Origin of the sequence: Streptomyces sp. NPDC086549 (assembly GCF_044746205.1) — a bacterium.
Classification (GTDB): Bacteria; Actinomycetota; Actinomycetes; order Streptomycetales; family Streptomycetaceae; genus Streptomyces.
Genome location: NZ_JBIVBS010000023.1, coordinates 57,672 through 112,011, shown reverse-complemented (window position 1 = coordinate 112,011; position 54,340 = coordinate 57,672). Strand labels below are relative to the sequence as shown.

Sequence of the window (54,340 nt, the reverse complement as noted above, 5' to 3'; positions counted from 1 at the left end):
GACGAGATCCGCGTCGGGCCGCAGGCGCCGTACGGCTGCGGTGGCCGCCAGCAGGCCGATTCCGGAGTCCATGAGCGCGATCTTCACCCGGCCACGATAGACGATGCGCCCCTGTGGGCCGGTCGGGTGGGGCAGACTGCGCGGGTGAGCGCCGTCGTGTGGATCTCCGCCCTGTCCCTCGCCGCCTGGCTGTGGCTGCTGCTCTGCCAGGGCTTCTTCTGGCGCACGGACGTCCGGCTGCCACCACGGAGGGATCCCGGCGACTGGCCGCAGGTGTGTGTCGTCGTACCGGCCCGCGACGAGGCCGCCGTGCTGCCGGCGAGCCTGCCGTCGCTGCTGGCGCAGGACTACCCGGGGCGGGCCGAGGTCTTCCTGGTCGACGACGGCAGCTCGGACGACACCGGGGAGCTGGCCCGCGAACTGGCCCGGCGTCACGGCGGGCTGCCGCTCACGGTGGACTCCCCCGGCGAGCCGCCGGCGGGCTGGACGGGCAAGCTCTGGGCCGTGCGCCACGGCATCGCCCTGGCACGCGCGCGTGACCCTGAATACCTGCTGCTCACGGACGCGGACATCGCCCACGCGCCCGACAGCCTGCGGCAGCTGGTGGCGGCGGCGCGCACCGGGGGTTTCGACGTCGTGTCGCAGATGGCCCGGCTCCGGGTGGAGAGCCTGTGGGAGCGGCTCGTGGTGCCGGCGTTCGTCTACTTCTTCGCCCAGCTGTACCCGTTCCGCCGGATCGGCCGGAAAGGGGCGCGGACGGCGGCCGCGGCGGGCGGCTGCGTGCTGCTGCGCGCGGATACGGCGCAGCGGGCGCGGATCCCGGACGCCATCCGGCAGGCCGTCATCGACGACGTGGCCCTCGCGCGGGCCGTGAAGGGCGCCGGGGGCCACGTCTGGCTCGGGCTCGCGGAGCGGGTGGACAGCGTGCGCCCCTACCCGCGGCTGCACGATCTGTGGCGCATGGTCTCGCGCAGTGCGTACGCGCAGCTGCGGCACAACCCGCTGCTGCTGCTCGGTACGGTCGCCGGGCTGGCGCTGGTGTATCTGGTGCCGCCCGCTGCCGTGGCGGCGGGTGCGGTGGCGGGGAGCACGGCGGCCGCGGTCACCGGTGCCTCGGCATGGCTGGTGATGACGGCGACGTACGTCCCGATGCTCCGCTACTACCGCCAGGCGCTGTGGCTCGCCCCCCTGCTGCCGTTCACCGCGTTCCTGTACCTCCTGATGACGGTCGACTCCGCGGTGCGGCACTACAGGGGGCGCGGAGCGGCCTGGAAGGGCCGTACGTACGCCCGGCCGGACGCCGCCGTACCGGACGAGAGCTGACGCCCTCCCCTTCTACTTACGGCCGGGGGTCCAGTTCATCCCCCACCCGTAGGCGTGGTCAACGGTCCGCTGGGGGCTCACGCCGCGCTCCGGCACCAGGTACCGCGCCTCGCGCTGCACGACCAGATCGGCACCCGTGTTGGTGATCAGGGCCAGCGCGCACACCGTGGAGGGGACGGTGCACTCGTCGAGGGAGAAGTCGATGGGCGCGCCGTGCTGCGGCTGGAGCGTGACCGTGGCGTGCAGGTCGGCGAAGGAGCTGGCGCCTTCGTAGATGGTCACGAAGACGAGGATGCGCCGGAAGTCCTGTTTGTGGTCAAGGTTGACGGTGAGGTTCTCGCCGTTCGCCACGGCGCCGGTCCGGTCGTCGCCGTCGAGGAGGATGTACGGGGGCCGGTGCAGCGATCCGAAGGCGTTGCCGAGGGCCTGTACGACCCCCTTGCGGCCGTCGGCAAGTTCGTAGAGAGCGCACAGGTCGAGGTCGAGGTCCCCGTGCGCCGCACCCCGCCTGCCGCCCCATCCGGAAGACTGCCGACGCATCTGCCAGTTGAGGTTGACGCGCATGGCGCCCGACGTGCCGCCCTGTTTGGCCAGCGACACCGAGGGAGCCGCCTTGGTGAGCGTCACCTTGCTGAGGCGGACGGGCTGGGCGGGCGGCACGGGCGGTGGCGGAGGCAGGTGGACGGGAGGCCCCGAGGGCGGAGGCAGGTGGGCGGGCAGCCCCGAGGGCGGGGGCAGGTGGGCTGCGGGGCCCGACGGCGGAGGCAGAGTGCCGGGAGGCGCCGCCGGGGGCGGCATCGTCACCGGGAGTGCGACGGGCGGGGCGGCGGGAGGTGACGCGTGCTGCGGCTCGTCCACGGTGATCCCGAAGTCCGTGGCGAGGCCTTCGAGTCCGCTGCTGTACCCCTGGCCCACGGCCCGGAACTTCCAGCCGCCCTGGCGACGGTAGAACTCGCCGAGCACGAACGCCGTCTCGACCGTGGCGCCCGGGCTGTCGAACCGGGTGACCACACCGCCCCGATCTGCGTCCTGAACCTCGATGTACAGGTCCGGCACCTGCCCGAACGTCCCGCCGTCCGCGGAGGCCGCGAGGATCACCCGCTCGACGGCGCCCTCCACGCGCGCGAGGTCGACGATGAGCGTGTCCGTGATCCGCCCTCCGGAGTCCCGCTTGCCCTCGTGCCGAACCGCGCCGGAGGCGTGTGCCGGCTGGTTGTAGAAGACGAAGTCCCCGTCGGAGCGCACCTTTCCCTCCGCGAGGAGCAGCGCCGAGGCGTCCGCGTCCGGGACGCCGGGTCCGGAGCGCCATCCCAATTCGACGCGCAGGGCCGTCGTCGGCACCGGCGCATTCGATCCTTTCGGCATTGACATGTACGCCCCCATCTCACGTGTCGCCGCGCCGGGCCGCACCCCGGCCGCCGATAGCCATCCCTACCCGACCAACCTATTCCCGAGGGACAGCGAACCCCCATGGGCGGCACAGGAAGATCCCTGGCCAACCCCCGGTAACCCACCAGGAACTCGGCCTTTACACGATCCAAACGTTGATCGCCGTCCTTTTTTGCCAAGTTCGCTCAGATTAGGGATCCCGCGTCACTGCCGACACGAAAAACAACCCTCTTATCGGTCTCCCCAACCAGCACATCGTGGGCTTAACTTATGGCCATGACCTCCCCCCGCTCCACTTATGGTGGCGGCTACTACTCCGCCTCCTTCCCGGACACTCCGATCTACGACTCGCTCGTGGCCGAGCGGGGCACCCCGCAGATCGCCCCGATCCGGGTCCCCGCCGCCTACGACACGGGCAGCAGCTTTCCGTCGATGGGCAGCAATCTCCCCGCCCTGCCGTCCGCGCTCCCCGCGCTCCCCGCGGGTCCGTCGCAGCAGCAGGCCCCCGCTTACGGCTATCCGCAGATGCAGCAGCCCGCTCCGCTGCAGCAGGCACCCGCCGCCTACATTCCGCAACAGGCCACCGCGCCCCGCGGCTACACCGGCCCGCAGCAGCCCCAGCCGCCGCGGCCGATGGCGCCGGGCAACGGCTACGAGGCGATGCGCCCCGCCGCTCCGCGGCCGGCGCAGGCCCCGTACCAGGACCCGTACAACAACCAGCAGCAGTACCGCGGCTACTGACCGGCCTCCCCCTGCTGTCGGTGCGGCCTGGCACCATGGCTTCATGGGGAACGCCGTACTGCAGTCGATTCATGTACACCCGGTCAAGGCGCTCCGGGGCACCTCGCCCCGGCAGGCCGTGGTGGAGCCCTGGGGGCTGTCCGGAGACCGACGCTGGGCGCTGATCGACGACGGGGGAAAGGTCGTCACGCAGCGCGAACAACCGCGCCTGGCGCTGGCCGCCGCCGAGCTCCTGCCCGGCGGCGGCATCCGTCTGTCCGCGCCCGGGCGGGAGCCGCTGACGGTATCCGTTCCGGAACCGGCGGGCACCGTGCCGGTGAGCGTCTTCGGAACCAAGGTGGACGCCGTCCCGGCGGCGGACGCCGCGCACGCCTGGTGCGGCGAGTACCTGGAGAGCGACGTCCGTCTCGTCCACCTCGACGATCCGGCCACCCGCCGCCCGATCGATCCGGACTACGCGCTGCCGGGTGAGACCGTGAGCTTCGCGGACGGCTATCCGCTGCTGGTCACGACCGTCGCCTCCCTCGACGCCCTGAACTCCCTGATAGCCCGGGGCGACCACGCCCACGAGGGCCCGCTGCCCATGAACCGCTTCCGGCCGAACGTGGTCGTGGCGGGCACGGAGGCCTGGGCCGAGGACGGCTGGTCACGCCTCGCCATCGGTGACGTGGTGTTCCGGGTGGCCAAGATGTGCGGGCGGTGCGTCGTCACCACGACCGACCAGTCCACCGCCGAGCGCGGCCGGGAACCGCTGCGCACCCTGGCACGGCACCGCCGGTTCGGCACCGACCTCGCCTTCGGCCAGAACCTGGTGCCGACGTCGACCGGCACGATCCGGGTCGGGGATCCGGTGCGGATCCTCGACCAGGACTCCAGAAGGGCGCCGTCTCCTGGAAGGGAGCGGTCTTCCACGGACGGCTCCGCGATCGTGGCATCACGCGGGGAACCGGACGCCGGGGCCCGGTCGTTGGGGTCGTGAGAAGTTCACGTGAGGTCCCGGTCAGCGGTCAGAGGTGATTTCGCACTCTCTTCCCCGGGCCCGCGCGTGAACGGCTCCGCCGGGGGTTGTCACGGAGCGGGAAGGGGGTGCGGGACCGTGCGAGCAATCAGCGGTCTCTGGCGCTGGCGGCGCAATCCGCTGCGCCGCACGACCGATCTGGTCGAGGCCTGGGTGGCCCTCGCGGCCCTGCTGCTGGTCGTGGTGGCCGCGCCCGTGATCGGCTCGCTCGTCGGCGCGGTGGCACAGGACTCCCTGCAGCGGTCCGTCCTGGACCAGCACCGCTCCCGCCTCCCGGTCACGGCCACCGTGGTGCGCGAACTGGACAGCGCCCGGCTGGAGCCCGACCCCGACACGACCTCGGCGCACGACACCCACAGCCGTGTCCTCGCCGACTGGACCGCGCCCGACGGCACCCGGCAGCACGGCGCGGTCATGTCGAATCTCAAGTCCCCGCACAAGGGCGACCACTTCGGGCTCTGGACGGATCCGCACGGCCGAATGGTCGCCCGCCCGCTGGATTCCGCCACGGCCACCACGCACGCCGTACTCGCGGGGCTCGGCGCCGCCCTCCTGGCCGCAGGCGCGGTCGAGGCCGGCAGGCGGCTGATCGTCTGGCGCATGGTCCGCCGCAGGTACGCGCGTTGGGATCAGGCCTGGGACCGCGCGGGCCCGGACTGGGGCAGGACCGGCACCGGCAGCTGACGGCCTTCCGCCTCTGGTCAACCCACCGCCTGCGCGCACGCTACGGTGGACCGGCCGAAGCATTCGGCACAGACCCGCGTGCGAGGGAGTCACAGGGGCCGCAGTGCCCCGAAGGCGAACGAGCCGTCAGTACGACCAGGTGGGGGCACGGCAACGCCATGGCACAGGGCACGGTCCAGGTGACGCACACCGGTACCTCGCGGTGGCGGCGCCGCACAGGTGAGTACGCTTCGCTCGCCGCCGCCCTGGAGGCCGCGGCCGACGGTGACGTCCTCACCGTCGCCCCCGGCACGTACCGGGAAAATCTCGTCGTCGAGCGGGCGGTGACGCTGCGCGGTCCCGAGGGTTCGCCCGGCTCGGTCCGTATCGCGCCCGTGGACGGGGTGCCGCTGACCGTGCGTGCCTCGGCCGTGGTGCAGGACCTGCACGTGGAGGGCCAGGACGCGGCCGCGCCAGCGCTGCTCGTCGAGGAGGGCACGCCGGAGTTGCTCGACGTCCGGATCGTCACCCGCTCCGCCGCGGGCATCGAAGTACGTGGCGGGGCCCGTCCGACCGTGCGCCGATGCACCGTCGACAACCCCGCCGGCGTCGGCGTCGCCGTACTCGACGGCGGCGGTGGGGTGTTCGAGGACTGCGAGGTGGTCGCGGCCGGCCAGTCGGGCGTCGCCGTACGCGGGGGCGCGCACCCCCGGTTCGAGCGCTGCCGGGTGCACCACGCCTCCGGCGCGGGCCTGATGGTGACGGGCGAGAACTCCGCGCTGGAGGCGGTGGGCTGCGAGGTCTACGAGATCCGGGGCTCCGGAGCCCAGGTCACCTCGCGTGCCACCGCACACCTGACCGACTGCGATGTGCACCGCACCACGGCCGACGGCGTCACGCTCGACACGGAAGCCGTGCTCACCCTCGCCGACTGCCGCATCCATGACATCCCGGAGAACGCGGTCGACCTGCGGTCCCGCTCGGTGCTGACGCTGACGCGGACCACGGTGCGTCAGTTCGGGCGCAACGGCCTGTCGGTGTGGGACCCGGGCACGCGCGTGGACGCCAACCAGTGCGAGATCTTCGACAGCACGGGCGACTATCCCGCGGTGTGGGTGAGCGACGGCGCCACGGCGGTGCTCGACTCCTGCCGGGTGCACGACGTGCCGGACGCGCTGTTCGTCCTGGACCGCGGCTCCCGCGCGGACGTCGTCGACAGCGACCTGTCCCAGGTCCGCAACACGGCGGTGTCGGTGAGCGACGGCGCCACCGCGCAGCTCGACGACTGCCGGATCCGGGACGCGGCCACCGGCGCCTGGTTCCGCGACCACGGCAGCGGCGGCACGCTCAACAACTGCACGCTGGACGGCACCCAGACCGGCGTGATCGTCACCAAGGGCGCCGACCCCACCATCGAGCGCTGCACGGTCGACTCCCCCGCGGAGGCGGGCTTCTACGTGTCGGCCGGGGGCCGGGGCACCTTCCTGGGCTGCCGGGTGACGGGCAGCTCCGGGTACGGCTTCCATGTGATAGACGGGAGCCGTACGACGCTGAAGAAGTGCCGCACGGAGCGGTGCACGCGCGGGGGCTACGAGTTCGCGGATGCCGGACCGGACTCCGGATCCGGCACGGGCCCGGTCGTGGAGGACTGCACCAGTGACGAGAGCGGAGCCGGGTTCAGGCCGTCGACTCCGGAGCCGGCCGTGCAGACGGCGAGCCAGTCCTCCGGCCTGCTGGGCGCGATCCCCGGGCAGCGCGCCACCGAGCAGGAGCCGCTCGTCGCGGCCGCGCAGCCGGAGAAGGCGACGCGGAGTTCGAAGGACGTGCTCGGTGAACTCGACGCGCTCGTCGGCCTGGAGAGCGTCAAGCGCGAGGTCCGCGCCCTCACCGACATGATCGAGGTCGGCCGGCGCCGCCAGCAGGCGGGCCTCAAGGCGGCCTCGGTCAAGCGCCACCTCGTCTTCACGGGCTCCCCCGGCACCGGCAAGACCACCGTCGCCCGCCTTTACGGCGAGATCCTCGCCTCCCTCGGCGTCCTGGAGAAGGGCCACCTCGTCGAGGTCTCCCGCGTCGATCTGGTCGGCGAGCACATCGGATCCACGGCGATCCGCACCCAGGAGGCTTTCGAGCGGGCGCGCGGCGGCGTGCTGTTCATCGACGAGGCGTACGCGCTGTCGCCGGAGGACGCCGGGCGTGACTTCGGCAAGGAGGCCATCGACACGCTGGTGAAACTGATGGAGGACCACCGGGACGCGGTGGTGGTCATCGTCGCCGGCTACACCGCCGAGATGGAGCGGTTCCTCTCGGTCAACCCGGGTGTGGCGTCACGCTTCTCACGGACCATCACCTTCACCGACTACGGCCCCGTCGAGCTGCTGCGGATCGTGGGGCAGCAGGCCGACGAGCACGAGTACCGGCTGGCGCCGGGCACGCCGGAGGCCCTGCTGAAGTACTTCAAGGAGATCCCGAAGGGCCCCGCCTTCGGCAACGGCCGCACCGCCCGCCAGACGTTCGAGGCGATGGTGGAACGGCACGCGAGCCGGGTCGCCCAGCTCGACGAGCCCACCACCGACGACCTGACCCTGCTCTACGACGAGGACCTGCCCGAGCTCCCCTGAGCACCGGCCTCGCCGGCCGGGCCCGCTGCGGCGGCCGGCTCGCCCGGTCGGCGCGGCCCCGGCACGTCCGGCCGCAGTCGCGTCAGCAGCAGTTCCCGCTCCTCGGCGAAGGCCGGGTCCGCCTGGTAGCCGGAGTGGCCGAGGATGGGGGCGGGCAGGGGATGGCCGGCCGTGCGGCCGTAGGCGAGGGGGTCGCGCAGCGGCTCGCGGTCCACCTCCGGGCCGTAGTCCCCGGGGAGGCGGACCGGGCCGCCGATGGGGTCGGTGAGGCGGTAGAGGTTGCGCCAGCAGGCGACCTCGCGGTGCAGGGAGCCGAGCGCGGCCGGGCCGAAGTGGGCCGGGAACCAGCGGCCGTACAGGCGCTCCAGCGGGCAGCCGTACGTCAGCAGCGCGACCCGCTTGCGTACGGACGGCCGCAGCTGCCAGGCCGCCGCGGCCGCGAGCACGCTGCCCTGGGAGTGCCCGGAGATCACCAGGCGCCCGCCGGTGCGCCGCGTCCAGGTCGCCATGCGCCAGGTCAGGTCCGGCACCGCGCGCTCGGCGTAGCAGGGGGGTGCGAAGGGGTGGGCGGCGCGCGGCCAGAAGGTGCCGACGTCCCAGAGGATGCCGATGGTGCGCCGGGCGGAGGCGTCCTTGTAGGCGCGTCGGCCCCAGGTGACGAACAGTACGAAGCCGAGTCCGACCAGCCAGGAGCCCAGCGCCTGCGAGGTCTCGGCCGCGCCCTGGACGACGGCGAAGGTGCGGCGGGTCGCCTCGCCAGGGGTCTTCTCGGTCACCAGGGCGCCCACCAGCGCTCCGGCGCCCACCAGGAAGGTGGCCGCCGAGACGAAGGCGACCACGAGGGGTACCCGGTCGGTGAGGGCGGCCATCGCCCGGGTGCGTGCGATACGGCGGGTGCGTGCCGTGTCCTCGGGCTCCCCCGGGTGGTCGCCTTCCACTGCGCCCCGCTCGGCACGGCACCGCTGCCAGGTGCGCCAGGACAGCAGGCCGGCCGGCAGCAGCAGGGTCGCGAGGAGGGGCGGGATCACCGAGGCCTGCCAGGTCAGCAGCACGGGTGGTCCGGCGATGGAGCCGCCGGTGCCGTCCAGCCAGTCGGCCACGCGTTGCGCGACACCGCCCGAGATCACCCCGCCCAGCGCGCAGGCGAGCAGCGCGACGGCCGGTCCGCCGAGGCCGCGCATCGCGGCGCGCGGGTCGGGTTGCCGGCGGTACAGATCGTGGGCGACCGCACCGAGGACGACGACCAGGACGCCCTGCGCCAGGGCGAGGCCGCCGAATGCCGTGTCCCCCGCCAGCCGGCCGGCCGAGTGCCAGCCCGGCCGCGACCAGCCCGCGTACAGCAGGGTGAGGGCGAGCAGGGTGAGGGCACCGAGCGGCAGCCGTCGTACGAGATGCTCGTCGAGCTCCTGGTCGAGGCGGTTCTCGCTGCGGCCCCGGCGGCAGACCACCCCGACCACGAGGGCCGCGAAGACGAGCAGCGCCGCGGGCAGGAGCCGTCCCGCCGTCTCCAGTGCCGCGGATCCGCCGGCCCGGCGGTCGAAGGCCGCCACGGGGGTCACGACGGCCGCGGCGACCGTCAGCAGGCCCGCCGCGGTGTGGGCGGCGCGCAGCCGGGCCACCAGGCGGCGCCCGTACCAGAAGCCGGGGCTGCCCAGCGAGGTGCGGTGGACGTGGTCGTCGGGTTCGGGAGCGCCGGTCATCGGCTTCGCGGACTCGTACGCGCTCCAGGTGCGGTGCGAGAGGTACCAGAGCAGGCCGGTGAGGGCGGTCGGCACCAGTGCTGCCACGGCGAGTCGCCGGCCGGGCCGGCTCCACCAGCCGTCGCCGGAGACCGCGGGTGAGAGGAAGCCCAGCCAGGAGTGGCGCCGGGCACAGGCGCGGGCGCCCGCGCACTGCCAGGCCGCGAGGTCCAGGGCCACCTCGCAGGCGGCCGCCACCAGCAGCACCGTCAGGGTGAGTCCGGCGAGCCGCACCAGCAGCCCGTACAGTCGCACCGCTCGTTTCCGGCCGCGCGCGGCGGGGCGCATCCAGTGGGCGAGGTTGACGACCATGAAGGGCAGCAGCAACAGCCACAGGGCGCGTGCTCCGTTCCCGGAGGTGAGGTTGCACCAGACGTACGCCTCAGGCACTGGTCCGCCTCGTCGGCCGACGGGCCGGGCCTCCGCGTCGGCGTCCTCGGCACGCCGGAAGACCGCGGCCGTGTCGTCACCGGTGACCCGTACCGTGCGCGGGTCGCCGAGCATCTCCTCGGGTGTGGTGCCGCCGACTCCGTGGACCAGCAGCTCGAGGTCGGTCTCCGGCTCCCCGGTCCGTGCGGCGGGGCCGTTCGCCCCGCCCGGGACGGCACTCTCCTGCGCACGTTCCACTGTTCTCGCGCTCCCCCGTCTCCCCCGTGACCTGCAGACGGCATGTGTCCGTATGTGTCCGCGCGGACTTCAGGATCTCCGTTTCCGGCGTGTCGTACACCTCTCGTCACGGAATCTCCCCGGTCCGTGTGACATCCGGTGGGACGGATGCTGACCGAATGACATGTGCGCGTCCGTGTACGTAGTGGCGCAACCGGGACCCTCCCGTGAAAGGATGGGACGCCCGCGCACGGGAGACGGGTGGAACGTCCTGGTCGGAGCAGGTACGCAGGGCGTGTCGGACGGCTTGAGGCGAAAGGACCGGAGCGTACGTGAGTGAGAATCAGAACCTCCTCGCGGAGCAGCGGCGCGCCCTGATCCTGGACGAGGTCCGGCGTCGTGGCGGCGTGCGGGTCAACGAGCTGACCCGCAAGCTCGGCGTGTCGGACATGACCGTGCGCCGCGACCTCGACGCGCTGGCCCGCCAGGGGGTGCTGGAGAAGGTGCACGGCGGTGCCGTGCCGGTCGTCGAGGCCAGCACCCATGAGCCGGGCTTCGAGGCCAAGTCGGGTCTGGAGCTCTCCGCCAAGGAGGACATCGCGCGGACCGCGGCCCAGCTGGTCACCCCGGGCACGGCGATCGCCCTGTCGGGCGGTACGACTACGTACGCGCTCGCGCACCATCTCGTCGAGGTGCCCGACCTGACCGTGGTGACCAACTCGGTGCGGGTCGCGGACGTCTTCCACGCGGCGCAGCGCACGTCGGGGCCGCGGCAGGGGGCGGCCACGGTCGTACTGACCGGCGGGGTGCGTACACCCTCCGACTCGCTGGTGGGGCCGGTGGCCGACCAGGCGATCGCGGCGCTCCACTTCGACCTGCTGTTCCTCGGTGTGCACGGGATATCGGTCGAGGCCGGGCTGTCGACGCCGAACCTCGCGGAGGCCGAGACCAACCGGCGGCTGGTGCAGTCGGCGCGCCGGGTCGTGGTGGTCGCCGACCACACCAAGTGGGGGACGGTGGGCCTGAGTTCGTTCGCCGCGCTGGAGCAGGTCGACACCCTGGTCACCGACGCGGGCCTGCCGGCCGAGGCGCGGGCGGAGATCTCCGAGCACCTGCGGCGGCTGGTGGTGGCGGGCGAGTCCGACGAGGATGCAGACTTCTGACTGACCGTCAGCTAGGGTGCCGGCCAACGGCCCGTTTCCTCGCGGGACTTCACGAGGAGGTCTGTCGTCCATGACTCACCGTCTGCGTCCGGTGGGGCTCGACTTCGTCGAGACCGCCCCCGTACGGCTCGTGTTCGCACGGGAGATGACGGCCGCCCCGGACGCCGTCTTCCGCGCGCTCGCCGAGGACGTGCCGGGCTGGCCGCGGTGGTTCTCGGCGGTGGCCTCGGCCCGGGCGACCGAGGACGGGCGCGAGATCCGGCTCAGGGGCGGCACGCGCTTCGAGGAGTCGGTGCTCGCGGCGAACGCGCCCGAGGTGTACGCGTACCGGGTCGACGTGACGAACGTCCCGGGTCCACGTGCCTGGATCGAGGAGTGGCGGCTCTCCCCGGCCGGCAACGGCACACGGGTGCGGATGACCTTCGCCATCGACGGAACCGCCCCGTTCCGCTTCCTGTTCGGCCTGGCCCGCGCGGGCACGGGCCGCGCGTTCCGGGACGCGGTCAGGACGCTGGACCGGCACCTCGCCGGCTAGGGCGGCCTGGGCGGGGGCGCTCAGTCCGGCCACACGCCCGTTTCCAGCAGGGACTCGATCGCCGCCGCGTACGGCGCGATGTCCAGGCCCTGCTCCTCCAGCCACGAGTCCGAGTAGTACTTGTCGAGGTACCGGTCCCCCGGATCGCACAGCAGGGTCACCACACTCCCCTGCCGCCCCGCGGCGACCATCTCGGAGACGATCTTCAGCGCGCTCCACAGCCCGGTGCCCGTCGAGCCGCCCGCCTTGCGGCCGATGGCCCGCTCCAGGGCACGGACGGCGGCGACGCTGGCCGCGTCCGGGACCTTCATCATCCGGTCGATGGCACCGGGCACGAAGCTCGGCTCCATGCGCGGCCGGCCGATGCCCTCGATGCGCGAGCCGCAGTCGCACGTGACGTCCGGGTCGCCGGTGGTCCAGCCCTCGAAGAAGCACGAGTTCTCCGGGTCGGCGACACAGATACGGGTGTCGAACTGCATGTAGTGGACGTAGCGCGCGATCGTCGCGGAGGTGCCGCCGGTGCCCGCCGTGGCGACGATCCACGTGGGCTCCGGGAAGCGCTCCAACTCAAGCTGGCGGAAGACGGATTCGGCGATGTTGTTGTTGCCGCGCCAGTCCGTGGCCCGTTCGGCGTAGGTGAACTGGTCCATGTAGTGGCCGCCGGTCTCCACCGCGAGGCGGGCGGATTCCTCGTACATCTTCCGCGAGTCGTCCACGAAGTGGCACTGGCCGCCATGGAATTCGATGAGGCGGCACTTCTCGGCGCTCGTCGTGCGCGGCATGACCGCGATGAACGGCACGCCGATGAGCCCCGCGAAGTACGCCTCGGAGACAGCCGTCGAGCCGCTGGACGCCTCGATCACCGGGCGGCCCGGCCGGATCCAGCCATTGCACAGGCCGTAGAGGAAGAGGGAGCGGGCGAGCCGGTGCTTGAGGCTTCCGGTGGGGTGGGTCGACTCGTCCTTCAGGTACAGGTCGATGCCCCATTTCTCGGGCAGCGGGAAGCGCAGCAGGTGCGTGTCCGCGGAGCGGTTCGCGTCCGCCTGGACCTTGCGGACAGCCTCCTTCAGCCAGTTCCGGTAGTCGGCGTCACTGCGGTCGACGTCGAGAGTGGCGCCGGTCCGGGTCTGTGGGGTGGTGCTCACGGCGGGGCTCCTTACGCTTCGCTTCGACTGCGCCCAGCGCGGCCGGCTCCTCGATCATAGGCAGCTTCCACACCACTTCTCACCTGCATAAACACACCTTTGGGCAGCCCAAAGAAGCCCCTGGGGCACACCTGCGCGAACACCTGGGGGCGCATTCGCACAAGTGCTCCGGTCACCGGTCGCGCACACCCCGTGCACACTGGTGCTCGACGCCTGGTGCGGGCAGACTGCACCGGACGGGACGAACGTCCCGCACGGGGGCGCACACTGGTTCACGACACGAACTGGACCACGCCGGACCACGGCCCACGAGGCACTCGGCCGGCGACCGACGCGCACAAGGGGGCGGGGAAGGATGGCGGAGCCCGAGTTCACGGCCATGGGCGTGCGGATAGGGAAGCGACTGCGTTCGCTGACCCGGGCCGGACAGGTCCGGATCAGCGACGGCAGGCTGGAGTTGCTCACGAGCTACGGCAGTGAGATCGACAGCGCACCGGTGCAGGCCGTGCGCGCCTCCAAGCCCTGGTTCGCCCCCGACGACCGGGCGTTGGCCGACCTCAACGGAAAGCGGTACCTGCTGACCCTGGGCGATCACGACCCCGCTCCGGGCGAGCCGGGGCCGCCCGCCGCACGCCGGTTCATCGAGGCGGTGCGCAGGGCGGCGGGGCGCGGCGGCTGAGCGGCCCCGAGGAACGGCGAGTTGCGGGACCGTGACCGCTGCGTCACGCTGGTCTCACGTCACTCTGGGTTTACCGGCGATAACGCTGCGAACCAGCCCGCCGGCCAAGACAGCAGGCGCGGCCGTTCGAACGCAAGCACCCTGCTGGATCCGTTCTCCGTGTTCTTCCGGACCTCACGTCGGGGAGTCGCAGCCGTGATCAGTCATCCGAGCAGGCACTGCACGGTGGAGCTCCAAGCCCTGCCGTCGCGGATCGGCCAGGTCCGCAGAATCGTATCTGCGCAGTTGCGCTACTGGCACCTGGACCCCTTGATAGACCGGGCCGCGCTCGGTGTGACGGAGCTGCTGAGCAACGTCCACCGGCATGCCCAGCCCGACAAGTCGTGCACCGTGGAGATGGAGCTGCTGCTCGACCGGCTCACGGTCTCCGTGCGCGACCACGATCCGCGCCTCCCCGTGGTGGACGACGTGGCGGAGGCGGCGGAGATCGCACCGCTGGCCACCTGCGGGCGCGGCCTGGCGATGGTGGCCGCCGTGAGCGAGAGCTGGGGGGTGCGGCCCGACGGCGACAACGGCAAGGTCGTGTGGTTCACCCTGCCCGCCGCCTCGGTGGCGAAGGCACAGCCACAGCTGACGCGTCGGCCGCGCCGCGCGGCCGCGGAGAAGCCCGCGCATCCGTTCGCGGAGGCCGAGCCGGCGGCCTGCGGCCCTTCTCCGGCACATGCTCCCGCCCGGTCGGTCGTTGCCGGCTGACCGGGCGGTGACCTGCTTCTCGTACGGCCGCCCGGTAGGGCGGTCCCGTACGGCCGCCCGGTAAGATCGTCTTGTACAGCCGCAGGTAAGACCGTCCCGCACGACCTCCCGGTAAGGCCATCGTGCACGGCCGCCCGGTAGGGCCGTCCCGCAACGCCTCCGCCATCACCGTCTGGTGCGGCCCGCCCGTACGATGCCCTCGTACGTCGCCCGGGTGCGACGGCGGTGCGTCACTCTGTGGCGATGGCCCGCAGTACGTCCAGCCGCGCCGCCCGCCGGGCCGGGCGCAGGCCCGCGAGGGCTCCGGCCGCGAGGCCGACCAGTGCGATCACGGCGAGCCGCACCGGCGGGATCGCGAAGGTGAAGGCGCTGTCGCTCGCGCCGTCCGAGGCCTTCACAAGGACCCAGCCGAGGAAGGCGCCGAGGCCGAGCCCGCCGGCCGTGCCGAAGGCGGCGACCAGGACCGACTCCCAGCGGACCATGGCCCTCAGCTGGGACCGGGTCTGGCCCACGGCCCTGAGCAGGCCGAGTTCCCGGGTGCGTTCGTGGACGGCCAGCGTCAGCGTGTTGGCGATGCCGAGCAGGGCGATGAACACCGCGAGGGCGAGCAGCGCGTAGACCAGGGTGAGCATCATGTCGATGCCCCCGGCCGACGACTGCGCGTACTCGTCGCGGGTCTGCACCTGCGGATTGCCGTACCGGGCGGCCGCCTTCTCCACCGCGGCCTTGCCTGCCGCCGTACTCACGCCGTCCTTGAAGGAGACGGCGACCAGGGTGTCGGAGTCCTGGGTGCGGTGCGGGGCCCAGGCCGCGCGCGTGATGACGTAGTCACCGGCGAGTTCGGACTGGCCGTAGACCGCGCGGACGGTGAAGTTCTCCCTCGTGCCGTCGGTGAAGGTGAGCCGGGCGGTGCCGCCGGTGCGCAGCCCCTGCCGGTCGGCCTCCTTCCGCGTGACGGCGATGCCGTCGGTGCCGAGATGGCGCAGGTCGCCCCGGACCGTACCGAGGTCGAAGGTCCGGGCGAGCGCGGCCGGGTCGGTGACGGTCAACGCCCGCCCACTGCCGTCGACTTCCGCGACCCCCCGGCCGAGTCCGACGGCGGTGTCCACCTCGGGCAGTCGCTGGACGGCGGGGGCCAGCCGGGGACTGAGACCGCTGCCCCCCGCGCCGAAGGACGGGGTGCTGATGGCGACGTCGCCCGCGAAGGACCGTGCCACGGTCTGGTCCATCGTCGCCTTGAGCGAGGCTCCGAACACCGTGAACAGCGAGACGACGGCGACACCGATCATCAGCGCGCTCGCGGTGGCCGCCGTCCGCCGGGGGCTGCGCAGGGCGTTGCGCCGGGCGAGTGCTCCGGTGACGCCGCGCAGCCGGTCGAGGGGGCTGCCGAGGAGCCGTACGGCGGTGGAGGAGGCGACCGGGCCGAGGACCACGAACGCGACCAGGGCCAAGGCGGCGCCGAGTCCCGCCAGCCACATGGACGGTGAGACCAGGACGCCGGTGAGCGCCACCGTGACCGCCAGGGCGGCGAGGGCCGTGCCGGTGACCGCGCGGAAGCGGGAGGCGCCGGAGGAGTCGACGGCCGTCTCGCGCAGCGCGGCCAGCGGGGCGGTGCGTCCGGCCCGTACGGCGGGCATCAGCGCCGAGCCCAGGCAGACCACGACGCCCACCGCGAGCGGCAGCGCCAACGACAGGGCCTTGAACACCAAGTCCCCGTCGGGGAAGGGGAATCCGATGGCCGGGAACAGCGCCTGCAGTCCGGCGGCGATCCCGATCCCGCCCGCGAGACCGGCGGCCGAGGCCGTCACGGCGACGGCGCTCGCCTCGACCAGGGTCGACGCGGTCACCTGGCGGCGGGAGGCTCCGAGGGCGCGCAACAGGGCGTTCTCACGGGTGCGCTGGGCCACGACGATCGCGAACGTGTTGTGGATGGAGAAGGTCGCGACCAGCAGGGCGACGCCGGAGAACACGAGAAGGAAGGCAGTGAAGACCGTCAGGAACTGGCTGGAGATCATGTCGGTGTTCTCGCGCGCCGACTCCTGGCCCGTGATGGCCTCGACTCCCTTGGGCAGCACGGGAGTCAGCCGGTCGACGAGTTCCGTCTGGTCCACCCCGGGCCCGGCCCGCACGGCGATGCTCGCCGCTCTGCCCGGCCGGGCGGTGAGGTACTTCTCGGCGTCGGCCTGGGTCATGCCGGTGTAGGTCATCTGCGCCATGCCGTCCGCGCCGCCGAAGGTCGCGAGGCCGACGATCGTCACCTTGACGGGGTCGGGTGTGCGCAGCGTCGTGGTGTCGCCGATCCTCAGGTGCCCCTTCCTCGCGGTGCCGCGATTGACCACGACCTCGCCGGGCTTCACCGGGGCACGGCCCTCGGCGAGCCGGTACGGGTTGAGCTCCGGGTCGTTGATCCAGTTGCCGGCGAGGGTGGGCGGTCCCTGGCCGCCGACGGGCTTGCCGTCGGCGCCGACCAGCTGGCCCGCGCCCTGGATGTCCGGAGCGGCGGCCGCCACGCCGGGAACCTTCTCGATGGTCCTCACCAGCGAGGTGTCGACCGGCCGGCGCACTCCCTGCGCCTGGCCGGGTGTCGTGATGGCGTCGGTGCCGCGCACGACCGCGTCCGTGCCGCTGGTCGCCTCGCCGAACATGGAGCCGAAGCTCGCGCGCAGGGTGTCGCCCATGACCAGGGTCCCGGCCAGGAAGGCGACGCCGAGGAACACCGCGAGGAACGTACCGGCGAAGCGGCGCCGGTGGGCGCGCAACGAGGACAGGCTCAGCCGCACGGAGGCGTTCATGCCCTCACCTCGAAGGCCTTCATGCGGTCCAGGACCTTGTCGGCGGTGGGGGATTCCATACGGTCCACCAGGCGCCCGTCCGCGAGGAAGACGACCTCGTCGGCGTGGGCGGCGGCGACCGGATCGTGGGTGACCATGACGACCGTGCGGCCCATCGCGCGGACGGCCGAGCCGAGGAGCCCGAGGACCTCCTCACCGGAGCGTGAGTCGAGGTTGCCGGTCGGCTCGTCGGCGAAGACGACGTCCGGGCGGCCGGCGAACGCCCGTGCCACGGCCACGCGCTGCTGCTGACCGCCGGAGAGCTCGGCCGGACGGTGGTGCAGCCGGTCCCGCAGGCCGACGACGTCGACGAGCGCGTCGATCCACTCCGCGTCGCCCCGGCTGCCCGCCAGGTCCAGCGGCAGGGAGATGTTCTCCGCGACGGTCAGCGTCGGCACCAGGTTGAACGCTTGGAAGACGAATCCGACCCGGTCGCGGCGCAGCAGGGTCAGGCGCCGGTCGTCGAGGGAGCCCAGGTCGGTGTCGCCGATGTAGGCGGCGCCGGAGGTGAGCGTGTCGAGTCCGGCCGCGCAGTGCATCAGGGTGGACTTGCCGGAGCCCGAAGGCCCCATGATCGCGGTGAAGCGTCCGGTGGGAAAGTCCACGTCGACCCCGTCCAGGGCCCGTACGACGGTGTCGCCGCGGCCGTACACCTTCACGGCACCCACGACCCGGGCGGCCGTACGGGCGGAGGTCACGGTGGTCGTGGTGGTCGTGGTGGTCATGCCGCACCGTCCTTGCCCGCGCGTCCGAACTGCTCGTCCAGGACGGACAGCCGCCGCCAGTACTCGTCCTCGTCGATCTCACCGGTGGCGAAGCGCCGGCCGAGGATCGCGATCGGCGAGTCGCCCGCCGGACGCCACGCGTCCATGGGGCGCCACGGTCCGCCGCGTCCACGCCGGACGGTGCGGCGCAGGACGGTCACGGCGCCGACCACGACGGCCGCCCAGATCAGCGGGAAGAACAGGAACCACGGGCCGGGGCCGCCGTCCCAGTGCGCCAGGGTCTGCATCTCGGTTCATCTCCTGTGCCGAAGCGTGTGGTGGTGATGCATCGAGACTGGCTCCGGGAAGGGGTCCGGGTCGTCGTACGGCCAGCGGCAGTCCACGTACCTCCCCGGGAGTACGCGGGCGCGGGGCGGATGCTCCGCCGGTCGTCGGCCGAAGGGGTGGCCGTGGGGTGGAGTCTGTGCGGGGGCGCACGGCCGGGGAACCGCGGGCTACCGCCGAGGGAGTACGCGGCGGTGTGTCCCGGGTTACGGGTCTACGGGTGGCGCGGGAGGAACGTGACGGGGGTGTCCCCGGTGTACTGGAACTCGCCCGCGGGCAGGCAGTTCAGGGCCGGGTCCGTTCCCAGTCCGTCGCAGTGTTCGGCCTTCAGCCGCATGAAGACCGTGGTCGTGTGCGTACCCGCGCTCAGCGGGCGCAGCACGCCGGAGGCGAAGCTGGCGAAGATCAGTCCATCCTGGGTGCTGAACCGGCGCAGGGTCTTCGGGCCGAAGACAGCGCTCCACTCCTGTCTGGTGCCGATGTCCTGGACGATCCGTACGCCCTGGAACTTCGAGACGAAGTCGTCCATGGGGTTGGGCCGGGAGGGAACGTACCCGGGCGGGTAGACGGCGCCCACCGCGCTGGGGGCGGTGCCCCAGCTGGGGAAGGTCCGGACCCACTTCTCGCCCACGAACGCCTCCCGGCAGGGCGGAGGGCCGATCAGCCGCTCGCGCACCCCCAGGAATTCGTTGAGGTTCACGCCTTCGAACACACAGGCGTTGGCGGTGGGAGGGGTCGCCTGGGCCGGCGCGGCGCCGACGGCGGTCAACAGGGCGGTCATCACGGCCGAGGCCAGGGCCCCACGGACCCGAGTGCGCTTCATCGGTGAACAACTGCCTTTCGGCTCGGCTGTCTCATGGCATCCCGAGCATCGGGCGCCCCGGCGGACCGGCCCCCGGCCAACACACACACGCGTCAGCCGCCCGGCCGCACAGCGTCATCCCGGTGAAGGACGGCGTCGCGGTCGCGGACCGGGACACCGTCCGTGCGTCACTGGAGCGCTTCCAGCGGATCGTCCAGCACCGGCTGCCACGCCAGTTCCGCCGCGCCGACCAGGCTGTTGTGGTCGAGGGTGCAGGGGTGGATCGGAACGCCGCCGCTCTGGCCCCACAGGCTGCGGTCGGCGACGACCGCGCGGAGGCGGTCGGGGTCGGCGTCGAGCAGGGTGCGGTGCAGGCCGCCGAGGATGATGCGGTCGGGGTTGAGGATGTTCACCAGACCGGCGAGACCCAGGCCGAGCCGGTCGATCAGGGCCTCGGCGGCGGTGCGCACCATGGGGTCGTGGTAGTGGTGGCGGAGCAGGTCGTTGGCCTGCTGGAGCAGGGACACCTCGGGACCCGGGGCGCGGCCCGCCTCGATGAGCAGGGCCAGCGGATCCGCCTCGACGTCCAGGCAGCCGCGGCTGCCGCAATGGCAGGGGCGGCCCTCGGGGTTCACCGTGAGGTGGCCGACCTCCAGGGCCAGTCCCGAACTGCCCGTGTGCAGACGGCCGTCCAGGACCAGCGCGCCACCGACACCCCGGTGTCCGGTGGCCACGCAGAGCAGGTCCCGGGCACCCCGGCCCGCGCCGTGCCGGTGCTCGGCCAGCGCGGCGAGGTTGACGTCGTTGCCCGCGAACGCCGGGCCGGGGATCCCGGCCGCACGCACGCACTCCGCGAAGATGCGGCGCACCGGCGCTCCCACGGGCCAGGCCAGGTGGAGGGGGTTGAGGGCCAGTCCGTCGGGTTCGGCGACGGCGGACGGCACGGCGAGCCCGGCACCCACGCAGCGGCGGCCCGTCGTACGGAGGAGTTCGGCACCCGCCTCGACGACGGAGCCCAGGACCTTCGCCGGGTCGGCGTCGACGGCCTCGCAGCCAGGGGCGGTCGCCACGATCCGGCCGCCCAAACCGACCAGCGCCGCCCGGAACCCGTCGGCGTGGACCTGTGCGGCGAGGGCGACGGGCCCGTCCTCGGCGACCTCCAGCCGGTGCGAGGGGCGCCCCTGGGAGCCGGCCGCGGCGCCCGGCCGGGCGTCGACCCGGATCAGCCCGAGCGCCTCCAGCTCGGCGGCCACCGCACCGGCCGTCGCCCGGGTCACCCCCAGTTCGGCGGTGAGCACCGCCCGGGTCGGCGCGCGCCCGGTGTGCACGAGCTCCAGCGCGGGCCCCAGCGCACCGCGCCCCCGGTCCAGCCGCGTCCTCGAGGTGGTCCCTTCCCCCGCCGTCCGGGGGTCCGCCTTGCCACTCATGAGGGCGAGTCTCCCATGATCCGCAGTCCGGCCGGCCGTCGTCGCAACCTAGAAGCCACTGACCCGCAGGGTGATGTTCAACCGCCCGGTGAGCCCCAGCGCGGGCGGCGCCGTACCGGGGTACACGCGAGGCACGCCGTGGTAGGCGAGGCGGGACGCGCCGCCGAAGACGAACAGGTCGCCGCTGCGCAGTTCCACGTCCGTGCAGGGCCTGGCCCGGGTCTCGGTGTTGCCGAAGCGGAAGACGCATGTGTCGCCGAGGCTCAGCGACACCACCGGCGCGTCGGACTTCTCGTCGCTGTCACGATGCATCCCCATGCGGGCGTCGCCGTCGTAGAAGTTGATCAGTGCGATGTCGTACGGCGCCGATGCCGCCGGCTCCGGGCCGAGCGCGTCGGCCACCGCCCGGCGGCCCAGCTCGCCCAGCCAGGCGGGGAACGGTTTCACCTGTGCCCCGTCGCCGTCGACGACGGTGCGGGCGTAGGCGTACGGATACCAGTGCCAGCCCAGGCAGACCTGCCGGGCGGTCATGGTGCCACCGCCGGGGGTACGGACCGTGCGCAGGCCCGCCGGTGGACGCGCCCACTCCCGGCAGGCCGCCAGCAGCTCCCGCTGGACGCGGGCGTCGAGCCAGTCCGGCAGGTGCACGGCGCCCGGGGCGACCTCGGTGCGTTCCCTGGGAAACAGCTCCGCATCCATGCGGTCCATCCTGCCCGAAGGCCTGCCCCGAAGGCCTGTCTCCAGGGCCCGCCCGACGGGGCCTGAGCTGCGGCTCCGATAGCCTGGACCCACGATGAGCGAGCGTATGACGACTTCGTGGGGCGAGTTCGAACTGTCCCGCTTCCCCGAGGATCCGCGCGACCGGCTGCGCGCCTGGGACGCCTCCGACGCGTACCTGCTCCGGTACCTGGACCAGGAGCGGGTCCCCCTGTCCGGCACGGTCGTGGTCGTCGGGGACCGCTGGGGCGCGCTGGTCACGGCACTGGCCGAGCAGCGGCCGGTGCAGATCACCGACTCGTACCTCAGCCAGGAGGCGACCCGGGCCAACCTCGCGCGGGCCGGCGTCCAACCCGGCGCGGTACGGCTGCTCACCACCCAGGATCCGCCGCCCGACCGCATTGACGTCCTTCTGGTACGGGTGCCGAAGAGCCTGGCGCTCCTGGAGGACCAGTTGCTGCGGCTGGCGCCCGCCGTGCACGAGGGCACGGTCGTCGTCGGCGCAGGGATGGTGAAGGAGATCCACACCTCGACGCTGAACCTGTTCGAGCGGATCCTCGGACCGACCCGGACCTCGCTCGCGGAGCAGAAGGCCCGGCTGATCCTCTGTACCCCGGCCCCGTCGCGGGAGCGGCCCGCCAACCCTTGGCCGTGCAGCTACGCCCTGCCCGAGGGGATCGGCGCGGTCTCCGGGCGCACCGTCGTCAACCACGCGGGCGTGTTCTGCGCCGACCGCCTCGACATCGGCACCCGGTTCTTCCTCCAGCACCTGCCTGCCGCGCGGGGCCCACGCCGGGTCGTGGACCTGGGGTGCGGCAACGGGATCGTCGGTACGGCGGTGGCGCTGGCCGATCCCGAGGCCGAGGTGCTGTTCGTGGACGAGTCGTTCCAGGCCGTGGCCTCGGCCGAGGCGACGTACAAGGCCAACGGGGTGCCCGGGCACGCGGAGTTCCGGGTCGGGGACGGTCTGGCCGGGGTGCCGGCCGGCAGTGTGGACGTGGTCCTCAACAATCCTCCGTTCCACGCCCACCAGGCGACGACGGACGCGACGGCGTGGCGGATGTTCACCGGGGCGCGGCGCGCGCTGCGGCCGGGCGGCGAGCTGTGGGTGATCGGCAACCGGCACCTGGGCTACCACGTGAAGCTGCGGCGCCTGTTCGGCAACAGCCAGTTGGTGGCCTCCGACCCGAAGTTCGTGGTGCTCAAGGCCGTCAAGCGGTAGCGGTGGCACAATGCCGGTCGTGACCTCAGGCATACGCCACACCGGATGGTGGATCCCGCTCCGCAACGCCGCGTTCTTCCTCGTGGGCGGCGCCCTCGGCCTGACCCTGATGGCCATGGTCACGCATCGGACGGCCGGGGCGGTGCCATGGGGCGGGCTGCTGTTCGGGACGGCCGTCACGGCGATCGCCGGTGCCGTGGCCGCGAAGAGGCGACGCTAGGGCCTGTCCGGCGGATCATGCCGCAGACGCGGGGCCTGGCACGCCCATCTGCCGCGTTGTCGTCGGTTGCCGACTCCCCCACGCTCGGCTGCGCTCGCGCGGGGGGACCCCCATCGCGTCGACGCCCTCCTCCGCCTTGCAGCTGGACGCACCACGCCCCGCTCACCCGGGTTGACGAGGCGCCGTTGCCTTCCTGCGACCTGATCCGCCGGACAGGCCCTGGCCGAGCACTCCGATGATCCGCGCCACCTCCCGCGCCATCGCCTCCCGGCCGACGGCGAGGTACTTGCGCGAGTCGACCGCTTCGGGGTGAGCGGCCAGGAAGTCCCGGATCGCGCCGGTCATGGCCATGTTGAGGGCGGTGCCGACGTTGACCTTGGCGATGCCGCCCGCGACGGCCGCGACCAGTCCGTCGTCCGGCACGCCGGAGGAACCGTGCAGGACGAGCGGCACGGACAGGGCGGCGGACAGCCGTTCGAGGAGTTCGTGGTCGAGGGCGGCCGTGCGGGTCGTCATGGCGTGGACGCTGCCGATGGCGACGGCCAGGGCGTCGACGCCGGTGGCCGCGACGAAGGCCTCGGCCTCGTCGGGGTCGGTGCGGGCCCCGGGCGCGTGGGCGTCCAGCGGCGGTCGGCCCTTTCCGCCGATCTCCCCCAACTCCGCCTCGATCCAGAGGCCTTGGGCGTGTGCCCAGCCGACGGTGGCGCGCGTCGTGGCAAGGTTCTCGGCATACGGGAGACGGGCCGCGTCGTACATCACGGAGCCGAATCCGGCGTCGGGCGCCTGGCGCAGCAGCTCGTCGCTCTGCACGTGGTCGAGGTGCAACGCGACGGGCACGGAGGCGTGTTCGGCGGCGACGGCGGCGGCGCGGGCCAGCGGGAGCAGTCGTCCGTGACGGAATTTGACGGCGTTCTCGCTGACCTGGAGGACGACGGGCGCCTCGACGGACTCGGCGCCGGCGATGACGGCCTCGACGTGTTCGAGCGTGATGATGTTGAAGGCGGCGACGGCGGAGCGGGCTTCGGCGGCGCGGGTGACGAGCTCGCCGGTGCGTACGAGGGGCACGGCTTCTCCTCCCGGGTCGTGGGTCAGGGCGCGAGGATCACCGAGCGGGTGAGGTGGCGGGGCCGGTCGGGGTCGAGGCCGCGGCGGGCGGCGACGGCCACCGCGAGGCGCTGGACGCGGACGAGTTCGGCGAGCGGGTCGAGCGAGCCCCCGATCCACAACCCGCCCGTGGCGCGCACCTCTTCGGCCAGCCCGTCCGGCGCCTCGCCGAGCATCCAGGTCGCCGTGCCCCGGGTGGTGATGCTGACGGGGCCGTGCCGGTACTCCATGGCCGGGTAGGCCTCGGTCCAGGAGAGCGCGGCCTCGCGCATCTTCAGTCCGGCCTCGTTCGCGAGCCCGACGGTCCAGCCGCGGCCGAGAAAGGTGAACTGGCCGCAGTCGACGAGCCCTTCGGGCAGCGGCGTCGACAGCGCGGTGCGGGCGTCGGCCTCGACGGCGTCGGTGTGCAGTCCGAGGTGGGCGCGGAGCAGGGTGAGCGCGCTGGTGGCAAACCGGGTCTGCACGACGGACCGTTCGTCCGCAAAGTCCAGCACGACGACCTCGTCGGCGGCCGTCGTCACGGGCGTGTCCGGGTCCGCGGTGACCGCGGTGGTGCGAGTGAGCCCCCTCAACCTCCCCAGCAGGTCAAGCACTTCGGTGGTGGTGCCGGAGCGGGTGAGGGCGACGACACGGTCGTACCGGCGTTTGTACGGGAACTCGGACGCGGCGAAGGCGTCCGTCTCGCCCTGTCCCGCGCCCTCGCGCAGAGCGGCGGCCGCCTGCGCCATGAAGTACGAGGTGCCGCAGCCGACGATCGCGACCCGCTCCCCCCGTCCCGGCAGCGTCCCGCCGTGCCGTTCCGCCTCCGCCGCCGCCCGTATCCAGCACTCGGGCTGGCTGCTGAGCTCGTCCTCGACATGGGTCATGCCGTACCCCTCCCTGCTGATTGTTCTTGCAAGATAGAGCCGAGTTTCGAGCACAATCAAGCATTCTGACGAGAGTGGGGTGCGCTAGGGTCGCGGAAGATCGAGGAACGGAGGCTTCGGATGTCGCGCGACGCCCGCTGGCAGACGCTGCTGGCACTGCTCGTCGAGCGCGGCCGGCTGGACGTCGAGGAGGCGGCGGCCGAACTGTCCGTGTCGGCCGCGACGATCCGCCGGGACTTCGACCAGCTGGCCGAGCAGCAGATGCTGGTGCGGACCCGGGGCGGGGCGGTCGTCCACGGGGTGTCGTACGAACTGCCGCTGCGCTACAAGACGGCCCGCCACGCCACCGAGAAGCAGCGCATCGCCAAGGCGGTGGCGGAACTCGTCGCGCCGGGCGAGGCGGTGGGCCTGACCGGCGGCACGACCACGACCGAGGTGGCCCGGGCACTGGCCGTGCGCGGCGACCTCGCCTCCGGTTCTCCGGCGCTGACCGTCGTCACCAACGCGCTCAACATCGCCAACGAGCTCGCCGTACGGCCCCAGTTCAAGATCGTGGTGACGGGCGGCGTCGCGCGCCCGCAGTCGTACGAGCTCATCGGCCCGCTCGCGGACAGTGTGCTGGGCCAGATCACGATGGACGTGGCGGTGCTCGGGGTGGTGGCCTTCGACGTCACGCACGGGGCGGCGGCGCACGACGAGGCGGAGGCCGCGATCAACCGGCTGCTGTGTGAACGAGCCGAACGAGTGATCGTCGCGGCCGACTCCAGCAAGCTGGGCCGACGGGCGTTCGCCCGGATCTGCGCGGCCGAGCTGGTGGACACGCTCGTCACGGACACGGCGGCCGCGCCGGACACCGTGCTCCGGTTCGAGGAGGCGGGGATCCGGGTCGTGACCGTGTGACGACCCGACGGGGAGACGTCAGATCCAGCCGGGTTCCGCCCGCACGAACCCCGCACCGCGCTGGTCGTTGCAGCCCGCCTCGGGCCGGCCCACGGGATCGGGCCAGGCCTGCTGGGCCTGGAGGGCGACGCTCACCAGGGTCATCAGCAGGTCGACGTCGCTCGTGGCGTCGAGGCGTATCGTCACCCACTGTGAACCCGGGACGATGCGGATCGCCCCCGAGCCCTTGAGGTCCTGGGCGAAACGCCGGATGGCACGGTCCGTCAGATGCAGGTCGACATCCCGGTCCGAGTGGAAGTGGGCGATCTCGCCCCGGTCCGAGCTGAGTGCCTGACCCAGGCCGCAGCTCGGTACGGCCTGTCTCAGGTCCGGCCAGGTCGCCAGTTGCGTGAGAGCACGCGAGGCCAACGTCATGCGCCCATAATGGCCCGCTCACTCTTCCGCAACCAGCACGTGAGCAAGCATTAACCGGCCTGTATCCGTGGTCTGTCCGAAGTCGCGCTATCGGAGAAGCGCGCATCAGCGCTCGTCGAGCAGGCTGTGTGCCACGAGTTGCCCGATACGGCGGACGGTGCCGTTGGCCGGAAGGAGAGCACACCAGAGGCCCTGGCCGCGCAGGCCGGCCGGAGCGTCGACCAGTACGTCGTCCTCGGCGCCGGACTCGACTCCTTCACCCAGCGCAGACCCGAAGTCGCCGCCGGGCTGCGGGTGTTCGAGATGGACCTGCCCGCCGTCGTCGCCTCCGTCGGCGTCACCATGTACCTCACGCGGGACGCCGTCGAGGAGACGCTGCGCCAGGTCACCGCACTGGCCCCGGGTTCCACGCCGGCCGCCGGCTTCATGCCGCCGCCGGACCTGGCCGAACCGGAGGAACGCCCGCTGCGCCGGGCGACGGAGGGGTTGGCACGGGCGGCCGGAACGCCCTTCATCGATCCGGGCCAGGCGCGGACGGCCGGGCTCGTGATGCCCGTCGCGCCCCTCTGCCGCCGGCTACAGGCCGAGGCGCAGCGGGAAGCGGGCCACGAGCAGGTTCGGGTCCCGCATGGTGAAGTAGGCCGCGTTCGGGATGTAGACGTTCCGGTCCCGTACGGCCACGGAGGTCGGGTTGGACAGTCCGTCCCGCCGCGTGAGCACGACCGAGTGGCTGCCGTTCGGGCGTACCAGGACGATCTGACTGCCGGCGGTCAGGGCGGCGAGCACCGTGTGCCCGCGTCCGGTGAAGGCGAAGTCGTCGATCCCGTGGAGCCCGGTCGCCCTGGTCTCGATCGCGCCTGCGGTGTCGTCCGGGCGGACGGGGATGCGCAGCAGCGTCCCCCGGTCGCCGTTGGACACCCACACGGCGTGACCGTGGACCTTGACGCCGTCGGCGCCGAGGCCGCCCGAGGGCGCCGGGGCCGGGGCGAGCGCGCTGCCCCTGGCCCAGGCCGTGGCGGTCCCGCCCTCCTGCGGGACGCGCCAGACGGTGCCGAGCACCGAGTCGGCGGCGTAGAGCACACCGCGGTGCTCGTCGAGGGCGAGTCCGTTGGGCAGTCCGTTCGCCGGCAGCTTCGCAATCTGCTTGGGTGCGCCGCCGCCGGGGCCGATGCGCCAGACGCCGGTCTTGCCGGTCCCGGTCGCGTAGGTGACGTAGAGCGTGCCGTCGTGGGCGCGGGCGATGCCCAGGACCACGGCGCTCTGGACGACAGGGGTCTTCGCGTTCCTCACGGCCGGCAGGGTCGCGAGAACCCGGGTGCGGCCGCTCCCGGTGACGTTCGCGACCTGCCGGGCGAACGCGAAGGTCAGGTCCGCGGAGCCGTCGCGCTCCAGCGCGACGCTCTCCGGTGTCCGTCCGGCGCCGAAGTCGAAGCGGGCGACGACGCGCGCCTGCGACAGCTCCGATTCGCCGCCCGACGCGGGAGCCGATGCGAGCACGCTGAGCGTGACGGCTGCCGCGGCGGCACCGGCCATGCGTGGAAGACGGGGCATGGGAACCTCTCTTCGAACGGGGAATGAGGCACCGGCATACGGGCCCGGACCACCATGACGGTGCGCGGGTGAGCGGCACCGGCAGCCCGGGCCGGGGGATCGCCCACGCGGGCCACGCCATGGGGCTGCTTGCCGCACGCGTGGGCGACGGCCGGGTGTGCGCCGGGTTCGGAACAGCATCCGGGCCGCGCTCGGCCACGGCTCGGCGGAGCCATCGCCGACGCCGTGGAGTGCTCGGCTTCGTGAGGCTGTGCTGTCCGCCGGCTCGACGACGACCGGAGCGCGCATGGCGGTGCCGAACCGGGCACACTCACCCGCATGGAGACTGCCGACTTCCTTCAGACCCTGGACCGGGAGGGGCGGCTGCTGGCCGCGGCCGCCGAGGTTGCGGGGACCGACGCCAAGGTGCCGACCTGCCCGGAGTGGCAGGTGCGCGACCTGCTGCGGCACACGGGCGCGGTGCACCGCTGGGCCGCCGGGATCGTCGCCGGCGGGCACACCGCGCCGCGCCCCTTCGGTGACCTCCCGGACCTCGACGGCGCCGAGCTCGTGACCTGGTACCGGGACAGCCATCGCCGCCTCGTCGAGATCCTGGCCGCCGCTCCGTCCGACGTGGCGTGCTGGACCTTCCACCCCGCCCCCTGCCCCTCGCCACTGGCCTTCTGGACCCGGCGGCAGGCGCACGAGACGACCGTGCACCGCTATGACGCGGAGTCTGCGCGCGGCGGTGTTCCGTCGCCGGTCGCGCGGGACTTCGCGGTGGACGGGATCGACGAGCTGCTGCGCGGCTTCCACGCCCGTTCCAGGAGCCGTGTGCGCACTCAGGAGCCGCGCGTGCTGCGGGTGCGGGCCTTGGCCACGGACGCCGACACCGGCACCGGCACCGGCACCGGGGACGTGTGGACCGTACACCTGTCGGCGGAGCCGCCCGTGACCGCGCGGGAGGGGTCGGGCGCGGCGGAGGCCGAACTGGCCGGTCCCGCCGACCAGTTGTACCTCGCCCTGTGGAACCGGGTGCCGATGCCCGGGGTGACCGGTGACGTTTCGCTGGCCGCACTGTGGCGGGAGACGTCGGCGATCTGACGGCGGCCGCTCAGCCCGCCAGCATCCGGGTCAGCACCGCGCGCTGCACCGGCAGCACCTCGCCGTGCAGCGTGCGCCCCTTTGCCGTGAGCCCCACTCGCACGCCCCGCCGGTCCTCCGCGCACATGGCCCGCTCGACCAGGCCGTCCTTCTCCAGCCGGGCGATCAGCCTGGACAGCGCGCTCTGACTGAGATGCACCCGCTCCGAGATCTCCTGTACGCGGTAGGCGCAGCCGCCGTCCGCCGCGGATCCCTCGGACAGCAGGTCGAGCACCTCGAAGTCGCTGGCGCACAGGCCGTGTCCGTTCAGGGCGCGGTCGAGCTCGCACTGCGTGCGGGCGTGCAGGGTGAGGATGCCCCGCCACTCTTCCACGAGCGCCTGCTCGGCCTTCTTCGCCGCCATGGCCGCACCGTAGCAGAGAACCGGAATCATTGCACCGGAATTAAATGCATTTGCATTCGATGCATGCGCATGTAGTCTCTTCGGCATGACCTCTCCGCTCACCGTCCCCGCGGCCCCGTCGTCGGCGGTTCGCTGGACCCCCCGGCTGTGGGGCACGCTGCTGGTGCTCTGCGCCGCGATGTTCCTCGACGCGCTCGACGTGTCGATGGTCGGCGTCGCCCTGCCGTCCATCGGCTCCGACCTCCACCTGTCCACGTCGACGCTGCAATGGATCGTCAGCGGCTACATCCTGGGATACGGCGGCCTGCTTCTCCTCGGCGGCCGCACCGCCGACCTGCTCGGCCGCCGTCAGGTGTTCCTGGTGGCCCTGGGTGTCTTCGCGCTCGCCTCACTGCTCGGCGGACTCGTCGACTCCGGCCCGCTGCTGATCGCCAGCCGCTTCATCAAGGGCCTGAGCGCGGCGTTCACCGCCCCCGCAGGCCTGTCGATCATCACCACGACCTTCCCCGAGGGCCCGCTGCGCAACCGCGCCCTCTCCATCTACACCACCTGCGCGGCCACCGGCTTCTCCATGGGCCTGGTGCTGTCCGGTCTGCTGACCGAGGCCAGTTGGCGGCTCACCATGCTGCTGCCGGCGCCCATCGCGCTGCTCGCCCTGCTCGCCGGTCTCAAGCTGCTGCCGCGCACCACGCGCGAGCGCGACCACGACGGCTACGACATCCCGGGCGCCGTCATCGGCACGGCGTCGATGCTGCTGCTCGTCTTCACCGTCGTCCAGGCGCCGGAGGCCGGGTGGGCGTCCGCCCGCACCCTGCTGTCGTTCCTCGCGGTCGCCGTCCTGCTGACCGTCTTCGTCCGGGTCGAGCGGCGCGCGCCGAGCCCGCTGGTCCGGCTCGGCGTGCTGCGCTCGGGCAGCCAGATCCGGGCCCAGCTCGGCGCGGTGGCCTTCTTCGGGTCGTACGTCGGATTCCAGTTCCTGACCACGCTGTACATGCAGTCGCTGCTCGGCTGGTCGGCCCTGCACACCGCGCTGGCCTTCCTGCCCGCGGGTGCCCTGGTGGCGGTGTCCTCGACGAAGGTCGGCTCGGTCGTCGACCGGTTCGGCACCCCTCGGCTGCTCGCGGTGGGCTTCGCGCTGATGGCCGTCGGGTACGCGCTGTTCCTGCGCGTCGACCTCGATCCGGTGTACGCGGCCGTCGTGCTGCCGTCGATGCTGCTGATCGGCGCGGCCTGCGCGCTGGTCTTCCCCTCGCTCAACATCCAGGCCACCAACGGGGTCGAGGACCACGAGCAGGGCATGGTCTCCGGCCTGCTCAACACCTCGGTCCAGGTCGGCGGCGCGATCTTCCTGGCGGTCGTCACGGCGGTGGTGACCGCGGGCGCCCCCGACCGTGCGACCCCGCAGGCCGTGCTCGACAGCTACCGTCCCGGGTTCATGGTGGTCACGGGCATCGCCGTGGCCGGACTGCTCATCACCCTCACCGGGCTGCGCGGCCGTCGTACCCGGCCGTCGATCGTGGTCGCGAGGTCCACCGTGGAGGAGGCGGACACCGAGCCGGTGTCGGTTCGCGACTAGCGCGACCAGGGGACGCCTCCGTGTGCGCCCGGCGGGGTTTCGCTTGCCCCGCCGGGCGCGCAGCTGTGAGACTGAGCGGGTGAACGGGTACGGGGGACGACGCAACAAGGCCGAACAGGACGCGGTGACGGTCGAGTTCGGGTACGCGCTGGTGAGCGCGGCGTTCGCCGCGGCGGTGGTGTTCGGGGCCGTTGCCGGACCGGCGTTGCTCTTCGATCTGCCGTTCCTGCTGTCCGCGCTGCTGCTTCGCTCCGGCCTGGTTCTGGCGGCCGTGGTCTTCGCCGCGCGGGTCGTGAGCGTGCTGGTCCGCTTCCGCCGGGGGCCTCAGCCCAGCCAGCCGGGCCGCACCAGCCCCGACTCGTAGGCCAGCACCACGAGTTGGGCCCGGTCCCTGGCGCCGAGCTTCACCATCGTGCGGCTCACGTGGGTCTTCGCGGTGAGCGGGCTGACGACCAGGCGGCGGGCGATCTCCTCGTTGGACAGACCGATGCCGACCAGGGCCATCACCTCCCTCTCCCGCTCGGTGAGCCGGGCGAGGGCGTCGGCGGCCGCGGGCTCCTTGGAACGGGCGGCGAACTCGGCGATCAGGCGGCGGGTCACGCCGGGCGACAGCAGCGCGTCGCCTTCGACCACCGCCCGTACCGCGCGCAGGAGTTCGTCGGGCTCGGTGTCCTTCACCAGGAAGCCGGAGGCACCCGAGCGGATCGCCTCGAAGACGTACTCGTCGAGTTCGAACGTGGTGAGCATGACCACCTTCACGTCCTTCAGCTCCGCCGAACCGGTGATGCGGCGGGTGGCGGACAGGCCGTCGAGGAGGGGCATGCGGATGTCCATCAGGACGACGTCGGGTTGCAGTTCGCGCACCTCGCGCAGGGCCTCCTCGCCGTCGGCGGCTTCCCCTGCCACCTCGATGTCCGGCTGCGCGTCCAGCAGCGCCTTGAAACCGGCCCGCACCAGCGACTGGTCGTCGGCGAGCAGTACACGGATCACCGGTCGTCCTCCTTGGCCTTCGCCTTCGACTTCAAGGGCAGTACGGCGAGCACCCGGAAGCCCCCGTCGGGGCGCGGGCCCGCCTCGATCGTGCCACCCAGCGCGGCGGCCCGTTCCCGCATTCCCGCCAGCCCGTTCCCGCTGCCGCCCGCGTCCGCGCCGGTCGCGGGTCCGTCGTCGTCGATCCGCAGGCGCAGCGCACCGCCGCAGGCGGCGTCGTCATTGCATCCCTCGAAGCACACGCGCGCGTGCCGCGAGCCCGAATGGCGTACGACGTTGGTGAGGGCCTCCTGGACGATGCGGAAGGCCGCGAGGTCGGCGCCCGGCGGGAGGCTCGGCGGCTCGCCCTCGACGTCTACCGTGAGGCCCGCGTCCGCCGCCTGTTCCACCAGTTCAGACAGCCGGTCCAGGCCGGGCGCGGGGGCGCGCGGTGCGGCGCCGGGGGCACGCAGGGTGTCCAGGACCTGGCGCACCTCCCCGAGCGCCTCCTTGCTGGCGGCCTTGATGGTGGTGAGCGCCGCACGCGCCTGCTCCGGGTCGGTGTCGAGGAGCGCGAGCCCGACGCCCGCCTGCACGTTGATGACGGAGATGCTGTGCGCCAGGACGTCGTGCAGCTCGCGGGCGATCCGCAGCCGCTCCTCGTCCGCGCGCCGGCGGGCCGCCAGGGCGCGGTCGGCACGCTCCCGGGCCCACTGCTCCCGTCGCACGCGGGCCAGTTCGGACACCGCCACGACGGCCACACCCCAGGTCGCGATGACGATCTCCTGGTTGATGTTCGCGCCCCCGTCGCCCGGCGGCGGAAGCCAGCGATAGAGCCAGAGCGCTACCAGCAGGTGCCCCGCCCAGAGCATCCCGATGGCGCCCCAGGCGGCCCGGCGGTGACCCGCGACGACGGCGCTGAAGCAGCTCACGGCGACGGTCAGGAACACCGGTCCGTACGGATAGCCCGCGCCCAGGTACACCAGGGCGGCGGTCGCCGTGCCGTACGCCACGAACGCCGGATACCGCTGCCGCCACAGCAGCAGTCCCGAGGCCACGAGCAGCAGCACGCGCGCGTAGCCGTCGAGTTGCTCGCGGTGGTACTGCCCGTGCGCGGCGAAGTGCGAGCCGGCCAGCACGAACGCCGTGAGCAGAACGGTGGAGCGCCACGGCAGGCGGGCGCGGCCGGGCTCGGCGTCGCCGTCCGGACGGTTCCACCACGGGGGACCGTACCGCCACCACTGGGGCGGTCCGTGCCCGCGCACGCGCTGCTCTCCCATGCCGCCACGCTAGACGTCGGCCGTCCGGGAGGACGTCAGCCGGGCGAGGTGATCACACGTACTCCCCGGGGAGTACACCCGCGGGCGTGATCAGCGCCCGCCCGCCAGCTCGTCCACCTCGGCGGCGAACAGCAGCTCGGGGTCGAACCCCATGCCGTTGAAATGGCCCGCGAGCTCCAGTGACAGCAGCCCGTGCAGCCTGGTCCAGAACACCAGCGCCCGGTGCAGGACCGCGGGCGGGGCCGGGTGTTCCCCCGCCCACTGCCGGTGTTCCGCGAGGTGGGCGTCGAACCCGTCGGCGCCGGGTGCCCCGGACCCCGCGGCCGCGCAGACGTCGAGCAGCGCGGACATGATCTCCTGGGCGATCGCGGTGATGTCGTCCGGCGCGTGGTAGCCGGGCACCGGCGTGCCGTAGACCAGGAAATACCGCTGAGGGTCCGCGAGCGCCCAGCGGCGCAGGGCGTGCGCGAGACCGGGCAGCCCGTCGCCCGAGTCGGCGGTGGCGCGGAAGGTGTCCGCCAGGCTGCGGTAGGCGTCGCGGATCAGCTCGGTGATCAGGTCGTCCCGGCCGCCGAAGTACCGGTAGAGCGCCGGGCCGCTCATCCCCAGCTCCTTGGCGATGGCGTTGAGGGAGAGCCCCGACGCGCCTGCCGTTGCGATCTGTTCCCGGGCCCGCTCCTTGATCTCCGCACGCACCTGGCTGCGGTACCGCTCACGGGGGCTCTCCGCGCCTGCCGTCATCGCCTCCACGCTCCTCTTCGTCCGGTTCGTTTCAACCTATCACCACAGCGATAGCCAATAACGGACATTCTCGCGAGAGCTTGACACTCACGCTATTGACCGTCATGTTAGTTATAGCTTCTAACGCAAACGAGTAGCTCTACACGGAGGTCGTCATGGAAAGCACGGAACTCGTCGAGGTCGTCCTGCCGGGAACGGTCGAACCGGAGGAGCTCCAGTTCCGGCGAGGGGACATACCGGCCGCGGGCGCCGGGCAGATCGTGGTCCGGATGGAGGCCACCGGGGTCTCCTTCGCGGAGCAGCAGATGCGCCGCGGGCGGTACTACGACCAGCCGCCGTTCCCGTTCGTACCGGGTTACGACCTGGTCGGCACGGTGCTCACGGCCGGTCCCGGTGTCGCGCCCGGCCTCGTCGGCAAGCGGGTGGCGGCACTGGTGAAGGTCGGCGGCTGGGCCAGCCACGTGGTGCTCGACGCGGCCGACGCGGTGGAGGTGCCCGAGGGCGTCGGCGCGGCGGAGGCGGAGACCCTGGTCGTCAACGGCATCACCGCTTGGCAGATGCTCCACCGCAGGGCCCGCGTGCGCAGCGGCGGGACGATCCTCGTCCACGGGGCCAACGGCGGTGTCGGCACCGTCCTCGTCCAGCTCGCGCGGGCGGCCGGCCTCAAGGTGATCGGCACGGCGTCGGCCCGCCATCACGACGCGCTGCGCCGGCTGGGCGTGACTCCCGTCGACTACCGCACGGAGGACGTCCCGGCCCGGGTCCGCGAACTCGCCCCCGGCGGGGTCGACGCGGTCTTCGACCACGTCGGAGGCCGCAGCGTGATCGACTCCTGGCGGCTGCTCGCGCCCGGCGGCACGCTCGTCTCCTACGGCAGCGCCGCGACCCGGGACGACACGGGCTCCAAGCAGTGGCCCGTCCTGAAGATCCTCGGCCGGGTGTGGCTGTGGAACGCGCTGCCCAACGGCCGCCACGCGTACTTCTTCAACGTCTGGGCGGGCCGCGCCCTGAACAAGGACCGCTTCCGGGCCCGGCTGAGCGCCGACCTGACCGAGGTGTTCCGCGCCCTCCAGCGCGGCGAGGTCACCGCCCGGATCGCCGCCCGGCTCCCGCTCACCCAGGTCGCCGAGGCCATGCGGCTGGCCGAGTCCGGCACGGTCGCGGGCAAGGTCGTCCTGATCCCCGGACACGAGGGCCCGGACGCGCCCTCCAGGTCCTAGGGGTGCCCTAGGGAAGGACCAGACCCACCCCATGGGCGAGCCGGGCGGCCGCTTGCCGGAAGAACGCCTCGCGGTCCTCCACCACTCTGTTGAACTGCCCGAACAGCTCGAACCCGACGAGGCCGTAAAGCTGCGCCCAGGCCGCGACGAGGGCCACGACCACCTCGGGCGGGAGGTCGGGGGCCAGGTCCGCGGCCATACGGCGGGCCTCGGGCTCCAGCTCCGCGAGCAGCGGGGTACGGGCCACACCGCGCCGCTGGTGTGCGTCGCGGACGATGCCGATGAGCAGGACCCCCACCCGGGCCGCGGGAGGGATGGTCGTCTCGGGCGCCGAGTAGCCCGGCACCGGCGAGCCGTAGATCAGCGCGTACTCGTGCGGATGCGCGAGTGCCCAGTCGCGCACGGCCTCGCACACGGCGACCCAGCGCCGGGCGGGGGCGGTGCCGCCGGCCTCCGCGGCCTCCGCCGCCTCACCGAGGGAGTCGTAGGCGTCGATGATGAGCGCGGTCAGCAGGTCGTCGCGGCTGGGGAAGTAGCGGTACAGCGCGGAGGAGACCATGCCGAGCTCGCGGGCCACCGCCCGCAGCGAGAGCTTGGCGGCACCCTCGGCCGCCAGCTGTCTGCGCGCCTCGTCCTTGATGGCCGCGGTGACTTCGATCCTGGCTCGCGCGCGGGCGCCCTGTGCGGTGCTCATGGGAACCAGTCTGCCACGGAGCGAGATCAGTGCACACAAAAGAGAGCACCGCTCTTGCTTTGGAGCGCCGATCTCGTGCAGACTCCTCTCAAGCGAGAGCACCGCTCTCCGAACTGCGAGAGCAGCCGCTCTCCCGTACCCAGGGGGTCACCATGTCCACGCACGTCAAGAAGCCCGGCTGGTTCACCGTCAATGTCTTCAACCGCTTCGTCGCATGGCTGACCCGTCGTGGCATCAGCGTGTGGGGCTCCCGGGTCCTGGCGGTCCGCGGCCGCAAGAGCGGCGAGTGGCGGACCACCCCCGTGAACCTGCTGACCGTGGACGGACAGCAGTACCTGCTCGCCCCGCGCGGCCACGTCCAGTGGACGCACAACATGCGCGCGGCCGGCGGCGGCGAGCTGCGTCTGGGCAAGAACGTGGACGTGTTCACCGCGACCGAGGTCACCGACGAGGACAAGGTCCCGCTCCTGCGCGCCTACCTCAAGCGCTGGAAGGCCGAGGTCGGGATCTTCTTCGACGGGGTCGGCCCCGACTCCCCCGACGACGAGATGCGCCGGATCGCCCCCGACCACCCCGTCTTCAGGATCACCGTCAAGAGCTGACCGCGTCCTCCGCGGCGGCGGGCGGTCGCCGGTCCAGCGCGGTCAGGGCGCGCTGGGCCATGGGGTGGGAGCGGACGAGTTCGCCCAGGGACGTCGAGCCCTGCGTGATGTCCTTGAAGGCCCTCCAGGCAGGGCGGAAGCCGGTGAGGGCCGCGTGGAACAGGCCGGGCCGGCGCTCGAACGCCGTCAGCATCCGCTTGCCGACACTCATCTCGACACCCAGCCCCGCCTTGATCGCGAACGCGTAGTTCAGCGCCTGACGGCGGGTGTCCACGGCGTCGTGCGCCTCGGCGATCCGGACCGCCCACTCCCCCGCGAGCCGTCCCGAGCGGAGCGCGAAGGAGATGCCCTCGCGGGTCCACGGCTCAAGCAGGCCGGCCGCGTCGCCGCACACCAGCACCCGGCCGCGCGACAGCGGCGAGTCGTCGGCCCGGCAGCGGGTCAAGTGTCCGGAGGAGATGGCCGGTTCGAAGCCGGCGAGGCCGAGCCGGGCGATGAAGTCCTCCAAGTACCGCTTGGTGGCGGCGCCTTCGCCGCGCGCCGAGATCACGCCGACCGTGAGCGTGTCCCCCTTGGGGAAGACCCAGCCGTAACTGCCGGGCATCGGACCCCAGTCGATGAGGACCCGCCCCTTCCAGTCCTCGGCGACCGTCTCCGGCACCGGGATCTCCGCCTCCAGGCCGAGGTCGACCTGGTCCAGCTTCACCCCGACGTGCGCTCCTATGCGGCTGGCGCTTCCGTCGGCGCCCACCACCGCTCGGGCCAGCAGCGTCTCGCCGCCCTGCAGTACGACGGCGACCGTGCGCCGGTCCGGCACCGCCGAGCCGTGCTGCTCGACCCGCGACACGGTGACGCCCGTACGCAGCTCGGCGCCCGCCTTCTGCGCGTGCTCGACCAGCTGCTGGTCGAACTCGGGGCGGTTGATCAGCCCGAACAGCATCTGCCTGGAACGGCGGGTACGGGTGAAGCGCCCGTTGTTGGAGAAGGTGACCGCGTGCACCCGGTCCCGGAAGGGCAGCTCGAAGCCGGGCGGCAGCGCGTCGCGCGAGGGACCGATGATGCCCCCGCCGCAGGTCTTGTAGCGGGGCAGCTCGGCCTTCTCCAGCAACAGCACACGCCGTCCCGTGACCGCCGCCGCGTAGGCGGCCGAGGCGCCCGCGGGTCCCGCGCCCACCACGACGACGTCCCACACCTGCTGCACGTCGTCCGCCGAAGAGTTCTCGCCGCTCACGATGGTCTGCCGCTCCGATCAAGCCGTCTGCCGCTCCCCCAGGCTCTCGGCTTCGCCCGAGCCGGGGGGACCCCATGTCCCCCGCATCCTACGGCGGACGTCGCCGCAGGCCACTGTGGCAGGATCGGGGCACTCACAGGTACAACGTCGCACCCACAAGGAGCGTGCCCATGTCGTCGAATCCGCTCGCCGAGACCGTCGCCGCCCTGATGCCCAGGGCGAAGGCGGAGCTCACCGAACTGGTGGCCTTCAAGTCGGTCGCGGACTTCGACCAGTTCCCCCGGAGCGAGAGCGAGGGCGCCGCGAACTGGGTCGCCGACGCGCTGCGCGCCGAGGGCTTCGAGGACGTGGCCCTGCTCGACACCCCGGACGGCACGCAGTCGGTCTACGGCCACCTGGCGGGGCCGGAGGGCGCCAAGACCGTCCTTCTCTACGCGCACTACGACGTGCAGCCGCCGCTGGACGAGTCCGCCTGGACCACCCCGCCCTTCGAGCTGACCGAGCGCGACGGCCGCTGGTACGGCCGCGGGAGCGCCGACTGCAAGGGCGGCCTGATCATGCACCTGCTCGCGCTGCGCGCCCTCAAGGCGAACGGTGGTGTCCCGGTGCACGTCAAGGTGATCGCCGAGGGCTCGGAGGAGATGGGCACGGGCGGCCTGGAGCGGTACGCCGAGCAGCACCCCGAGCTGCTGCAGGCCGACACGATCGTCATCGGCGACGCGGGCAACTTCCGCGTCGGCCTGCCGACCGTCACCACCACCCTGCGCGGCATGACCCTGGTCCGCGTGCAGATCGACACCCTTGAGGGCAACCTGCACTCGGGCCAGTTCGGCGGTGCCGCCCCGGACGCGCTGGCCGCGCTGATCCGCGTACTGGACTCGCTGCGCGCCGAGGACGGATCGACGACCGTCGACGGGCTCGCCCCGGAGACCCGCTGGGACGGGCTGGAGTACGAGGAGGCTCAGTTCCGCAAGGACGCCAAGGTCCTCGACGGTGTCGGGCTCATCGGTGACGGCTCGGTGGCCGACCGCATCTGGGCCCGCCCGGCCGTCACGGTCCTCGGCATCGACTGCCCGCCGGTCGTCGGCGCCACCCCCTCCGTGCAGTCGAGCGCCCGCGCCCTGATCAGCCTGCGGGTGCCGCCGGGCGTCGACGCCGCCGAGGCGAGCAAGCTGCTCCAGGCGCACGTGGAGGCGCACACGCCGTGGGGCGCCCGGGTGCGCACCGAGCAGGTCGGTCAGGGCCAGGCCTTCCGCGCCGAGCCCGACAGCCCGGCGTACCAGGCGATGGCCGACGCGATGGCCGTCGCGTACCCGGGCGAGGAGATGCAGTACGCCGGGCAGGGCGGCTCCATCCCGCTGTGCAACACCCTCGCGGGCCTCTACCCGGACGCGGAGATCCTGCTCATCGGCCTGAGCGAGCCGGAGGCCCAGATCCACGCCGTCGACGAGAGCGTGTCCCCGGAGGAACTGGAGCGGCTGTCCGTGGCGGAGGCCCTGTTCCTGCGCAACTACGCGGCGGGCTGAACCGCTCTGCCCACAGCAGAGGGCCCTCGCCCGCGGGCGGGGGCCCTCCCTACGGTCGGCGCATGGACGTCATCGAGCTGCTTCCGCGCCTCCACCTCCTGCGCTTCCCGGTCGGCCAGGCCTATCTCTGGCGCGACGGCGACGAGCTGACAATGATCGACGCCGGGACCATCGGCTCCGGCCGGACGATCGCCGACGCGGTCACGGCCCTGGGGCGGGCCCCTTCGGACCTGCGGCGGATCGTGCTCACCCACTTCCACGAGGACCACGCGGGCGGGGCCGGCGAGCTGGCCGCCCTGAGCGGTGCCGAGGTGCTGGCGCACCACCTGGACGCGCCGGTCGTCAGGGGTGAGGTGCCCGGCCCGCCCCCGGCCCTGGAGGACTGGGAGCTGCCGATCCACGCCGAGGCCGTGAAGCGCCTGCCCCCGGGTGACCCGGTCCGCCCGGAGCGGGTCACCGAACTGTCCGACGGTGACGTCCTCGACTTCGGCGGCGGCGCCCATGTCGTCCACGCACCGGGGCACACGGGCGGCAGTATCGCCCTCCGACTCCCCGAGCACGGTGTGCTGTTCACGGGGGACGCGGTGGCCGCGGCACCAGTCACCGGGTCCGTCGTGCCGGGCGTGTTCAACCTCGACCGGGCCCGAGCCATCGCGTCCTTGCACCGGCTGGCGGGCCTTGACGCGGAGGTGGCCTGTTTTGGTCACGGCGATCCCGTGGTGGGCGGGGCTTCGGCGGCCCTTCGGAAAGCGGCGGACGCGTACGGGAGTCCGCGCTGACGAGGGAGTGGGCATGCACGGTCCACGGCGGACCGCTTCGGCGGAACGTCCTCCACGTCTCAGCCGAGCGGAACACCTGCCTCCAGATACAGTGCGGCCCCGCGCTCACGTGCCCGCAGCGCCCAGCGCAGCCGCTCGTAGCGGACCGGCGGCAGCAGTTCGGCGGCCTCCTGCTCGGTGACGAAGCGCCAGTCGCGCAGCTCGGGTCCCGGCAGCAGCAGCCGGCCGGTCTCGGCCGAGTCGAGACGGCCGCCGTCGAAGAGGAGACGCAGCCCGCCGAAGCCGGGGGGCACCGGCTGTTCCCAGTCCACGACCAGCAGCCGCGGGACGTCCGCCAGCCGGATCCCGGTCTCTTCGGCCACCTCGCGGATGCCCGCGCGGGCCGGGGCCTCGCCGGGCTCGACGACACCGCCGGGGAACTCCCAGCCGGCCTTGTAGGTGGGGTCGACGAGCAGCACCCGGTCCTGTTCGTCGAAGAGCAGCACGCCCGCCGCGAGGGTCTCGGCGGTGGGCTCCGGGGTCTGCACGATGTCGCAGGGGGCGACCACGCCGCCGCTGACGGCCTCGGCGATCCGGACGGCCGTCTCGTACGGGGTGAGGGCGCCGGTGTCGATCGGATGGGCGTCGGCGGTGAGCCAGGAGGCGAGGGCGGCGCGGTACGGCTCGATGTGGTCGAACGACCACTGCCGAACCCGCATCTCGCCGTCGGACAGGTCCGGCGGGATCTCCCGCCCGGCTATTCGCTCCCGCAGGATCGTTTCCGCCGGGGCGAGGAGGATGTGCCGGACGGTGATGCGGCGCGCGGCGAGGCCGCCGAACATCTCGTCACGGTACTCCTGGCGCAGCAGGGTCATCGGGACCACGAGGGTTCCGCCGAGCTCGGCGAGCATCGCTGCCGCGGTGTCGATCACGAGCCGTCGCCAGATCGGCAGGTCCTGGAAGTCGCCGACCTCGGCGAGGCGCTTGGGCGGGAGCAGGTGCGTGAGCGCTCCGCCGATGACCTCGGGGTCGAAGAGCGTGCTGTTCGGGATCAGTTCGATCAGTTCCCGTGCGGTGGTGGTCTTCCCCGCACCGAACGCGCCGTTGATCCAGACGACGGTCACGGACTCCCCCTCTTCTGTTGGCCCCCTGTGGCTTGCCCGCTCCACACTGCCATGGAAACCAGCCCCAGCCGAGGCGTACGAACGGGGTGCCGGTGCCCCGCTTCGGGGCCCGGCACCGCACGACTCCCGTGTGTGGTTCTACTCCTGCCCCGGGGCGTTGTCCTCGATGGCGAAGCTGTCCTGGCTGATGGTGTGGTCGACCGTGCCGAGCGTGTCCGAGACGTTCAGATCCCCGGGTACCCCGAGTACATGGTCGTCCGCCCCGTGGGACGGGGTGATCGCGGCCACGACGAACCCGGTGGCGAGGGAGGCGATGGCGAGCATGCTGCGCTTCTTCATGCCCGGATCAACTACGGAAGCGGTCGGGAGTCACGCGGATCACGGCGGTTACGCTGATCGACGAAGGCCACCGCGGCGGTTGTCGGCGGCGAAACCACGTGGCACCCGTGATCGCACGCTCGGTATCGTCTGCCCCCGGCATCCCGACCTCCCGGCCTGCCGGCTTCCCGACCCGCCGACCTGCCGACCTGCCGACCCGCCGAGACGACGGCAGGCGCCGTACAGAGAGCGACTCCCATGACCAGCCCGCGACCGACGACGACCCTCTGGCGCCCCACCGGCCCCAAGGAGCTGGACCTGGTCCGCGAGCTGGACTGGCGCGCCTGGCCGCCCCGGCTGCCCGAGCAGCCGATCTTCTATCCGGTCCTCAACGAGGACTACGCGATCAGGATCGCGCGGGACTGGAACGTCAAGCACGACGGCGCCGGCTTCGTGACGCGCTTCGAGGTCGACTCGGACTTCCTGAGCCGGTATCCCGTCCAGCAGGCCGGCGGCGAGACGATCCTGGAGCTGTGGGTGCCCGCCGAGCAACTCGACGAGTTCAACGCCCACATCGTCGGCACGATCCAGGTGGTCCACGAGTTCCGATGAGCCGCTGCCGCACCGCCGGTGCGGCAGCCACCCCCGGTCAAACGTTCCTGCGCGCCCGGCGTCCCGTCCCGGTGTCCGTCGTCAGACTCCTGCCGCCGTCGCGTCCGGCCTGCGGGCCAGGGCGGCCGCCGCGGCGCCCACCAGGCCCGCGTCCGTGCCCATCTGAGCGGGCGTCACCGTCAGGCGCCGGACGAAGGACAGGGTCGCGTAGTCGGCGAGGGCCTTGCGCAGCGGCGTGAAGAGGACCTCGCCCGCCTTGCCCACTCCCCCGCCGATCACCGCGATGTCGATCTCGACGAGCGTCGCCGTGGCCGCGATTCCTGCAGCCAGCGCCTGCGCCGCACGCTCGAAGGAGGCCACGGCGACCGGGTCTCCGGCCCGGGCGGCGGCGGCCACCGCCGCGGCGGAGGTGTCGCCGTCGGGGCCGGGCCGCCAGCCGCTCTCCAGCGCACGCCGGGCGATATTGGGGCCGCTGGCGATGCGCTCGACGCAGCCGCGCGAACCGCACGGGCACGGGTCGCCGTCGAGGTCGACGCTGATGTGGCCGATGTGGCCCGCGTTGCCGGTGGGTCCGGGATGCAGACGGCCGTTCAGGACCAGGCCGCCGCCGACGCCGGTCGAGACCACCATGCACAGCGCGTTCTCGTGGCCGCGGGCGGCGCCCTGCCAGTGCTCGGCGGCCGTGATCGCCACACCGTCGCCGATCAGCTCGACCGGCAGTCCGCCGGTGGCCGCACGCACCCGCTCCACCAGCGGGAAGTCGCGCCAGCCGGGCACGTTCACCGGGCTCACCGTGCCCGCGGAGGCGTCCACCGGGCCCGCGCTGCCGATGCCGACGGAGCCCGCGCGTCCCCACAGCGGCGACTCGGCGAGCTCGCCGAGCACCTCCTCCACCGCCCGCACGACGGTCTCGCCGTCCTCCTGCGCGGGCGTCGCGCGCTGCGCGCGCACCTGGATCCGTCCGTGGCCGTCCACCAGCGCGCCGGCGATCTTGGTGCCGCCGATGTCGAGGGCCGCCACGAGGTCGGTGTGCATCAGAGTCAGATCTCCCCGTCAAACGTGAGAAACGGCTGCCCGGTCAAGCGGTGGGGGCGCAGGCCGGTGATTGCGGTGGACAGTGTCTCCTGCATCTGACAACGTTGTCCAGGCTCTATGCTCGACGCCACATCCTCATACAAGACCATGGACCGACGCATCCCCGTGGACGACAGGACAGGACGCCGCATCGTGCCCGAGACCACCCGCCGCGCCGCCGGCCTCCCAGAGCGCCAAGCCGGGACCCGCTACGGCAACCGTCCGACCATGAAGGACGTCGCGGCGCGAGCCGGAGTCGGCCTGAAGACGGTGTCGCGCGTGGTCAACGGGGAACCGGGTGTCACTCCGGACACCGAGCGCCGCGTCCAGGAGGCCATCGACGCGCTGGGCTTCCGCCGCAACGACAGCGCGCGGGTGCTGCGCAAGGGCCGCACCGCGAGCATCGGCCTGGTCCTGGAGGACCTCGCCGACCCGTTCTACGGCCCCCTCAGCCGCGCGGTCGAGGAGGTGGCCCGCGCCCACGGGGCCCTGCTGATCAACGGTTCCAGCGCCGAAGACCCGGACCGCGAACAGGAGTTGGCACTGGCGCTGTGCGCGCGGCGCGTGGACGGCCTGGTGGTCATCCCGGCCGGGGACGACCACCGTTATCTGGAGCCGGAGATCAAGGCGGGCGTCGCGACCGTGTTCGTGGACCGCCCGGCCGGGAGGATCGACGCCGACGTCGTCCTGTCCGACAACTACGGCGGTGCCCGCGCCGGTGTCGCCCATCTGATCGCCCACGGCCACCGCCGCATCGGCTTCATCGGCGACATGCCCCGCATCCACACCGCGGCCGAGCGTCTGCGCGGCTACCGGGCGGCCCTGGAGGACGCGGGGATACCCGTCGAGGACTCCTGGATGTCCCTGGGAGCCACCGACCCCGAGCGGGTGCGCCGGGCCGCCGAGGAGATGCTCTCCGGCCCCTCCCCCGTCACCGCGGTCTTCGCGGGCAACAACCGGGTGACGGTCACCGTGATCCGCGTCCTCGCCGAACAGTCCCGCCGCGTCGCCCTCGTCGGCTTCGACGACATCGAGCTCGCCGACCTGCTCCAGCCCGGTGTCACGGTGGTCGCCCAGGACGCCGCCGCCCTCGGCCGTACCGCTGCCGAACGCCTCTTCCGTCAGCTGGACGGGACACTGGTCACCCCGGAGCGCATCGAGCTGCCGACCCGGCTGATCACCCGCGGCTCGGGCGAGCTGCCGCCGGCGGACTGAGCCGCGGATGGCGGGCCGCACGCTGGCGGAACTGGGCCTCGCCGAGGCACCGCGCGACCATCCACTGACCTACCCGGGCGCCTGGCCCGCGGACTCCGGACTTCTCCACGGGGACCGGATGCTGCCGCTCGACCGGCTGGTGCGCGAGGACCGGGTGCCGGTCCTCGCGGTCGGGTCCAACGCCTGCCCCGGTCAACTCCGCCACAAGATGGCCGAGTCCGGGATCACCGCTCCGATCCCGATGGTGAAGGCCCGCGTGTCAGGGCGCGTGCGGTGGGTCGGCTTCGGCCGGGCGCCGGGGACTGCGGTGACCGGCCGGTGTGACCGGTTCCCCTACTTCGCGGAGGCCGTCGGGTCGCCCCGTCGCGGCGTTGCGAAGCCCTCCAGGTCGGCCCGGGTCAGGCCGGTCAGGCCGGCGACCTCGGCGTCGTCGAGCGCGCCGCAGTCGAGGCCGCGCAGCAGATAGCCGCTGAGAGCCCTGGCGGTGGCGGGCTCGTCCATGACGTCGCCGCCGGTCCGGTCGGCGTAGCGGGCGAGGCGGGCGGCCGCCTGCTCGAAGCCCTCGCGGTAGAAGGCGAAGACGGCGGCGTAGCGGGTGGGGATGTGGCCGGGGTGCATGTCCCAGCCCTGGTAGTAGGCGCGGGCGAGGGCGCGGCGGGTGAGGCCGTAGTGCAGGCGCCAGGCGGCGTGGACCTGCTCGGTCGGGCCGACCGGGAGGACGTTGGTGGAGCCGTCCGAGACGCGTACGCCGGTGCCGGCCGCCGCGACCTGCATGATCGCCTTGGCGTGGTCGGCGGCGGGGTGGTCGGCGGCCTGGTAGGCGGCGGAGACCCCGAGACAGGCGCTGTAGTCGAAGGTGCCGTAGTGCAGACCGGTGGCACGGCCCTCGGCGGCCTGGATCATCCGGGCGACGGTGGCGGTGCCGTCGGTGGCGAGGATGGACTGGCTGGTCTCGATCTGGATCTCGAAACCGATCCTGCCGGGTTCGAGCCCGCGCGCCTTCTCGAAGGCTTCGAGGAGCCGGACCATGGCGGTGACCTGCTCGGGGTACGTCACCTTCGGCAGGGTGAGGACGAGTCCGCCGGGCAGTCCGCCCGCCTCCATCAGGCCGGTGAGGAAGATGTCGAGGGTGCGGATGCCCCGGTCGCGCACCCCGGCCTCCATGCACTTCATGCGGATGCCCATGTACGGGGCCGCCGTGCCGTTCTCGTACGCCCCCGCGACCAGCCGGGCCGCGCGGGCGGCCGCCTCGTCCTCCTCGGCGTCCGGGCGGGGGCCGTAGCCGTCCTCGAAGTCGACCCGCAGGTCCTCGATCGGCTCGAGCTCCAGCTTGGCGCGGACGCGGGAGTACACCGGCTCGGCGAGGGTGTCGGGCAGGCCGAGAACGGCGGCGAAGGAGGCCGCGTCCGGGGCGTGTTCGTCGAGGGCGGCGAGCGCCCGGTCGCCCCAGGAACGGATGGTGTCGGCGGCGAAGACGTCACCGGGGACGTACACGGTGTGGACGGGCTGGCGGGTGCCGGGGTCGCCCGGGTAGCGGCGCTCCAGCTCGGCGTCGACCGGCGTGAGGGAGGCGCTGATCTGCTCGCTGACGGCGCCCGCGAGGCTCGTCGCCACCGTCTCCTGCTGACCCTGGCCCATCCCGCACCCTCCTGTTTTCCACTGTACGGAATCAACAATTCGTTGAATGAAGTTATCGGGGCATCTTCCGGACGGTCAACACCATGTCCACAGGAGCCACTCCGTCACCTCGGGCATGTTCACGCCCATACCGGTCCCGGGTATCTCCCGGGTATCACGCTTCTCCACGCACGACTCGTCTTACGCACGTGCACGACTCGTCCGGCCGTTGCCACCGAAGGAGCCTCCGTGCCGAACCACCGTCGAGTCACCCGCCGTCTGGGCCTGCAAGCCGTGCTGGCGGCGGCGGTCACCCTGCCCCTCTCCAGTGCCGCGATCTCCACCTCGTCCGCCTCCACCTCGTCCGCCTCGGCGCGGGCGCGCCGGGTGCCCCGTCTGGAGGTCATGACCTTCAACCTGCGTTTCGCGAGTACCGCCGAACCCAACAGCTGGAGCGACCGCCGACCGGTGATGCGCGAGCTGCTGCGCCGCGCGCACCCCCAGGTCATCGGTACCCAGGAGGGCCTCTATCAGCAGCTGCGGGACATCGACTCCGATCTCGGTCCGGACTACGAGTGGATCGGCACCGGTCGTGAGGGGGGCAGCCGCGACGAGTCCACGGCGATCTACTACGACACCCGGCGCCTGGCCCCCGTCGAGCACTACACCTTCTGGCTCTCCGACACCCCGGAAGTGATCCGCTCGAACACCTGGGGCGCCGCCTTTCCGCGTATCGTCACCTGGGTCCGCTTCCGCGATCTCGCCGACGGCGGACGGGAGTTCTACGTCCTCAACACTCACTTCGACCATGCGAGCCAGTACGCGCGCGAGCGCAGCGCCTCGCTGATGACCCAGCGGATCGCGCGGCTCGACCGCGCGCTGCCGGTCGTGGTGACCGGCGACTTCAACGTCGCCGCGCACAAGAACCAGGTGTACGACACGATGGTGGGTTCGGGGCTCGTCGACACCTGGGAGACTGCGGCATGGCGCAGCCCCCTGTACGCGACCTTCCACGGCTACAAGGGGCTCATACCGAACGGCGACCGCATCGACTGGATCCTGACCTCGCCGGGGGTGAGGACGTACCGGGCGTCGGTCGACACCTTCTCCGTGAACGGCCAGTTCCCCAGCGACCACCTGCCCGTGCGGGCGTCACTCGCTCTGGGATGAACCGAGGCCCCCGTGACCGGTGCGGTCACGGGGGCCTCGTACAGCCTGGCGGCGATCAGCCCTTGCGGGCCTTGATCTCCTCGGTCAGCTGCGGGACGACGTCGAACAGGTCGCCGACCACGCCGTAGTCGACCAGGTCGAAGATCGGGGCCTCGGAGTCCTTGTTGACCGCCACGATCGTCTTCGAGGTCTGCATACCGGCACGGTGCTGGATCGCGCCGGAGATGCCGTTGGCGATGTACAGCTGCGGCGAGACCGACTTACCGGTCTGGCCGACCTGGTTGGTGTGCGGGTACCAGCCCGCGTCCACCGCGGCACGCGAGGCGCCGACAGCCGCGCCGAGGGAGTCGGCGAGGGCCTCGATGATCGAGAAGTTCTCGGCGCCGTTGACACCGCGGCCACCGGAGACCACGATCGCGGCCTCGGTCAGCTCCGGGCGGCCCGTCGACTCACGCGGGGTGCGGGCGGTGACCTTGGTGCCGGTCGCCTTGTCCGAGAAGGAGACGGACAGGGCCTCGACCGCACCGGCGGCCGGGGCGGCCTCGACGGCGGCCGAGTTCGGCTTGACCGTGATGACCGGGGTGCCCTTGATGACACGGGACTTGGTGGTGAAGGACGCGGCGAACACCGACTGGGTGGCCACCGGGCCCTCGTCGCCGGCCTCCAGGTCGATGGCGTCGGTGATGATGCCGGAGCCGATGCGCAGCGCCAGACGGGCGGCGACCTCCTTGCCCTCCGCGGAGGACGGGACCAGCACCGCGGCCGGGGAGACGGCCTCGTAGGCGGCCTGGAGGGCGTCCACCTTCGGGACGACCAGGTAGTCGGCGTACTCGGACGCCTCGTGGGTGAGAACCTTCACCGCGCCGTGCTCGGCGAGCGCGGCGGCGGTGTCGGCGGCGCCGTTGCCGAGGGCGACGGCGACCGGCTCGCCGATGCGGCGGGCGAGGGTCAGCAGCTCCAGGGTGGGCTTGCGGACGGCACCGTCCACGTGGTCGACGTAGACGAGGACTTCAGCCATGGGAATGCTCTCCTGCGTACGAAAGTTGAGGGGCGGTCAGCGGGTGCGAGCCCTTAGATGAACTTCTGGCTCGCGAGGAACTCAGCGAGCTGCTTGCCGCCCTCGCCCTCGTCCTTGACGATCGTGCCGGCCGTACGGGCCGGGCGCTCGGCCGCGGCGTCGACCTTGGTCCAGGAGCCGTCGAGGCCGACCTCTTCGGCGTCGATGTCCAGGTCGGACAGGTCCCAGGACTGAACTGGCTTCTTCTTGGCCGCCATGATGCCCTTGAAGGACGGGTAACGCGCCTCGCCCGACTGGTCGGTGACGGACACGACGGCCGGGAGCTGCGCCTCGAGCTGCTCGGAGGCGGCGTCGCCGTCGCGGCGGCCCTTGACCGTGCCGTCCTCGACGGAGACCTCGGAGAGCAGGGTGACCTGCGGGACGCCCAGACGCTCGGCGACCAGGGCGGGGACCACACCGGCGGTGCCGTCGGTGGAGGCCATGCCGGAGATCACCAGGTCGTAGCCGGCCTTCTCGATGGCCTTGGCCAGCACCAGGGAGGTGCCGATGACGTCCGTGCCGTGCAGGTCGTCGTCCTCGACGTGGATGGCCTTGTCGGCACCCATCGAGAGGGCCTTGCGCAGCGCGTCCTTGGCGTCCTCCGGGCCGACCGTCAGCACGGTGACCTCGGCGTCGTCCGCGTCCTCGGCGATCTGCAGCGCCTGCTCGACCGCGTACTCGTCGAGTTCGGAGAGCAGGCCGTCCACGTCGTCGCGGTCGACGGTCAGGTCATCGGCGAAGTGCCGGTCGCCAGTGGCGTCGGGCACGTACTTCACAGTGACAACGATCCTCAAGCTCACGCCGGCTCTCCTACTGCATCGTCTCTTCTGGGCTGCCTCTTGCAGGCAGCATAGGCGCCTCAAGCGGCTGATCCCGGTCGGGGCGGCCGCGCGCTCCGAACGAAATATTACTCGCCAGTACACCCACTTCGCCGCCGCTAAGCAAGCGCTTTGGACTGTGACCTTCGCAACGCAGCGTAACCGGAACTCGACCGCTTCGCAGTTCGGCGGGCAGTGATCAATCGCGCAGTCCGTTGAACCGCCCCTGGTGGTACAGCAGCGGCCGGCCGGTGCCCGCGGGGTCGCCCAGGACGACCTCGGCGACCACGATGCGGTGATCGCCGGCGGGGACGCGGCCCACGATCCGGCACATCAGCCAGACGAGGACGTCGTCGAGGACGGGGACGCCTTCGGGCCCCTCACGCCAGGCAGTGGGAGCGCCGAAGCGGTCGGCGCCGCTGCGCGCGAAGGTGGCGGCCAGATCGCTCTGGTGCTCGCCGAGGATGTGGACGCCGACGTGATCGGCCGTCGATATCGCGGGCCAGCTGGAGGCGCCGGTGCCGACGCCGAAGGAGAGGAGCGGGGGTTCGGCAGATACGGAGGTGAGGGAGGTGGCGGTGAAGCCGACCGGTCCGGAGTCGCTGCGGGCTGTGATCACCGCGACACCCGCGGCATGTTGCCGGAAGGCGGAGCGCAGCAGGTCGGGAGAGGCGAGCCGGGAAGTACGGAGGTCGGGCGCGGCCGTCATGGAGTTGTCCTTCTTCGGGAGGTGGCGTCGGGGTCCGTTGCTGCTCAACAGCCCGGACAGCGCGCGCTCGCGGTGCGCTTCAGGTCCACGTGGACCCGCCCGAAGAGAAGGAGTTCCGTACGCATGGGGTCAGGCTGACGATAGGTGGCGTGCACAGTCAAGTACGTTCCGACATATGGGAGATGCCTCACCGCCTTTGACACAGCCGTCAAACCGCCTCTCCCAGCGCCGCGATCACATCGGCCTTGCGCGGCTGCCCGGCGGCGCGGCGCACCACTCGTCCGTCCCCGTCGAGGACCAGAACGGTGGGGGTCTTGAGGATCCCGAGTTCGCGCACGAGGTCCAGACGGGCCTCGGCGTCGATCTCCACATGGGTGACGCCGGGGACCATCGCGGCCACCTCGCCGAGGATGCGCCTGGTCGCCCGGCAGGGCGCGCAGAAGGCGCTGGAGAACTGCACGAGCGTGGCCCGCTCGCCGAGTTCGCCGCCCAACTCGGCCGCCCCGAGCCGCTTCCCGTCGTCGCGCCCGCGCACCGGCACTCTCCTGTTCCTCCGCTTGTGCAGCACCTGCACAAGCGTTCACGAGACCGCGGGGATTCCCGCCGCCGGAGAGATTCCCGGTGCGAGATGCGCCCTCTCGTCCGGCGGGTCACGGTACGCGCGGAGTAATGGTGATTCAAAAGACCGAGGTGGATCATAGGCCGACGTGACGAGGATCTCGCCGAACCGCGGCACCAGGACTGGCTCCCCGCCCGTTCTTCGGGCACGATCTGCGAGACGCCGTAAACCTACGGCTGCGTAACTTTCCCGCCGGGATCCCTTTTCCAGGCAGAGCAGAAAGGGTCCACCCCACCCATGGCAGAGCTGGTCTACCGTCCCGTCGTCGGTCTCGCCCTGACGATGTTCAAGGCCTGGGACCTCAAGATCGACTGCAAGGGCTCGGAGAACATCCCGCGCTCGGGTGGCGCGGTGCTGGTGAGCAATCACATCAGCTACCTGGACTTCATCTTCAACGGCCTGGCGGCGCTCCCGCAGAAGCGTCTGGTGCGCTTCATGGCGAAGGAGTCGGTCTTCCGCCACAAGATCTCCGGACCGCTGATGCGCGGGATGAAGCACATCCCGGTGGACCGCAACCAGGGCGAGGCGGCATACGCGCACGCGCTGGACTCCCTGAAGTCCGGTGAGGTCATCGGCGTCTTCCCGGAGGCCACGATCTCGCAGTCCTTCACCCTCAAGAGCTTCAAGTCGGGCGCCGCGCGCCTCGCGCAGGAGGCGGGCGTCCCGCTCGTCCCGATGGCGGTGTGGGGCACGCAGCGGCTGTGGACCAAGGGGCATCCGCGCAACTTCAAGCGCAGCCACACCCCGGTCACCATCCGCGTCGGCGAGGCGCTCGAAGCCTCCCGTGACCAGTACGCGGGCGCCATCACCCGGCGGCTGCGCGAGCGCGTCCAGGAGCTCCTGGACGCCGCCCAGCGCGCCTACCCCGCCCGCCCCAAGGGCGCGGACGACTCCTGGTGGCTGCCCGCCCACCTCGGCGGTACGGCCCCCACGCAGGAGGAGCTGAAGGCGGCCGAGGCGCGCTGACGCCCTCGGGCCCCGACGTCCCGGTCCGGCTGACAGGGTTCCCGATCGCGCCGGGAGCCGCGGGTCGCCGAGTGGCGGCTCGTGGCCCGGATGAACGAAGCGGCTCCGGCCCGGCGTTGCGCCCTCGACGACGGCGTGCGCCGCTCCCGAGGACGACCGCCCGCCGCGACGGCGAGGCCGCCGACTTCGCGCTCGCGCGCCCCGCGGCCTGTTCTGCGCGACCGCGACGGAGCACCGGTCAGGCGGCGGCGTGCACCGTGATCCGTGCGCCGGGGCTGAACTTCTCCAGCAGTTCGGCCAGTTCGGCGGCGGCCGTCCCGGCCTCGGCGGCCGGCATGGGCGGCAGGGTCTCCAGCAGGAAGATCCCGGAGGCCGTCCGCTCCGTGAGCCGGGTGCGCGGGCCCTGGCGCCAGTTCCAGCGGCGGCAGGTCACGCCGGCGTCGTCGCGCCACACCACCTCGCCCGCGTCGGGGTGCTCGACGACCTCCTCGCCGCCCGCGACGGTCACGAAGTCCTCGTCGCCCGAGGCGCGCACGAGGCGCATCCCGCCCTGGATGTGGTCGACGTCCTCGCCGCCGACCGGGACCAGATGGGCCACGCTGATCGCGTTGTAGAGGTCCACCAGCAGGTTGATGCGGGGCAGACCGGCGTCCGACAGCGCCCGCTTGGCCAGCGCCTCGGCCGAGTTGCGGGTGCGGGAGGGCTTGGAGCCGAACGCCGTGTAGACCTCGCGCCAGGCCGCCATGTGCGGGTCCTCGTGCACGGCGCGGCCGTCGAGGCGAGCGGTGAGACGGCGGGCCGCGTCGTCGAGGAGGGCGGAACTCGCCTCGGTACTGGGCCCGTTGACCAGGCCGTGCGCCTCGATCGCCACGTGGGTGAAGCCGGGCGCCAGGGCGCGCACCTCGTCGGACACGGTGAGCGTGAGAGTCATCTGCCTGGCCTCAGAGTGCGGTGGGAAGCGTCTTCCAGAGCTGCGGCCGGTCGGACGCCGCCTTCAGGGCACCGAGCACGACCGGATGAGGTTCAGCATACAGGACCGGATAGTCCACCTCATTGGACTCCGGATCCGGCACCCAGGCCAGCCGCTCGCCGTCGAGGGAGAACTGCGCGTCGACGCCCGGCTTGTTGCCGCGCGGATCCTGCCGGTGCCAGGCCCCGTTGAACCGGACGGCGACCAGTCCGTGCACGGCATGGCCGGTGCCGTCGTCGTGCGCGAGCCGCTGGTAGCAGAGCGCGGCGGGGATGTCCTCGGCGCGCAGCAACGCGGCCAGCGCGTGCGCCTTGGCGTAGCAGATGCCGGTGCCGAGCTCCAGGACGTCGGAGGCGCGCCAGGTCACGCGCGAGTCGCCGGAGTCCTGAGAGTGCGGGATGGCGTCACGTACGAACTCGAAAGCGGCTCGCGCATAGGCATACGAGTCCGGGACGCCCGCGGCCAGCCGGACAGCCGTCTCGCGGACCACCGGATGCTCATGGTCGATGATCTCGTCGGCGGCCAGATAAGCGGACAGGTCGGGGGTGTTCTGGATCAGCTCCATGCCCGCAGAGCATAGGAATGCGATCACCCGATAGTCAATGACTTTTCAGGCGACCGCATACCTATGCATAACCTCGTGTGGGATCGGTGGCTAGCGCGCCATCTCCTCCTTGACCGCCGCCACGAACGCGTCCACGTCCTCCTCGGTCGTGTCGTAGGAGCACATCCAGCGCACGACACCCGCGGCCTCGTCCCAGAAATAGAACCGGAACCGCTTCTGCAGCCGCTCGCTCACGTCGTGCGGGAGCCGGGCGAAGACGCCGTTGGCCTGCACCGGGTAGAGGATCTCCACCCCGTGCACCGCGCGCACACCCTCCGCGAGGCGCCGGGCCATCCCGTTGGAGTGGCGGGCGTTGCGCAGCCACAGGTCCTTGGCGAGCAGGGCCTCCAGCTGCACCGACACGAAGCGCATCTTGGAGGCGAGCTGCATGGACATCTTGCGCACGTGCTTCATCCGGCGGACGGCGTCCTGGTTGATGACCACGACCGCCTCGCCGAACACGGCACCGTTCTTCGTCCCGCCCAGGGACAGGATGTCGACGCCGACCGCGTTGGTGAACGTCCTCATGGGGACGTCCAGGGAGGCGGCCGCGTTGGCTATCCGGGAACCGTCCAGGTGCACCTTCATGCCGTGCGCGTGGGCGTGCTCGCAGATCGCGTGGATCTCGTCCGGCGTGTAGAGGGTGCCGAGCTCCGTGCTCTGGGTGATCGAGACGACCTGCGGCATCGCCCGGTGCTCGTCCTCCCAGCCGTACGCCTGCCGGTCGATCAGCTCGGGGGTGAGCTTGCCGTCGGGCGTGGGCACGGTGAGCAGCTTGAGGCCGCCCATGCGCTCGGGGGCGCCGCCCTCGTCGACGTTGATGTGTGCGCTCTCGGCGCAGATCACCGCACCCCAGCGGTCGGTGACCGCCTGGAGCGCGACGACGTTGGCGCCGGTGCCGTTGAAGACCGGGAAGGCCTCCGCCGTGGAACCGAAATGACTGCGGATGATCCGCTGGAGGTTCTCCGTGTAGTCGTCCTCGCCGTAGGCGACCTGGTGGCCGCCGTTGGCCAGCGCCAGGGCGGCGAGCACCTCGGGGTGCGCCCCGGCGTAGTTGTCACTGGCGAAACCGCGGACCTCCGGGTCGTGGTGGCGACGCGCGTCGGTCTTGGGAGGGTTCACGGCTTCTCGGTCAGCCACAGACGGTTTCCGTTCACTTCGGCGGCGGACTTCTCCCAGACTCCGGTGATGGCCTCGGCCAGGTCCTTGACGTCCGTGAAGCCCGCGAACTTCGCGTTGGGGCGCTCGGCGCGCATCGCGTCGTGCACCAACGCCTTCACCACAAGGATCGCAGCCGCGGACGTGGGACCCTCGGCGCCCTCGGAGAGCCCCGCCTTGCGGAAGTAGTCGGCCATGGCCAGCGTCCACGCCTCGGCGGCGGCCTTGGCGGCGGAGTACGCGGCGTTGCCCGCGGTCGGCCTGCTCGCGCCGGCCGCGCTGATCAGGACGTACCGGCCGCGGTCGCTGCGCTGGAGCGCCTCGTGGAAGGCGAGGGAGGTGTGCTGCACGGTCTTGACGAGCAGCAGCTCCAGGAAGTCCCAGTCGTCGAGGCTGGTCTTGGTGAAGGTCTCGCTGCCGCGCCAGCCGCCGACGAGGTGGACGAGGCCGTCGACACGGCCGAAGTCCTTCTCGATGTGGGCGGCCCAGTCGCGGGTGGACTCCAGGTCGAGCAGGTCCACCGTGTCCCCGGTGACGGTGGCGCCACCCGACGCGTAGCGGGCCGCGTCCACGGCCTCGGAGAGCCGCTCGGGGTCGTTGTCCGCCCCGACGACGGTGGCGCCCGCCTCGGCCAGCCGGAGCAGCGCCGCCCGGCCGGCGGGTCCACCCGCGCCGGCCACCGCGATCACCAGTCCGCTCAGTGCCCCGTTCCCGTTCCCCATCTTGGCCTCCTGCTGAGCGACGTTCTCGG

Annotated in this window: 55 protein-coding genes and 2 pseudogenes (1 of these 57 running past the window's edge); 25 read left to right on the top strand and 32 right to left on the bottom strand. The window is 72.3% G+C overall.

Translation table 11 applies throughout. The features are described 5' to 3' along the window. Positions 1-87 carry the 5' portion of a glutamate racemase gene (locus tag ACIPSA_RS44420; protein WP_402646148.1) on the bottom strand. Its footprint begins 699 nt before the window's first position, so only the first 87 of its 786 coding nucleotides appear in the window; the start codon lies at positions 85-87; its stop codon lies off the left edge, out of view. Positions 88-126: 39 nt separating this feature from the next. Between ACIPSA_RS44420 and ACIPSA_RS44415 the strand changes: the two genes are divergently transcribed. Then, complete coding sequence (locus tag ACIPSA_RS44415; RefSeq protein ID WP_402646145.1) at positions 127-1,323, top strand: glycosyltransferase; 1,197 nt, start codon at positions 127-129, stop codon at positions 1,321-1,323. A 12-nt stretch (positions 1,324-1,335) separates the two neighbouring features. Here ACIPSA_RS44415 and ACIPSA_RS44410 read toward each other — a convergent pair whose 3' ends face one another. Then, positions 1,336-2,688: a TerD family protein gene (locus ACIPSA_RS44410; RefSeq protein WP_402646195.1), complete on the bottom strand. Its 1,353-nt coding sequence runs from the start codon at positions 2,686-2,688 to the stop codon at positions 1,336-1,338. Positions 2,689-2,988: 300 nt separating this feature from the next. Between ACIPSA_RS44410 and ACIPSA_RS44405 the strand changes: the two genes are divergently transcribed. The 4 genes from ACIPSA_RS44405 (at position 2,989) to ACIPSA_RS44390 (ending at position 7,752) form a co-directional block, all read left to right on the top strand. Next, positions 2,989-3,453 carry a DUF6643 family protein gene (locus ACIPSA_RS44405; protein WP_402646143.1) on the top strand — a complete coding sequence of 155 codons (465 nt, stop codon included), beginning with the start codon at positions 2,989-2,991 and terminating at the stop codon, positions 3,451-3,453. A gap of 43 nt (positions 3,454-3,496) precedes the next feature. Next, entirely contained in the window at positions 3,497-4,432 is a 936-nt protein-coding gene (locus ACIPSA_RS44400) for an MOSC domain-containing protein (RefSeq protein WP_402646140.1), read from the top strand. A gap of 117 nt (positions 4,433-4,549) precedes the next feature. Then, the gene (locus ACIPSA_RS44395) at positions 4,550-5,155 is read left to right on the top strand and encodes a hypothetical protein (RefSeq protein WP_402646137.1); all 606 of its coding nucleotides are present in this window, start codon (positions 4,550-4,552) and stop codon (positions 5,153-5,155) included. A gap of 158 nt (positions 5,156-5,313) precedes the next feature. Beyond that, positions 5,314-7,752, top strand: coding sequence for a right-handed parallel beta-helix repeat-containing protein (locus tag ACIPSA_RS44390; protein ID WP_402646135.1), 2,439 nt, complete (start codon positions 5,314-5,316; stop codon positions 7,750-7,752). Here the strand turns inward: ACIPSA_RS44390 and ACIPSA_RS44385 are convergent. Next, entirely contained in the window at positions 7,722-10,118 is a 2,397-nt protein-coding gene (locus tag ACIPSA_RS44385; protein WP_402646133.1) for a hypothetical protein, read from the bottom strand. The two genes, ACIPSA_RS44390 and ACIPSA_RS44385, sit on opposite strands and share 31 nt — an antisense overlap. Before the next feature lie 311 nt (positions 10,119-10,429). On the opposite strand from ACIPSA_RS44385, the gene ACIPSA_RS44380 reads away from it, so the two are divergent. Continuing rightward, complete coding sequence (locus tag ACIPSA_RS44380) at positions 10,430-11,260, top strand: DeoR/GlpR family DNA-binding transcription regulator (protein WP_402646131.1); 831 nt, start codon at positions 10,430-10,432, stop codon at positions 11,258-11,260. A gap of 70 nt (positions 11,261-11,330) precedes the next feature. After that, positions 11,331-11,795, top strand: a complete 465-nt coding sequence (locus tag ACIPSA_RS44375; protein ID WP_402646129.1) for an SRPBCC family protein — start codon at positions 11,331-11,333, stop codon at positions 11,793-11,795. A 20-nt stretch (positions 11,796-11,815) separates the two neighbouring features. On the opposite strand, the gene ACIPSA_RS44370 is transcribed toward ACIPSA_RS44375, so the two are convergent. Further along, positions 11,816-12,940, bottom strand: a complete 1,125-nt coding sequence (locus tag ACIPSA_RS44370; protein ID WP_402646127.1) for a PLP-dependent cysteine synthase family protein — start codon at positions 12,938-12,940, stop codon at positions 11,816-11,818. Between the two features lie 355 nt (positions 12,941-13,295). Between ACIPSA_RS44370 and ACIPSA_RS44365 the strand changes: the two genes are divergently transcribed. Both ACIPSA_RS44365 and ACIPSA_RS44360 read left to right on the top strand, forming a co-directional pair. Beyond that, positions 13,296-13,619, top strand: coding sequence for a hypothetical protein (locus ACIPSA_RS44365; RefSeq protein WP_402646124.1), 324 nt, complete (start codon positions 13,296-13,298; stop codon positions 13,617-13,619). 195 nt (positions 13,620-13,814) lie between these two features. Next, on the top strand, positions 13,815-14,372 hold the full coding sequence (locus ACIPSA_RS44360; RefSeq protein ID WP_402646121.1) for an ATP-binding protein: 558 nt from the start codon (positions 13,815-13,817) through the stop codon (positions 14,370-14,372). A 230-nt stretch (positions 14,373-14,602) separates the two neighbouring features. On the opposite strand, the gene ACIPSA_RS44355 is transcribed toward ACIPSA_RS44360, so the two are convergent. The 6 genes from ACIPSA_RS44355 to ACIPSA_RS44330 all read right to left on the bottom strand — a co-directional run bounded on the left by ACIPSA_RS44355 (position 14,603) and on the right by ACIPSA_RS44330 (position 21,180). Further along, a complete protein-coding gene (locus ACIPSA_RS44355; RefSeq protein ID WP_402646119.1) occupies positions 14,603-17,164 on the bottom strand; it encodes an ABC transporter permease in 2,562 nt (853 codons plus the stop codon). Beyond that, positions 17,161-17,928, bottom strand: a complete 768-nt coding sequence (locus tag ACIPSA_RS44350; RefSeq protein ID WP_402646117.1) for an ABC transporter ATP-binding protein — start codon at positions 17,926-17,928, stop codon at positions 17,161-17,163. Before ACIPSA_RS44350 ends, ACIPSA_RS44355 begins: the two co-directional genes overlap by 4 nt. Further along, positions 17,925-18,215, bottom strand: a complete 291-nt coding sequence (locus tag ACIPSA_RS44345) for an SHOCT domain-containing protein (protein ID WP_402646115.1) — start codon at positions 18,213-18,215, stop codon at positions 17,925-17,927. The genes ACIPSA_RS44350 and ACIPSA_RS44345 overlap by 4 nt, the downstream gene beginning before the upstream one ends. A 251-nt stretch (positions 18,216-18,466) precedes the next feature. Continuing rightward, positions 18,467-19,075, bottom strand: coding sequence for a hypothetical protein (locus ACIPSA_RS44340; protein WP_402646112.1), 609 nt, complete (start codon positions 19,073-19,075; stop codon positions 18,467-18,469). 167 nt (positions 19,076-19,242) lie between these two features. Beyond that, positions 19,243-20,481 (bottom strand): ROK family protein, encoded by a 1,239-nt coding sequence (locus ACIPSA_RS44335; protein ID WP_402646110.1) that lies wholly within the window; start codon positions 20,479-20,481, stop codon positions 19,243-19,245. A gap of 48 nt (positions 20,482-20,529) precedes the next feature. Continuing rightward, positions 20,530-21,180, bottom strand: a complete 651-nt coding sequence (locus tag ACIPSA_RS44330; protein WP_402646108.1) for an alpha-ketoglutarate-dependent dioxygenase AlkB family protein — start codon at positions 21,178-21,180, stop codon at positions 20,530-20,532. A 106-nt stretch (positions 21,181-21,286) separates the two neighbouring features. Here ACIPSA_RS44330 and ACIPSA_RS44325 point away from each other — a divergent pair, with 106 nt between their 5' ends. After that, entirely contained in the window at positions 21,287-22,420 is a 1,134-nt protein-coding gene (locus ACIPSA_RS44325) for a methyltransferase (protein ID WP_402646106.1), read from the top strand. Positions 22,421-22,439: 19 nt separating this feature from the next. Next, on the top strand, positions 22,440-22,640 hold the full coding sequence (locus ACIPSA_RS44320; protein WP_402646104.1) for a hypothetical protein: 201 nt from the start codon (positions 22,440-22,442) through the stop codon (positions 22,638-22,640). Between the two features lie 162 nt (positions 22,641-22,802). Here ACIPSA_RS44320 and ACIPSA_RS44315 read toward each other — a convergent pair whose 3' ends face one another. Further along, positions 22,803-23,705 (bottom strand): ketose-bisphosphate aldolase, encoded by a 903-nt coding sequence (locus ACIPSA_RS44315; protein ID WP_402646101.1) that lies wholly within the window; start codon positions 23,703-23,705, stop codon positions 22,803-22,805. 23 nt (positions 23,706-23,728) lie between these two features. Continuing rightward, positions 23,729-24,610 carry an SIS domain-containing protein gene (locus tag ACIPSA_RS44310; RefSeq protein WP_402646099.1) on the bottom strand — a complete coding sequence of 294 codons (882 nt, stop codon included), beginning with the start codon at positions 24,608-24,610 and terminating at the stop codon, positions 23,729-23,731. Between the two features lie 120 nt (positions 24,611-24,730). Here ACIPSA_RS44310 and ACIPSA_RS44305 point away from each other — a divergent pair, with 120 nt between their 5' ends. Next, a complete protein-coding gene (locus tag ACIPSA_RS44305; protein ID WP_402646097.1) occupies positions 24,731-25,510 on the top strand; it encodes a DeoR/GlpR family DNA-binding transcription regulator in 780 nt (259 codons plus the stop codon). A gap of 18 nt (positions 25,511-25,528) precedes the next feature. On the opposite strand, the gene ACIPSA_RS44300 is transcribed toward ACIPSA_RS44305, so the two are convergent. Then, a complete protein-coding gene (locus tag ACIPSA_RS44300) occupies positions 25,529-25,924 on the bottom strand; it encodes a luciferase family protein (protein ID WP_402646094.1) in 396 nt (131 codons plus the stop codon). 126 nt (positions 25,925-26,050) lie between these two features. Between ACIPSA_RS44300 and ACIPSA_RS44295 the strand changes: the two are divergent. Beyond that, positions 26,051-26,239, top strand: a pseudogene (locus ACIPSA_RS44295) (class I SAM-dependent methyltransferase); the annotation flags it as partial. Between the two features lie 261 nt (positions 26,240-26,500). Here the strand turns inward: ACIPSA_RS44295 and ACIPSA_RS44290 are convergent. Next, a complete protein-coding gene (locus ACIPSA_RS44290) occupies positions 26,501-27,475 on the bottom strand; it encodes a hypothetical protein (protein WP_402646091.1) in 975 nt (324 codons plus the stop codon). Between the two features lie 318 nt (positions 27,476-27,793). Here ACIPSA_RS44290 and ACIPSA_RS44285 point away from each other — a divergent pair, with 318 nt between their 5' ends. Continuing rightward, entirely contained in the window at positions 27,794-28,558 is a 765-nt protein-coding gene (locus tag ACIPSA_RS44285; RefSeq protein ID WP_402646088.1) for a maleylpyruvate isomerase family mycothiol-dependent enzyme, read from the top strand. Positions 28,559-28,568: 10 nt separating this feature from the next. Here the strand turns inward: ACIPSA_RS44285 and ACIPSA_RS44280 are convergent, their stop codons facing one another. Further along, the gene (locus ACIPSA_RS44280; RefSeq protein ID WP_402646085.1) at positions 28,569-28,961 is read right to left on the bottom strand and encodes a MarR family winged helix-turn-helix transcriptional regulator; all 393 of its coding nucleotides are present in this window, start codon (positions 28,959-28,961) and stop codon (positions 28,569-28,571) included. Positions 28,962-29,046: 85 nt separating this feature from the next. Between ACIPSA_RS44280 and ACIPSA_RS44275 the strand changes: the two genes are divergently transcribed. Both ACIPSA_RS44275 and ACIPSA_RS44270 read left to right on the top strand, forming a co-directional pair. Beyond that, positions 29,047-30,537, top strand: a complete 1,491-nt coding sequence (locus ACIPSA_RS44275) for an MFS transporter (RefSeq protein WP_402646083.1) — start codon at positions 29,047-29,049, stop codon at positions 30,535-30,537. A 79-nt stretch (positions 30,538-30,616) separates the two neighbouring features. Further along, on the top strand, positions 30,617-30,901 hold the full coding sequence (locus ACIPSA_RS44270; RefSeq protein ID WP_402646080.1) for a DUF6332 family protein: 285 nt from the start codon (positions 30,617-30,619) through the stop codon (positions 30,899-30,901). Here the strand turns inward: ACIPSA_RS44270 and ACIPSA_RS44265 are convergent. The 3 genes from ACIPSA_RS44265 to ACIPSA_RS44255 form a co-directional block, all read right to left on the bottom strand. Continuing rightward, positions 30,862-31,527 carry a response regulator gene (locus tag ACIPSA_RS44265; protein WP_402646077.1) on the bottom strand — a complete coding sequence of 222 codons (666 nt, stop codon included), beginning with the start codon at positions 31,525-31,527 and terminating at the stop codon, positions 30,862-30,864. The genes ACIPSA_RS44270 and ACIPSA_RS44265 overlap by 40 nt on opposite strands. Next, the gene (locus ACIPSA_RS44260; protein WP_402646074.1) at positions 31,524-32,786 is read right to left on the bottom strand and encodes a sensor histidine kinase; all 1,263 of its coding nucleotides are present in this window, start codon (positions 32,784-32,786) and stop codon (positions 31,524-31,526) included. The genes ACIPSA_RS44265 and ACIPSA_RS44260 overlap by 4 nt, the downstream gene beginning before the upstream one ends. Positions 32,787-32,876: 90 nt before the next feature. Further along, on the bottom strand, positions 32,877-33,527 hold the full coding sequence (locus tag ACIPSA_RS44255) for a TetR/AcrR family transcriptional regulator (RefSeq protein WP_402646071.1): 651 nt from the start codon (positions 33,525-33,527) through the stop codon (positions 32,877-32,879). A gap of 155 nt (positions 33,528-33,682) precedes the next feature. On the opposite strand from ACIPSA_RS44255, the gene ACIPSA_RS44250 reads away from it, so the two are divergent. After that, positions 33,683-34,747, top strand: coding sequence for a medium chain dehydrogenase/reductase family protein (locus ACIPSA_RS44250; RefSeq protein ID WP_402646068.1), 1,065 nt, complete (start codon positions 33,683-33,685; stop codon positions 34,745-34,747). Between the two features lie 7 nt (positions 34,748-34,754). On the opposite strand, the gene ACIPSA_RS44245 is transcribed toward ACIPSA_RS44250, so the two are convergent. Then, positions 34,755-35,441: a TetR/AcrR family transcriptional regulator gene (locus ACIPSA_RS44245; protein WP_402646065.1), complete on the bottom strand. Its 687-nt coding sequence runs from the start codon at positions 35,439-35,441 to the stop codon at positions 34,755-34,757. A gap of 152 nt (positions 35,442-35,593) precedes the next feature. Between ACIPSA_RS44245 and ACIPSA_RS44240 the strand changes: the two genes are divergently transcribed. Then, positions 35,594-36,043 carry a nitroreductase family deazaflavin-dependent oxidoreductase gene (locus ACIPSA_RS44240; protein ID WP_402646063.1) on the top strand — a complete coding sequence of 150 codons (450 nt, stop codon included), beginning with the start codon at positions 35,594-35,596 and terminating at the stop codon, positions 36,041-36,043. Here the strand turns inward: ACIPSA_RS44240 and ACIPSA_RS44235 are convergent. Next, positions 36,033-37,274, bottom strand: a complete 1,242-nt coding sequence (locus ACIPSA_RS44235) for a geranylgeranyl reductase family protein (protein ID WP_402646060.1) — start codon at positions 37,272-37,274, stop codon at positions 36,033-36,035. The two genes, ACIPSA_RS44240 and ACIPSA_RS44235, sit on opposite strands and share 11 nt — an antisense overlap. 170 nt (positions 37,275-37,444) lie before the next feature. Here ACIPSA_RS44235 and ACIPSA_RS44230 point away from each other — a divergent pair, with 170 nt between their 5' ends. Both ACIPSA_RS44230 and ACIPSA_RS44225 read left to right on the top strand, forming a co-directional pair. Further along, complete coding sequence (locus ACIPSA_RS44230) at positions 37,445-38,800, top strand: dipeptidase (RefSeq protein WP_402646058.1); 1,356 nt, start codon at positions 37,445-37,447, stop codon at positions 38,798-38,800. A gap of 62 nt (positions 38,801-38,862) precedes the next feature. Then, on the top strand, positions 38,863-39,579 hold the full coding sequence (locus tag ACIPSA_RS44225; RefSeq protein WP_402646056.1) for an MBL fold metallo-hydrolase: 717 nt from the start codon (positions 38,863-38,865) through the stop codon (positions 39,577-39,579). Positions 39,580-39,638: 59 nt separating this feature from the next. Here ACIPSA_RS44225 and ACIPSA_RS44220 read toward each other — a convergent pair whose 3' ends face one another. Both ACIPSA_RS44220 and ACIPSA_RS44215 read right to left on the bottom strand, forming a co-directional pair. Then, entirely contained in the window at positions 39,639-40,682 is a 1,044-nt protein-coding gene (locus tag ACIPSA_RS44220) for an NUDIX domain-containing protein (RefSeq protein ID WP_402646055.1), read from the bottom strand. 138 nt (positions 40,683-40,820) lie between these two features. Then, positions 40,821-41,021: a hypothetical protein gene (locus ACIPSA_RS44215; RefSeq protein WP_402646052.1), complete on the bottom strand. Its 201-nt coding sequence runs from the start codon at positions 41,019-41,021 to the stop codon at positions 40,821-40,823. Between the two features lie 237 nt (positions 41,022-41,258). Between ACIPSA_RS44215 and ACIPSA_RS44210 the strand changes: the two genes are divergently transcribed. Next, complete coding sequence (locus ACIPSA_RS44210; RefSeq protein WP_402646050.1) at positions 41,259-41,612, top strand: hypothetical protein; 354 nt, start codon at positions 41,259-41,261, stop codon at positions 41,610-41,612. Positions 41,613-41,693: 81 nt separating this feature from the next. On the opposite strand, the gene ACIPSA_RS44205 is transcribed toward ACIPSA_RS44210, so the two are convergent. Further along, on the bottom strand, positions 41,694-42,647 hold the full coding sequence (locus ACIPSA_RS44205) for an ROK family protein (protein ID WP_402646048.1): 954 nt from the start codon (positions 42,645-42,647) through the stop codon (positions 41,694-41,696). A gap of 147 nt (positions 42,648-42,794) precedes the next feature. Here ACIPSA_RS44205 and ACIPSA_RS44200 point away from each other — a divergent pair, with 147 nt between their 5' ends. Next, complete coding sequence (locus ACIPSA_RS44200; protein ID WP_402646045.1) at positions 42,795-43,901, top strand: LacI family DNA-binding transcriptional regulator; 1,107 nt, start codon at positions 42,795-42,797, stop codon at positions 43,899-43,901. 7 nt (positions 43,902-43,908) lie between these two features. Then, a pseudogene (locus ACIPSA_RS44195) lies at positions 43,909-44,166 on the top strand (hypothetical protein); the annotation flags it as partial. A 68-nt stretch (positions 44,167-44,234) separates the two neighbouring features. On the opposite strand, the gene ACIPSA_RS44190 reads toward ACIPSA_RS44195, so the two are convergent. Next, on the bottom strand, positions 44,235-45,539 hold the full coding sequence (locus tag ACIPSA_RS44190; RefSeq protein WP_402646042.1) for a DUF6986 family protein: 1,305 nt from the start codon (positions 45,537-45,539) through the stop codon (positions 44,235-44,237). 228 nt (positions 45,540-45,767) lie between these two features. On the opposite strand from ACIPSA_RS44190, the gene ACIPSA_RS44185 reads away from it, so the two are divergent. Continuing rightward, positions 45,768-46,688 carry an endonuclease/exonuclease/phosphatase family protein gene (locus ACIPSA_RS44185; RefSeq protein WP_402646040.1) on the top strand — a complete coding sequence of 307 codons (921 nt, stop codon included), beginning with the start codon at positions 45,768-45,770 and terminating at the stop codon, positions 46,686-46,688. A gap of 55 nt (positions 46,689-46,743) precedes the next feature. Here ACIPSA_RS44185 and ACIPSA_RS44180 read toward each other — a convergent pair whose 3' ends face one another. From ACIPSA_RS44180 to ACIPSA_RS44165, 4 genes are all read right to left on the bottom strand, one after another. After that, on the bottom strand, positions 46,744-47,706 hold the full coding sequence (locus ACIPSA_RS44180) for an electron transfer flavoprotein subunit alpha/FixB family protein (RefSeq protein ID WP_402646038.1): 963 nt from the start codon (positions 47,704-47,706) through the stop codon (positions 46,744-46,746). Between the two features lie 53 nt (positions 47,707-47,759). Beyond that, on the bottom strand, positions 47,760-48,545 hold the full coding sequence (locus tag ACIPSA_RS44175; RefSeq protein ID WP_402646035.1) for an electron transfer flavoprotein subunit beta/FixA family protein: 786 nt from the start codon (positions 48,543-48,545) through the stop codon (positions 47,760-47,762). Between the two features lie 217 nt (positions 48,546-48,762). Next, on the bottom strand, positions 48,763-49,272 hold the full coding sequence (locus tag ACIPSA_RS44170) for a flavin reductase family protein (protein ID WP_402646033.1): 510 nt from the start codon (positions 49,270-49,272) through the stop codon (positions 48,763-48,765). 208 nt (positions 49,273-49,480) lie between these two features. Beyond that, positions 49,481-49,846, bottom strand: coding sequence for a TlpA family protein disulfide reductase (locus ACIPSA_RS44165; protein ID WP_402646032.1), 366 nt, complete (start codon positions 49,844-49,846; stop codon positions 49,481-49,483). 282 nt (positions 49,847-50,128) lie between these two features. On the opposite strand from ACIPSA_RS44165, the gene ACIPSA_RS44160 reads away from it, so the two are divergent. Then, on the top strand, positions 50,129-50,857 hold the full coding sequence (locus tag ACIPSA_RS44160) for a lysophospholipid acyltransferase family protein (RefSeq protein WP_402646029.1): 729 nt from the start codon (positions 50,129-50,131) through the stop codon (positions 50,855-50,857). A gap of 238 nt (positions 50,858-51,095) precedes the next feature. Here the strand turns inward: ACIPSA_RS44160 and ACIPSA_RS44155 are convergent, their stop codons facing one another. From ACIPSA_RS44155 to ACIPSA_RS44140, 4 genes are all read right to left on the bottom strand, one after another. Then, positions 51,096-51,788: a B3/4 domain-containing protein gene (locus ACIPSA_RS44155; protein ID WP_402646026.1), complete on the bottom strand. Its 693-nt coding sequence runs from the start codon at positions 51,786-51,788 to the stop codon at positions 51,096-51,098. 10 nt (positions 51,789-51,798) lie between these two features. Continuing rightward, complete coding sequence (locus ACIPSA_RS44150) at positions 51,799-52,392, bottom strand: transglutaminase domain-containing protein (RefSeq protein ID WP_402646024.1); 594 nt, start codon at positions 52,390-52,392, stop codon at positions 51,799-51,801. 90 nt (positions 52,393-52,482) lie between these two features. Next, a complete protein-coding gene (locus tag ACIPSA_RS44145) occupies positions 52,483-53,553 on the bottom strand; it encodes a threonine aldolase family protein (RefSeq protein ID WP_402646021.1) in 1,071 nt (356 codons plus the stop codon). Next, a complete protein-coding gene (locus tag ACIPSA_RS44140; RefSeq protein ID WP_402646192.1) occupies positions 53,550-54,311 on the bottom strand; it encodes an SDR family NAD(P)-dependent oxidoreductase in 762 nt (253 codons plus the stop codon). Before ACIPSA_RS44140 ends, ACIPSA_RS44145 begins: the two co-directional genes overlap by 4 nt. Positions 54,312-54,340: the final 29 nt, after the last annotated feature.

Excerpts from the sequence above, each read along its gene's own strand:
- ACIPSA_RS44410 (WP_402646195.1), bottom strand. The coding sequence starts at position 2,688 with ATGCCGAAAGGATCGAATGCGCCGGTGCCGACGACGGCCCTGCGCGTC.
- ACIPSA_RS44405 (WP_402646143.1), top strand. The coding sequence starts at position 2,989 with ATGACCTCCCCCCGCTCCACTTATGGTGGCGGCTACTACTCCGCCTCC.
- ACIPSA_RS44400 (WP_402646140.1), top strand. The coding sequence starts at position 3,497 with ATGGGGAACGCCGTACTGCAGTCGATTCATGTACACCCGGTCAAGGCG.
- ACIPSA_RS44390 (WP_402646135.1), top strand. The coding sequence starts at position 5,314 with ATGGCACAGGGCACGGTCCAGGTGACGCACACCGGTACCTCGCGGTGG.
- ACIPSA_RS44375 (WP_402646129.1), top strand. The coding sequence starts at position 11,331 with ATGACTCACCGTCTGCGTCCGGTGGGGCTCGACTTCGTCGAGACCGCC.
- ACIPSA_RS44365 (WP_402646124.1), top strand. The coding sequence starts at position 13,296 with ATGGCGGAGCCCGAGTTCACGGCCATGGGCGTGCGGATAGGGAAGCGA.
- ACIPSA_RS44355 (WP_402646119.1), bottom strand. The coding sequence starts at position 17,164 with ATGAACGCCTCCGTGCGGCTGAGCCTGTCCTCGTTGCGCGCCCACCGG.
- ACIPSA_RS44350 (WP_402646117.1), bottom strand. The coding sequence starts at position 17,928 with ATGACCACCACGACCACCACGACCACCGTGACCTCCGCCCGTACGGCC.
- ACIPSA_RS44345 (WP_402646115.1), bottom strand. The coding sequence starts at position 18,215 with ATGCAGACCCTGGCGCACTGGGACGGCGGCCCCGGCCCGTGGTTCCTG.
- ACIPSA_RS44340 (WP_402646112.1), bottom strand. The coding sequence starts at position 19,075 with ATGAAGCGCACTCGGGTCCGTGGGGCCCTGGCCTCGGCCGTGATGACC.
- ACIPSA_RS44335 (WP_402646110.1), bottom strand. The coding sequence starts at position 20,481 with ATGAGTGGCAAGGCGGACCCCCGGACGGCGGGGGAAGGGACCACCTCG.
- ACIPSA_RS44330 (WP_402646108.1), bottom strand. The coding sequence starts at position 21,180 with ATGGATGCGGAGCTGTTTCCCAGGGAACGCACCGAGGTCGCCCCGGGC.
- ACIPSA_RS44325 (WP_402646106.1), top strand. The coding sequence starts at position 21,287 with ATGACGACTTCGTGGGGCGAGTTCGAACTGTCCCGCTTCCCCGAGGAT.
- ACIPSA_RS44310 (WP_402646099.1), bottom strand. The coding sequence starts at position 24,610 with ATGACCCATGTCGAGGACGAGCTCAGCAGCCAGCCCGAGTGCTGGATA.
- ACIPSA_RS44305 (WP_402646097.1), top strand. The coding sequence starts at position 24,731 with ATGTCGCGCGACGCCCGCTGGCAGACGCTGCTGGCACTGCTCGTCGAG.
- ACIPSA_RS44300 (WP_402646094.1), bottom strand. The coding sequence starts at position 25,924 with ATGACGTTGGCCTCGCGTGCTCTCACGCAACTGGCGACCTGGCCGGAC.
- ACIPSA_RS44290 (WP_402646091.1), bottom strand. The coding sequence starts at position 27,475 with ATGCCCCGTCTTCCACGCATGGCCGGTGCCGCCGCGGCAGCCGTCACG.
- ACIPSA_RS44285 (WP_402646088.1), top strand. The coding sequence starts at position 27,794 with ATGGAGACTGCCGACTTCCTTCAGACCCTGGACCGGGAGGGGCGGCTG.
- ACIPSA_RS44280 (WP_402646085.1), bottom strand. The coding sequence starts at position 28,961 with ATGGCGGCGAAGAAGGCCGAGCAGGCGCTCGTGGAAGAGTGGCGGGGC.
- ACIPSA_RS44275 (WP_402646083.1), top strand. The coding sequence starts at position 29,047 with ATGACCTCTCCGCTCACCGTCCCCGCGGCCCCGTCGTCGGCGGTTCGC.
- ACIPSA_RS44260 (WP_402646074.1), bottom strand. The coding sequence starts at position 32,786 with ATGGGAGAGCAGCGCGTGCGCGGGCACGGACCGCCCCAGTGGTGGCGG.
- ACIPSA_RS44255 (WP_402646071.1), bottom strand. The coding sequence starts at position 33,527 with ATGACGGCAGGCGCGGAGAGCCCCCGTGAGCGGTACCGCAGCCAGGTG.
- ACIPSA_RS44250 (WP_402646068.1), top strand. The coding sequence starts at position 33,683 with ATGGAAAGCACGGAACTCGTCGAGGTCGTCCTGCCGGGAACGGTCGAA.
- ACIPSA_RS44245 (WP_402646065.1), bottom strand. The coding sequence starts at position 35,441 with ATGAGCACCGCACAGGGCGCCCGCGCGCGAGCCAGGATCGAAGTCACC.
- ACIPSA_RS44240 (WP_402646063.1), top strand. The coding sequence starts at position 35,594 with ATGTCCACGCACGTCAAGAAGCCCGGCTGGTTCACCGTCAATGTCTTC.
- ACIPSA_RS44230 (WP_402646058.1), top strand. The coding sequence starts at position 37,445 with ATGTCGTCGAATCCGCTCGCCGAGACCGTCGCCGCCCTGATGCCCAGG.
- ACIPSA_RS44225 (WP_402646056.1), top strand. The coding sequence starts at position 38,863 with ATGGACGTCATCGAGCTGCTTCCGCGCCTCCACCTCCTGCGCTTCCCG.
- ACIPSA_RS44215 (WP_402646052.1), bottom strand. The coding sequence starts at position 41,021 with ATGAAGAAGCGCAGCATGCTCGCCATCGCCTCCCTCGCCACCGGGTTC.
- ACIPSA_RS44210 (WP_402646050.1), top strand. The coding sequence starts at position 41,259 with ATGACCAGCCCGCGACCGACGACGACCCTCTGGCGCCCCACCGGCCCC.
- ACIPSA_RS44205 (WP_402646048.1), bottom strand. The coding sequence starts at position 42,647 with ATGCACACCGACCTCGTGGCGGCCCTCGACATCGGCGGCACCAAGATC.
- ACIPSA_RS44200 (WP_402646045.1), top strand. The coding sequence starts at position 42,795 with ATGGACCGACGCATCCCCGTGGACGACAGGACAGGACGCCGCATCGTG.
- ACIPSA_RS44190 (WP_402646042.1), bottom strand. The coding sequence starts at position 45,539 with ATGGGCCAGGGTCAGCAGGAGACGGTGGCGACGAGCCTCGCGGGCGCC.
- ACIPSA_RS44180 (WP_402646038.1), bottom strand. The coding sequence starts at position 47,706 with ATGGCTGAAGTCCTCGTCTACGTCGACCACGTGGACGGTGCCGTCCGC.
- ACIPSA_RS44170 (WP_402646033.1), bottom strand. The coding sequence starts at position 49,272 with ATGACGGCCGCGCCCGACCTCCGTACTTCCCGGCTCGCCTCTCCCGAC.
- ACIPSA_RS44160 (WP_402646029.1), top strand. The coding sequence starts at position 50,129 with ATGGCAGAGCTGGTCTACCGTCCCGTCGTCGGTCTCGCCCTGACGATG.
- ACIPSA_RS44155 (WP_402646026.1), bottom strand. The coding sequence starts at position 51,788 with ATGACTCTCACGCTCACCGTGTCCGACGAGGTGCGCGCCCTGGCGCCC.
- ACIPSA_RS44150 (WP_402646024.1), bottom strand. The coding sequence starts at position 52,392 with ATGGAGCTGATCCAGAACACCCCCGACCTGTCCGCTTATCTGGCCGCC.
- ACIPSA_RS44140 (WP_402646192.1), bottom strand. The coding sequence starts at position 54,311 with ATGGGGAACGGGAACGGGGCACTGAGCGGACTGGTGATCGCGGTGGCC.